This is a genomic window from Acidobacteriota bacterium (assembly GCA_040754075.1).
Classification (GTDB): domain Bacteria; phylum Acidobacteriota; class Blastocatellia; order UBA7656; family UBA7656; genus JBFMDH01.
Genome location: JBFMDH010000040.1, coordinates 1 through 57,671 on the forward strand (window position 1 = coordinate 1; position 57,671 = coordinate 57,671).

45 protein-coding genes (1 of these 45 running past the window's edge) are annotated in these 57,671 nt (G+C 50.0%); 32 read left to right on the forward strand and 13 right to left on the reverse strand.

The annotated features are described in order from the left end of the window. Positions 1–271 precede the first annotated feature (271 nt). Positions 272–406 (reverse strand): hypothetical protein, encoded by a 135-nt coding sequence (locus AB1757_27835; GenBank protein MEW6130873.1) that lies wholly within the window; start codon positions 404–406, stop codon positions 272–274. A gap of 40 nt (positions 407–446) precedes the next feature. On the opposite strand from AB1757_27835, the gene AB1757_27840 reads away from it, so the two are divergent. From AB1757_27840 to AB1757_27855, 4 genes are all read left to right on the forward strand, one after another. Then, positions 447–2,195, forward strand: coding sequence for a CRTAC1 family protein (locus tag AB1757_27840; protein MEW6130874.1), 1,749 nt, complete (start codon positions 447–449; stop codon positions 2,193–2,195). After that, entirely contained in the window at positions 2,185–2,430 is a 246-nt protein-coding gene (locus AB1757_27845) for a hypothetical protein (protein MEW6130875.1), read from the forward strand. The genes AB1757_27840 and AB1757_27845 overlap by 11 nt, the downstream gene beginning before the upstream one ends. A 62-nt stretch (positions 2,431–2,492) precedes the next feature. Beyond that, positions 2,493–4,343, forward strand: coding sequence for a CRTAC1 family protein (locus AB1757_27850; GenBank protein MEW6130876.1), 1,851 nt, complete (start codon positions 2,493–2,495; stop codon positions 4,341–4,343). A 296-nt stretch (positions 4,344–4,639) separates the two neighbouring features. Continuing rightward, positions 4,640–6,370, forward strand: a complete 1,731-nt coding sequence (locus AB1757_27855; protein ID MEW6130877.1) for a histidine kinase N-terminal 7TM domain-containing protein — start codon at positions 4,640–4,642, stop codon at positions 6,368–6,370. A gap of 115 nt (positions 6,371–6,485) precedes the next feature. Here AB1757_27855 and pnp read toward each other — a convergent pair whose 3' ends face one another. After that, complete coding sequence (pnp, locus tag AB1757_27860) at positions 6,486–8,726, reverse strand: polyribonucleotide nucleotidyltransferase (GenBank protein ID MEW6130878.1); 2,241 nt, start codon at positions 8,724–8,726, stop codon at positions 6,486–6,488. Positions 8,727–8,945: 219 nt separating this feature from the next. Between pnp and AB1757_27865 the strand changes: the two genes are divergently transcribed. After that, positions 8,946–9,170, forward strand: coding sequence for a hypothetical protein (locus AB1757_27865; GenBank protein ID MEW6130879.1), 225 nt, complete (start codon positions 8,946–8,948; stop codon positions 9,168–9,170). On the opposite strand, the gene rpsO is transcribed toward AB1757_27865, so the two are convergent. The 3 genes from rpsO to AB1757_27880 all read right to left on the reverse strand — a co-directional run bounded on the left by rpsO (position 9,104) and on the right by AB1757_27880 (position 12,124). After that, positions 9,104–9,373, reverse strand: coding sequence for a 30S ribosomal protein S15 (gene rpsO, locus AB1757_27870; protein MEW6130880.1), 270 nt, complete (start codon positions 9,371–9,373; stop codon positions 9,104–9,106). The two genes, AB1757_27865 and rpsO, sit on opposite strands and share 67 nt — an antisense overlap. A 98-nt stretch (positions 9,374–9,471) precedes the next feature. Beyond that, the gene (locus tag AB1757_27875; protein MEW6130881.1) at positions 9,472–11,106 is read right to left on the reverse strand and encodes an SPOR domain-containing protein; all 1,635 of its coding nucleotides are present in this window, start codon (positions 11,104–11,106) and stop codon (positions 9,472–9,474) included. 244 nt (positions 11,107–11,350) lie between these two features. Further along, positions 11,351–12,124, reverse strand: coding sequence for a ZIP family metal transporter (locus tag AB1757_27880; GenBank protein ID MEW6130882.1), 774 nt, complete (start codon positions 12,122–12,124; stop codon positions 11,351–11,353). 367 nt (positions 12,125–12,491) lie between these two features. Here AB1757_27880 and rsmH point away from each other — a divergent pair, with 367 nt between their 5' ends. From rsmH to AB1757_27975, 19 genes are all read left to right on the forward strand, one after another. Then, positions 12,492–13,472 (forward strand): 16S rRNA (cytosine(1402)-N(4))-methyltransferase RsmH, encoded by a 981-nt coding sequence (gene rsmH / locus AB1757_27885; protein ID MEW6130883.1) that lies wholly within the window; start codon positions 12,492–12,494, stop codon positions 13,470–13,472. Positions 13,473–13,737: 265 nt separating this feature from the next. Beyond that, positions 13,738–13,953, forward strand: a complete 216-nt coding sequence (locus tag AB1757_27890; GenBank protein MEW6130884.1) for a hypothetical protein — start codon at positions 13,738–13,740, stop codon at positions 13,951–13,953. Positions 13,954–14,042: 89 nt separating this feature from the next. Then, a complete protein-coding gene (locus AB1757_27895; protein ID MEW6130885.1) occupies positions 14,043–16,235 on the forward strand; it encodes a penicillin-binding protein in 2,193 nt (730 codons plus the stop codon). Between the two features lie 103 nt (positions 16,236–16,338). Continuing rightward, on the forward strand, positions 16,339–17,829 hold the full coding sequence (locus tag AB1757_27900; GenBank protein ID MEW6130886.1) for a UDP-N-acetylmuramoyl-L-alanyl-D-glutamate--2,6-diaminopimelate ligase: 1,491 nt from the start codon (positions 16,339–16,341) through the stop codon (positions 17,827–17,829). Positions 17,830–17,864: 35 nt separating this feature from the next. Next, positions 17,865–19,361, forward strand: coding sequence for a UDP-N-acetylmuramoyl-tripeptide--D-alanyl-D-alanine ligase (gene murF, locus AB1757_27905; GenBank protein ID MEW6130887.1), 1,497 nt, complete (start codon positions 17,865–17,867; stop codon positions 19,359–19,361). A gap of 112 nt (positions 19,362–19,473) precedes the next feature. After that, positions 19,474–20,577: a phospho-N-acetylmuramoyl-pentapeptide-transferase gene (mraY, locus tag AB1757_27910; protein ID MEW6130888.1), complete on the forward strand. Its 1,104-nt coding sequence runs from the start codon at positions 19,474–19,476 to the stop codon at positions 20,575–20,577. A 52-nt stretch (positions 20,578–20,629) separates the two neighbouring features. After that, on the forward strand, positions 20,630–22,030 hold the full coding sequence (murD, locus tag AB1757_27915; protein MEW6130889.1) for a UDP-N-acetylmuramoyl-L-alanine--D-glutamate ligase: 1,401 nt from the start codon (positions 20,630–20,632) through the stop codon (positions 22,028–22,030). A gap of 77 nt (positions 22,031–22,107) precedes the next feature. After that, positions 22,108–23,274, forward strand: coding sequence for a putative lipid II flippase FtsW (gene ftsW / locus AB1757_27920; protein MEW6130890.1), 1,167 nt, complete (start codon positions 22,108–22,110; stop codon positions 23,272–23,274). 369 nt (positions 23,275–23,643) lie between these two features. Further along, positions 23,644–23,811: a four helix bundle protein gene (locus AB1757_27925; protein MEW6130891.1), complete on the forward strand. Its 168-nt coding sequence runs from the start codon at positions 23,644–23,646 to the stop codon at positions 23,809–23,811. A 46-nt stretch (positions 23,812–23,857) separates the two neighbouring features. Further along, complete coding sequence (gene murG / locus AB1757_27930) at positions 23,858–24,931, forward strand: undecaprenyldiphospho-muramoylpentapeptide beta-N-acetylglucosaminyltransferase (protein ID MEW6130892.1); 1,074 nt, start codon at positions 23,858–23,860, stop codon at positions 24,929–24,931. Positions 24,932–24,953: 22 nt separating this feature from the next. Continuing rightward, positions 24,954–25,328, forward strand: a complete 375-nt coding sequence (locus tag AB1757_27935) for a four helix bundle protein (GenBank protein ID MEW6130893.1) — start codon at positions 24,954–24,956, stop codon at positions 25,326–25,328. 30 nt (positions 25,329–25,358) lie between these two features. After that, positions 25,359–26,741: a UDP-N-acetylmuramate--L-alanine ligase gene (gene murC / locus AB1757_27940; GenBank protein ID MEW6130894.1), complete on the forward strand. Its 1,383-nt coding sequence runs from the start codon at positions 25,359–25,361 to the stop codon at positions 26,739–26,741. A 98-nt stretch (positions 26,742–26,839) separates the two neighbouring features. Beyond that, positions 26,840–28,042, forward strand: a complete 1,203-nt coding sequence (locus AB1757_27945) for an FtsQ-type POTRA domain-containing protein (protein MEW6130895.1) — start codon at positions 26,840–26,842, stop codon at positions 28,040–28,042. Positions 28,043–28,055: 13 nt separating this feature from the next. After that, on the forward strand, positions 28,056–29,300 hold the full coding sequence (gene ftsA / locus AB1757_27950) for a cell division protein FtsA (GenBank protein MEW6130896.1): 1,245 nt from the start codon (positions 28,056–28,058) through the stop codon (positions 29,298–29,300). Positions 29,301–29,666: 366 nt separating this feature from the next. Further along, positions 29,667–30,794: a cell division protein FtsZ gene (gene ftsZ, locus AB1757_27955; protein MEW6130897.1), complete on the forward strand. Its 1,128-nt coding sequence runs from the start codon at positions 29,667–29,669 to the stop codon at positions 30,792–30,794. A 262-nt stretch (positions 30,795–31,056) separates the two neighbouring features. Beyond that, on the forward strand, positions 31,057–32,739 hold the full coding sequence (locus AB1757_27960) for a glycosyltransferase family 39 protein (protein MEW6130898.1): 1,683 nt from the start codon (positions 31,057–31,059) through the stop codon (positions 32,737–32,739). An 87-nt stretch (positions 32,740–32,826) separates the two neighbouring features. Continuing rightward, positions 32,827–33,690 (forward strand): ChbG/HpnK family deacetylase, encoded by an 864-nt coding sequence (locus tag AB1757_27965; protein MEW6130899.1) that lies wholly within the window; start codon positions 32,827–32,829, stop codon positions 33,688–33,690. A gap of 65 nt (positions 33,691–33,755) precedes the next feature. Next, positions 33,756–34,754 (forward strand): glycosyltransferase family 2 protein, encoded by a 999-nt coding sequence (locus tag AB1757_27970; protein ID MEW6130900.1) that lies wholly within the window; start codon positions 33,756–33,758, stop codon positions 34,752–34,754. 45 nt (positions 34,755–34,799) lie between these two features. Beyond that, the gene (locus AB1757_27975) at positions 34,800–35,528 is read left to right on the forward strand and encodes a class I SAM-dependent methyltransferase (GenBank protein MEW6130901.1); all 729 of its coding nucleotides are present in this window, start codon (positions 34,800–34,802) and stop codon (positions 35,526–35,528) included. A gap of 20 nt (positions 35,529–35,548) precedes the next feature. Here AB1757_27975 and AB1757_27980 read toward each other — a convergent pair whose 3' ends face one another. From AB1757_27980 to AB1757_28000, 5 genes are all read right to left on the reverse strand, one after another. Then, positions 35,549–36,469 (reverse strand): carbon-nitrogen hydrolase family protein, encoded by a 921-nt coding sequence (locus AB1757_27980; protein ID MEW6130902.1) that lies wholly within the window; start codon positions 36,467–36,469, stop codon positions 35,549–35,551. Between the two features lie 216 nt (positions 36,470–36,685). Then, positions 36,686–39,061 (reverse strand): UvrD-helicase domain-containing protein, encoded by a 2,376-nt coding sequence (locus AB1757_27985; protein ID MEW6130903.1) that lies wholly within the window; start codon positions 39,059–39,061, stop codon positions 36,686–36,688. A gap of 77 nt (positions 39,062–39,138) precedes the next feature. Next, a complete protein-coding gene (locus tag AB1757_27990; GenBank protein MEW6130904.1) occupies positions 39,139–39,696 on the reverse strand; it encodes an isochorismatase family protein in 558 nt (185 codons plus the stop codon). A 14-nt stretch (positions 39,697–39,710) separates the two neighbouring features. Then, positions 39,711–40,049, reverse strand: coding sequence for a hypothetical protein (locus tag AB1757_27995; protein MEW6130905.1), 339 nt, complete (start codon positions 40,047–40,049; stop codon positions 39,711–39,713). A gap of 89 nt (positions 40,050–40,138) precedes the next feature. Further along, complete coding sequence (locus AB1757_28000; GenBank protein ID MEW6130906.1) at positions 40,139–41,143, reverse strand: tetratricopeptide repeat protein; 1,005 nt, start codon at positions 41,141–41,143, stop codon at positions 40,139–40,141. 121 nt (positions 41,144–41,264) lie between these two features. Here AB1757_28000 and polA point away from each other — a divergent pair, with 121 nt between their 5' ends. Next, positions 41,265–44,030, forward strand: coding sequence for a DNA polymerase I (gene polA / locus AB1757_28005; GenBank protein MEW6130907.1), 2,766 nt, complete (start codon positions 41,265–41,267; stop codon positions 44,028–44,030). A gap of 57 nt (positions 44,031–44,087) precedes the next feature. Here the strand turns inward: polA and AB1757_28010 are convergent, their stop codons facing one another. Next, positions 44,088–44,645, reverse strand: a complete 558-nt coding sequence (locus tag AB1757_28010) for a hypothetical protein (GenBank protein ID MEW6130908.1) — start codon at positions 44,643–44,645, stop codon at positions 44,088–44,090. Positions 44,646–44,882: 237 nt separating this feature from the next. Between AB1757_28010 and AB1757_28015 the strand changes: the two genes are divergently transcribed. The 3 genes from AB1757_28015 to AB1757_28025 all read left to right on the forward strand — a co-directional run bounded on the left by AB1757_28015 (position 44,883) and on the right by AB1757_28025 (position 50,188). Next, the gene (locus tag AB1757_28015) at positions 44,883–47,153 is read left to right on the forward strand and encodes a DPP IV N-terminal domain-containing protein (GenBank protein MEW6130909.1); all 2,271 of its coding nucleotides are present in this window, start codon (positions 44,883–44,885) and stop codon (positions 47,151–47,153) included. A 290-nt stretch (positions 47,154–47,443) separates the two neighbouring features. Continuing rightward, entirely contained in the window at positions 47,444–49,300 is a 1,857-nt protein-coding gene (locus tag AB1757_28020) for a CocE/NonD family hydrolase (GenBank protein ID MEW6130910.1), read from the forward strand. Positions 49,301–49,339: 39 nt separating this feature from the next. After that, positions 49,340–50,188, forward strand: coding sequence for an SMI1/KNR4 family protein (locus AB1757_28025; protein ID MEW6130911.1), 849 nt, complete (start codon positions 49,340–49,342; stop codon positions 50,186–50,188). 16 nt (positions 50,189–50,204) lie between these two features. Here the strand turns inward: AB1757_28025 and AB1757_28030 are convergent, their stop codons facing one another. Beyond that, entirely contained in the window at positions 50,205–50,852 is a 648-nt protein-coding gene (locus AB1757_28030) for a gluconate 2-dehydrogenase subunit 3 family protein (protein ID MEW6130912.1), read from the reverse strand. After that, positions 50,852–52,645 carry a GMC family oxidoreductase gene (locus AB1757_28035; GenBank protein ID MEW6130913.1) on the reverse strand — a complete coding sequence of 598 codons (1,794 nt, stop codon included), beginning with the start codon at positions 52,643–52,645 and terminating at the stop codon, positions 50,852–50,854. The genes AB1757_28030 and AB1757_28035 overlap by 1 nt, the downstream gene beginning before the upstream one ends. Before the next feature lie 166 nt (positions 52,646–52,811). Here AB1757_28035 and AB1757_28040 point away from each other — a divergent pair, with 166 nt between their 5' ends. From AB1757_28040 to AB1757_28055, 4 genes are all read left to right on the forward strand, one after another. Beyond that, positions 52,812–53,690: a sugar phosphate isomerase/epimerase gene (locus AB1757_28040; GenBank protein ID MEW6130914.1), complete on the forward strand. Its 879-nt coding sequence runs from the start codon at positions 52,812–52,814 to the stop codon at positions 53,688–53,690. A gap of 363 nt (positions 53,691–54,053) precedes the next feature. Continuing rightward, positions 54,054–55,109 (forward strand): DmsE family decaheme c-type cytochrome, encoded by a 1,056-nt coding sequence (locus AB1757_28045; protein ID MEW6130915.1) that lies wholly within the window; start codon positions 54,054–54,056, stop codon positions 55,107–55,109. 30 nt (positions 55,110–55,139) lie between these two features. Beyond that, entirely contained in the window at positions 55,140–57,269 is a 2,130-nt protein-coding gene (locus AB1757_28050; protein MEW6130916.1) for a hypothetical protein, read from the forward strand. 252 nt (positions 57,270–57,521) lie between these two features. After that, positions 57,522–57,671 carry the beginning of a hypothetical protein gene (locus AB1757_28055; GenBank protein ID MEW6130917.1) on the forward strand. The gene runs 780 nt beyond the window's last position, so the window shows 150 of its 930 coding nt (coding positions 1–150); its start codon is at positions 57,522–57,524; its stop codon lies beyond the right edge, outside the window.

A 57,671-nucleotide genomic window follows, 5' to 3' on the forward strand; every position in this document is an offset into this window, starting at 1 on the left:
GTGGTCAATTGGTGTATCATAGATGGCATCAGGGATGTCCTCCGTAATTGAATTTGGCAAAATGATTTTATCAACTACGGTTCAAAACATCCCTTTCAACTTTTTCAACTCAATACTCAGGTTAAGTCAAAAGGCAAAAGTAAAAAGTGAAACCGGAGAAGCCAATCACCTGAAGGTTATCCGCCCAAGCCGAAGATAAACTTTTACCTCTGATTGGTGAGCAATTGATTAACCCAAAGTTGCCAGTTGCCCAATGCCCCGCAGTCGCAATTCAATGAGCTAAGACAAAACCGCTTGCCAAACCCACTTGATATTCGCGACAAAGCATTTCAAAATACTCGCTCAATAAATCACGCACATTTAAATCAAGCATGAAACTTTGTAGCTCGCTTTTATCGGTCATCATTTCGTTTGCCGTTTGCCTTTTGTCTTTTGTCTTTTGCCTTTTGCCTTCTGAGGTTGTTGCCCAGCAAAATCCCAAACCACAAACCGGAAAATCTTACAGCACGGCTGAACCACCCAAGCGCCAGAGCGCGCCGGTTCCCGAAGCGCCATCGCCCGTCACCTTCACCGATATGACTAGGCAATGCGGACTCGCGTTCAAACATGCGGCATCACAGACCGCGCAGAAATATTTACTCGAAACCATGGGCGGCGGCGTTGCTCTGTTTGATTATGACAATGACGGGCGAATGGATTTATTTTTCGCCAACGGCGCATTGCTCACCGACCAGATGGCAAAAGATGCGCGCCCCGATAAACGCGATGCGAAATTCTGGAATCGCCTCTATCATCAAAAAAGCGACGGCACATTTGAAGACGTAACCGAACGCGCAGGCGTCAAAGGCGAAGGCTATTCGATGGGTGTAAGCGTAGGCGATTATGACAACGATGGTTTCGCAGATATGTATGTCACCGGTTACGGAGCCAACATTTTATATCGCAACAATGGCAACGGCACTTTTACGGATGTCACGAAATCGGCTCTGGTAGCCGCTTCCGGCTGGTCTACTTCGGCAGGCTGGCTCGATTATGACAAAGACGGACGACTTGATTTATTCGTCTGTCGTTACGTGGTCTGGGATTTCGATTTAGGTACGCTCTATTGTGGCGACATGCGACCGGGCTTTCGCGCTTATTGTCATCCCGACAATTTCAAAAGCCTGCCGAATATTCTCTATCATCAAAAAGCCGATGGGACGTTTGAGGACGTAAGCGCGAAATCAAAGATCGGTGAACCGGGCGGCAAAGGGTTGGGCGTGGTGTTTGCCGATTTCGATAACGATGGTTGGACGGATATTCTGGTCGCTAACGATAGCGTCCGCCAGTCGCTTTATAAAAATAATGGTGACGGGACCTTTGAAGACATCGCGCTTCCGGCAGGCGTGGCTTACGACGAAAACGGCAAAACCTTCGCGGGGATGGGCGTCGATGCGGCGGATTATAATGAAGATGGCAGCGTCGATATTTTTATGACGGCGCTCTCGAATGAAACCTATCCGCTCTATGAAAACAATGGCGACCACACGTTCACTTACGAGACCAACACGTCGGGCGTCGGACAAATCACCTTGCTCAATTCCGGTTGGGGGGCACGGTTCGTGGATTTGGATAACGATGGCTGGCGCGACATTTTTGTGGCGCAAAGCCATGTGCTTGATACCATCGAAAAGACTTCGAGTTATTTGAAATACAAACAGCCGCCCTTGTTTTTGCGAAACACCGGCAAAAATTTCGTCAGCGTGTCGGGTTCCGCAGGCGCGAGTTTCGCTGTAGCGATTGCGGCGCGCGGCGCAGCTTTCGGAGACCTGGATAACGACGGCGATGTTGATGTGGTGATGGGCACGCTCGACAGCGCGCCGCTGGTGTTGCGCAACAACGGCACGAAAAATCACTGGCTTGGATTGGCTTTAATCGGCACGAAATCGAATCGGCAAGGACTCGGTTCGCGTGTGACGGTTACGGAAGCGAGCGGGCGCAAACGCATTTTTGATATAACGACGAGCGGCAGTTATTTATCGTCTAATGATGCGCGCCTGATTATCGGTTTGGGCGCGGCAACCGGCGTGAAAAATATCGAAATCAAATGGCCAAGCGGGCAACCCCAGTTGATAGAAAATCCCGCAATTGACCGCTATCACCAAATAAAAGAGACTGACCGTAAATTGTCCGGGAGGGTTGATCGTGAACATTGATAACCGCATAACCAGAACTGAATTTTGTTTCACGGTTTCGCTCATCTTTATGTTTCTTGTGGGATTGCTCATCGTTTTAGATAGCGAACCTGAAAAGTCATCTTCGATGCTCAAACGGATGATGCTGATTACGGCATTCGTCATCCACACGGTTTACTTCATCGCAGGCTGGCGTGAACGACGTAAAGAAAATCGCATCGCCAATAGAAAGGTTGAAGAAATTCTGACAAAATAAGTGGGCGTTAATGACCTCTTTTCGCGGCTATAGCTGCAAATTCATTTTTGAGATTTATCATTATGTTTAACAAACAAGCTTTGATTATTCGATTCATTACTGTGCTTCTTGCATCAGCGATGATTTCCGCTTCGGCATTCACGCAACAAAAGACTGCGCCGAAACAGGAACCGCCCAAACAAGGTATGGGCGGCGTTTCAACCGGTGTGGCGAAAACTTATGCCTCGAAACGCACCGTCGGAATTACCGATGCCAAAGCGCCCGTGGTCTTTGAAGATGTGACGGCACAAACGCCGCTTGCGGCGTTCAAACATCGCAGTGGCAATCCGCAAAAAGATTACATCGTCGAAGCCCCACCAGGCGGCGCGGCGATTTTCGATTTCGATAATGACGGCTTGCCTGACATCTACGTCTTGAACGGTTCGACCTTTGAAGCCGAAAAAGGCAAAGAGAAAGCTCCGCGCGCCGCGCTCTATCGCAATCTCGGCAACTGGAAATTTGAAGACGTCACCGACAAAGCCGGCGTCGCTAATGAACGTTGGGGCTTTGGGGTGGCGGTCGGCGATTATGACAATGATGGCTTTCAGGATTTATTCATCGGCAACTGGGGCGTGTCGCGACTCTATCACAACAACGGCAACGGCACTTTTACAGATGTCGCGGAAAAACTCGGCGTGGCGCGCAAAGGCTGGAGCGCCGGCGCTACCTGGGGCGATTATGACAAGGATGGGCGGCTGGATTTATTCGTGCCCGGCTACCTCGATTTCGATATGAATAGCTTGCCGCCAAATCCCAGTGAAGCGGCGAAGCCCGGTGGCGTGGCGCAGAATTTCTGCCAATTTCGCGGCATTCCTGTGTTATGCGGTCCGCGCGGACTCAAAGGCGAAGGCGATACGCTCTATCATCAAAAAGCCGACGGCACCTTTGAAGATGTGAGCGTCAAAGCGGGGGTGCAGGACAAAGATAAATACTATGGCTTCTCATCAGCCTTCTTGCATATCAATGAAGATGATTTGCTTGATTTGATTGTCGTCAACGACTCAACCCCGAAACTGCTTTACCTCAATAAAGGCGATGGCACATTTGAAGAGGTCGGTTATCCGTCAGGCATTGCGCTCAATGAAAACGGGCGCGAACAGGCAGGAATGGGTTTGGGCGTCGGCGATTATGATAATGATGGCTTGGTTGATTTTTACATCACCAATTTTTCCGATGATTCAAACACTCTCTATCACAATGATGGCGATGGCAATTTCATCGATGTGACCTTCCAAGCCGGTCACGGCGAATTGACCTTTCCGTTTTTAGGCTGGGGCACCAACTTTCTGGATTATGACAATGACGGTTGGAAAGATGTATTCATCGCCAATGGTCACGTCTATCCGAATGTCGATAAACAGCAATGGGGAACGAGTTGGGCACAGCAACCGCTGCTGTTTCGCAATCTCAGCAACGGCAAATTCGCGCGCGTCGGCGCGGCTCCGAATTCCGCTTTGGCACAGGCTTATCAGGGTCGCGGACTAGGCATCGGTGATTTGGATGACGATGGCAGAATTGATGCGGTGATTAACTGCGTCGATTCACACCCGGCGGTATTGAAAAATGTGTTGAAGAATGCCGGTCACTGGGTGACTTTCAAATTGGTTGGCGATACGACGCAAAAAACCCCGCGCGATGCGACCGGCTCGATTGCTTATGTGACGACCGGCAATATGCGCCAGCGTCAGGATGTGTTGAGCGGCGCGAGTTTCGCTTCGACCAATGACCAGCGATTGCATTTCGGATTGGGACAGGCGACCAAAATCGACAAATTGGAAATCAAATGGGCGAATGGCAAATCCGAAATCGTCAAGATTGACGGATGCGATAAGGTATTCACCATTGTTCAAGGCAAAGGCATCGTCAGTAAATAAACCGCTCACCAGCAAGCGTTGAAAAATAGCCTTGGGATTGAATAGATTGAACGAAGGGTATCCGCTCAATCCCAAGGCTATCTTTTTGGCAGGGGGTTAGCTTTCCCGGCAAAGGTTGCCGCGCTCTAACGCTCTCCATTGACTTAAAAACAGCGTTAAAACTGCTGAAAATTTCAGGGTTTTGTTTTATACTGACACCGCATTTCCCCTTACAACTTTCTTCATTTACGTTTGCGTAATAAAACAGGAAATCAATATCGGTATATTGAACCAGTGGGTTTAAATGGGTAGGTTGAATGAACTGGCAGTATAATCATTTTTCTCTTCTATACTTTTTATCCGCAGCCGTTGCGGTCTGGTTGTTCCTCTATGGGTGGAAGCGACGCCGAACTCGTGGCGCGGTTCCTTTTATCGCCTTTGCCATCGGCGTCTTTATCTGGTCATTTGCCAATGGCATTGAAGTCATCAGCCTGACGCTTGCTGAAAAAATTTTCTGGGCAAACGTTCAGTATTTCGGCGCAACGACGATTCCCGTCGCCTGGATAGTTTTCGCTTTGCAATACACCGGGCGGGCAAGCTACATCAATACCAAACATCTTCTGCTGCTTTGCCTGCTTCCGGCAATTACCATCGTGCTGGCTTGGACCAACCCGCACCATGAACTCATCAGAAAAAACATCTCTCTGACAACTGAAGGATTGTTTCCGCGCGTGCTTAAAGACTACGGGGTATGGTTCAAAATCTACGTGATTTATTCCTACACCTTACTGGGAGCGGGCGTTTTTCTGATTTTCAACCTGTTCGTCAAAGCGAATCAGGTTTATCGCAAACAGGCTTTAGTTCTGTTACTTGGAGCTTTGACGCCCTGGTGCGCCAATATTGTTTATATCCTGCAAATTGCGCCGCTCCATCATCTCGATTTAACTCCTCCGGCGTTTACGGTCGCCGGCATTGCGATGGCGCTTGGTATTTTCCGCTTTCATCTTCTGGATATTATTCCGATTGCTTATGAAACGGTGATTGAAGAATTACAGGATGGCATTATTGTACTCGATACCGGCGGGCGCATCATTGACCTCAACCCTGCGGCGCAAAAAATTCTCGACCAACCGGCTTCCGAAGTTATCGGTTTGCCATTTACCGATTTCATTGCCTATGACCTCGATTCCGATTCGTCGCACAATGAAATCTGTCGCAAAGAAACTTTTTATGATGTCAAACATTCGCTCATTCATGATAAACGCGGCAAATTGAGCGGCAAGTTGGTAGTGCTGCGCGACATCACCGAACCCAAACGCCTGGAGGCGCAACTGGCGCAGGTCGAAAAACTCGCAGCCGTCGGGCGCTTTCTGTCGGGCACAGCACACGAACTCAATAATCCGCTCTCTTCTATCCTTGGCTTTGCGCAATTGTTGCTTGCCAAAAACGATTTGGATAAACAAACCCGCAAAAGAATCGAAATCATTAATCAGGAAGCGACGCGCAGCCGAACCATCGTACAAAATCTGTTTGCCTTTGTTGGGGAATCCCGGATGATTTTCTCGAATGTGAATATCAATGAATTGCTCAATGTCGCGCTGGAATTACGAAAAGACGCTTTGCAACCGCAAGGCATTGAAGTTCGTTTTGAACCCGGAACGCTTCCCGAAATCAAAGCCGATGCGCAACAACTGGAGCGCGCATTTTTGAATGTTCTCATCAATGCGGAACAGGCACTACAAACCGTGAGCGGAAAAAAACTCCTGACCATTACAACCGAACTTAAACTCAATGGCGGACAACCGCGTATAGAAGTCTCTATCGAAGATACCGGCGCAGGGATTCCGGGAGAAAATTTAAACAAAGTATTTGAACCATTTTTCACCACGCGACCGGTCGGCAAAGGAATGGGGTTGGGATTATCCATCAGTTACGGCATCATTGCCAAACACGGCGGCAATATCAGTGTTGAAAGTAAAGAAAATCTCGGCAGCAAATTTATCTTTTCGCTGCCGGTTACTGCAGCCCTGGTCGTGGCTAATGTTTAGCCCAATATGTTTTATGATTGACCGAAATCACTGAACAACAATTTGTTGACATCAAAGACAAACGGCGTGTCTTTTAATCAAGACACGCCGTTTATTTTTGATCCGTCAATTCGCATTAACGACGACGACGGTCGCGATTACCGCCTCCGCCTCCGCCGCTTGAGCGATGCGGACGACCACGGTCTTTGTCGCGACGTGGCGGACGATTTTCATCGCGATTGCCGACATCATCGCCCGGCTCTTCCGGTACTTCTTCCGGCGCTTGCCCGCCGCCTTCTTCTTCCAAAACGGCGCGGCGTGACAGCCGAATCTTGCCGGTCGGTTCGACATTGATGACTTTGACAAGCAATTGCTGACCTTCGCTGAGTACATCGCGCACATCACGCACGCGATAATCGGCAATTTCGGAAACGTGCAGCAAACCATCCGTGCCCGGCAAAATTTCCACAAACGCGCCGAAATCGGCAATGCGCTGCACCGTGCCCAGATAAGTTTTGCCGACTTCGGGAACCGCCGTGAGTCCTTGAATGATGCCAAGGGCTTCTTCGGCTTTTTCCAAATTCGCCGAAGCGATTTTCACCGTGCCATCGTCTGCGACATCAATCTTGCAACCGGTCTTATCAACGATGCTGCGAATCACTTTGCCGCCGGTGCCAATGACGTCGCGAATCTTATCAACAGGAATTTGAATGGTCAGAATGCGCGGCGCATACTGGCTGATTTCGGCTCGCGGTTCGGCAATTACTGCTTCCATTTTGTCGAGGATGTAAAGTCTTCCGGCACGCGCCTGCTCCAACGCATAAGCGAGAATCTGCGCGTTGAGTCCCGTGACCTTTATATCCATCTGCAAAGCGGTGATGCCGGTTCGTGTGCCGCAAACTTTGAAATCCATATCGCCGTAGTGGTCTTCTGCCCCGGCGATGTCCGTGAGAATCGCGTATTTATTGCCTTCCATCACCAGCCCCATCGCTACACCGGCAACCGGCGATTTGAGCGGCACGCCGGCATCAAGTAACGACAGGGTGCCACCGCAAACCGATGCCATCGAACTCGAACCATTCGATTCGGTGATGTCGGAAACGATGCGCACGACGTAAGGGAAATCCTTTTCTTCGGGCATCATCGGTTCCAGAGCGCGACGCGCCAGCGCCCCGTGCCCGACTTCGCGACGACCGGGTGAACCGAAACGTCCGGTTTCCCCGACGGAATAAGGCGGGAAATTATAAGCCAGCAAAAAGCGGCGTTTGATTTCGCCCTTTTCCAAATCATCGAGGTATTGAATGTCTTCACCGGTGCCAAGCGTAGTGGTGACGATTGCCTGAGTTTCGCCGCGCGTAAACAGCGCCGAACCGTGAGCGCGTGGAATCCAACCGACTTCAATGGAAATCGGGCGAATTTCCGAAAAGCGACGACCGTCAGGACGATGTTTGTGATTGAGAATGTCATCGCGAAAGACGCGCTCTTTCAACTCAGTGAAAATCGCGCCCGCCATTTTGCGTTTGTCAGGCTCTTCTTCGGGATAGCCGGAAACCACGCGCTCTTTTAAGGCATCGACCAGCGCATAGCTTTCTCGTTTTTCATGTTTTCCGGTGTCGAGCGCATCACGTAACTCTTCGGTGATGCTTTCGGCAATGGACTGAGCCATGTCCTGGTCAATTTCGGGCTTCACGACTTCACGTTTGGTGATGCCGAGTTTGGCATACATCTCTCTTTGCAAACGGCAAAGCTTTTTAATTTCGTTATGTCCGAAAAGTAAGGCTTCGACCATTACCTCTTCGGTAACTTCCCGGGCACCGGCTTCGACCATCACGATGGCTTCTTCGGAACCGGCAACCACTAAATTGAGTGCCGATTCGCGCCCCTGCTCGTAACTGGGATTGACCACAAACCGGTCACCTAAAAGACCGACGCGAACCCCTGCCACCGGCGTTTCAAATGGAATATCGGAAAGATAAAGCGCTGCCGATGCGCCGGTGATTGATAACACGTCGGCGTCATACATTTCATCAGCCGAAATTACCGAAGCGACGACTTGCGTATCGCTGCGATAGCCTTCGGTAAACAAGGGGCGAAGCGGGCGATCAATCAAGCGAGAAACCAAGGTTTCTCGCTCCGATGGTCGGCCTTCGCGTTTGAAGTAGTTGCCGGGAATGCGTCCTGCGGCATAACCATATTCTCTGTACTCAACTGTAAGCGGGAAAAAATCGACATCTTTTGGGGTGGAACCGACGGCGGCAACCAAAATCATGGTGTCGCCATAGCGCACGATAACCGCGCCATCCGCTTGTTTGGCAATCTTTCCGGTCTCTATCGAAAACTCTACGCCTCCGAGTTGTATTGACTCTTTCAAAAACATATTTATTTTCCTTCCCTATCCGCTGCGCGTTATTCAAACGAATCCTTGGGATTCAGGAATGATTCCTCACTTAACGCGCTCATAGTATTCATGGGTTATTTTCAATGATGTAGCAATCAGTGGATAAATTCAGATAAATCGGTTCGCTATAAAAACGAAAAGTCACGATGAGCCGGCTGTTCGTCTAAAAGCTCTCGTGACCTTCTATGCAAAACCAAAATGCTCGAATCGTTGCGATTGTTTAACGCCATCGCCGAGATGCGACGACAGACCGGCGTTTTGGAAAAACGCCTTTGGAATTTCGGGCAAACCAAAGACAAGAGGTTGCGCCGCACCCGACGTGTGGGAGTTGCGCTGACCTCTTGGTGGTTGCTGTCCTATTTTCTTATTCCTAAACGACTGATGAGTTGTCTATATCGCTCAACATCGTTGCGTCGCAAATAATCGAGTAAGCGACGTCTTTGGCTGACCAGTTTCAATAAACCGCGTCGTGAATGGTTGTCTTTGACGTGGGTTTTGAAGTGTTCTGTCAATTCATTGATGCGTTGAGTCAACAAGGCTACTTGCACTTCGGGCGAGCCTGTGTCTGAATCATGCGTTTTGTAATTTCCGATAATCTCTATTTTAGCTTCTTTAGCTAACGCCACTATTACTACCTCTCCTAATTCACAAAATTTTGTTCTCTTGAACCCAGAGAACTTACCACACCGATTAAAAAGCTGTAAAGTCAAATAGCGGCAGGTTTTTAGTCCTCCTGCTGGCGCTCGCCGTTCTGTTCGGCGGCAAACTGTTTCCAGTCTTCATCCGATTTCAAGACCCGATTGGACCCCAGGGTCAGCACCAGTGCGCCATTCGGGCGTTGTTTCTTTAATTGAACTTCCCGTTCAAGCGCCATCTGATGCGCGCCGGGCATCTCTACATCCGACAAATACTCAAAGCCAAGTTCGACTTTGGCATAAGCCTCTGCCAGTTCATGAAAGGTAATATTGCCATCCGGCACAAATTTATTGGTGTGTAAATTGAACCATCGCGCCACCGCGTTAATCGCCACTAAACTGTCAAAGCCATCGGGCGGGCGTTCAATATCGAGTTTTTTGTGATTGCGCCGATGCGGGTTAATGCGCCGGTCAAAATTATTATCCAGATTGATGCTGCCGCTAAGTTTGACCCACCCCCCAAAGGTCATTACCTGCTTGCCGATAAAAAGCTGGTAGCGATGGGCGCTTTGCGTCAGTTGCACCATCAACAATAACCCTTCGTTCTCAAGAATATAATTGAGTACGCGCAGCGGCGCATCGGCATCCTTTGCCGCTTCAACGCCCGCTGATTTGGCTAATTTTGCAGTATTCAAAAGAACCTGATGGTTATCATCAAGCGAAATCAAATCTGCGTCCTCACCTAAAATCCACCCTAACCGCGCCAACCCGTCCTGGGTGTCTCCACCTAACCATAAACCACCTTGCCGAGAGGTTGTGGATGGCGCGGCTTGCGTCATCAACAGGTTCAAAGCCACCCGCACGGCATCGGCGCGTGGAACGATTGTCGGGTCAAGGGTGGGTGACAAATGGAGTAAAGTTTTTTTACCCGCTCGATTGGGCAAATCAAGCGCAAATCGTCCGCTCAGCAGTTGATTGGCTAAAGAGATATTGGTACGCGAGGCAGATGAGTAATCACCCGAGGGCATCTTTGAACTGACAGACTGAATTTGCGCCTTGCGACCGGACAGAGATTTACTGAGGGTTGTTGGCTTGTCCTGACGTTGATTTGATGGTTGATTAGGGGTGGGAGCAGTCTCGGGGTCTGACACAGATTTAGGCGAGTGACCAGCAGTTGGCGGCCTCGCCGCAACTTCATTGGGCGGCGGGCGCAGAGGCTGCTGCGGCAATTCAGAAGGCTTTCGGGCGATGACCTGCGGCAGATTGCGTTTACCGGTTGTCGCTTCACCCAAATCCAGATCAGGAGTGGTTTCTGCGAGGTTGATTTGGCGGGGTGCGCGATTGCTGGCATCTTTGCGAATCACCGTACGCGGACGGCTTAAAGATTTAATTTCGCTCGATTTTTTGATGAGAAATTCTTTAATCAAGCGTCGCCCGACCAATTGTTCGCCGTACTGGCGCGCTTCACTTTGGGTTTTAAATGTTCCGATGAAAACCCGCACCCAGTTACCGCGTCCCGGTAATTCAACTTTGCCCCAGATAGGCTGCTCTCCAGCTTCTGCGAGTTTAGTAACAAAATTTTCAGCTTCCGCTTCTGCGGTTTCGGGAAAGGCAGCAACTTGCAGGGTATAACCGATGCCGGTGTCTGTGGAATTGGCATAGACGAACGAAGCGCATAAGGACAGGATGATAATAGCGGAAAGAAAAGACTGCTTAAACTGCATAACTGCCTCGCATCGAAGTTCAGGGTTACTGATTCGGGGAATGCCCGATTAGAACTTGAATAACATCTTTAAAGCTTGCGACCAACTTTTTAGTTTGAGAAAGCTTTCAAAATGTCTGCAAGCAATTGGTTAAAACTAGGGGGTACTACCTAAATGGACGTTTTCTATCTTAGGGTCAAGGAAATGGCGAGTCAATATTTTTCTCTCAACTCCCCAAAACAGGTAATAAAATTGCGGCTTTTGCTTAATGGTTCAAATGAAACGCCTCAAGCAGCAACTCAACCAGATAGAGCATTGCCACACCGGCAAAGACAATCAGCGAGGTGGTCGCGCCTTCTTCTTTATTGACTTCAGGAATCAAATCCGAGGCTGCTACATAAAGCGTTACGCCCGCCGACAAGGGCAAAAAATAGGACGACAGCGGATGCGAATAAACCGCCACCTGATGAAATAACAACACCAGCGCCACGCCTGCGAAAGTTGCGATGCCAATGGAAAGCGCCGCCATCAAAGCGCTGCGCGACGAACGTTTCGACGCCAGCATCATCGAAGCCACCGTAAACCCTTCGGGCAATTTGTGCAGTAAAATGGCGATGAAAATCAGCACGCCGAGCTGGGTATTCACGAGCGCCGCGGCAGCAATCGAAACGCCATCAAAAAAGGCGTGAATCATCAGCGCCGCAACCCCTGCGAGCGCCGCGTGGTGCTCAAGCATGGCATCGTGATGCACCTCTTCGCCGAAATGAAAATGCGGCGCGATGGTGTGTTCAAACAGTTGAATCAGCAGGTAGCCAACCATTAAAAAGATCATCGGTTGCGCCGCCTGCCCTTCCCAAATCGCAATCGTTTCGGGAACGATTTTTAAAAAGACCGCTGCCAGCATAAATCCCGCGCCAAGCGCGATTAAATAGCGCAGGGTGGTTTGCCCCAGGCGTCTTGAGGAAACAAAAAATCCGCCGAGCAGATTAGCCGCCGCCGCCGTCAGTCCGTAAATAATCACAATCAGGGCAGTGCCCATTCGCTGATTCCCCTCTATTGGTGAAAGTCGGGCACTATAACACACTCACGCCAGACAAAAGAAGAATTGAAACTCCAATAAAATTTTTTCAAACCCGATTTTTTAAGCCATCTCGCAGCAAAGTCACAATATATAGTAGTTTTGCTCAGCTAAATGCCTAGATATGGAATTTGCGCCTTGCGCTAAACTTCACTCAATAAAACGGATGCGTTATTGATTGGAATTTTCTTGTTGACACCCTTTTAGGGAAGGCGTACCATACCAAACCACGGCGTAGGTACTTTTGAAAACAATAATATGCAGGAATTTCTTAAAGCTACACTTTAAGTGTAAAAAGTTTTTGGTGTCGCCTCAATGAAGAGCAAAAATGAGCTACTCCCATGAGCCGGTTTTACTGAAAGAGATTGTCGAGTGGCTCAAGCCCGAAACCGCTGGCTGCTTCGTTGATTGCACGTTAGGACTTGGCGGTCACACACGCGCCATCCTTGAAGCATCAGCGCAAACCCAGGTCATCGGGTTGGATCAGGACGCCGAAGCACTCGAAATTGCCCGCCAGCGTTTAGCCGAATTCGGCGACCGGGTGCGTTTCGCGCATGCAAACTTTAAAGAGGTTGCAGAGGTTTTAAGAAATTTCGGCATTGAAGCGGTTCAAGGACTGCTCGCGGATTTGGGCGTCTCATCATTGCAGTTCGATAGCGGGGAGCGTGGGTTCAGTTTTGCCGCCGATGCCCCGCTTGATATGCGAATGGATAGACGTGAACCGCGAACCGCCGCCGATTTGCTTGCCGAATTATCCGAAGCGGAACTGGCGGATTTGATATTTGAATATGGCGAAGAGCGCGGCGCAAGAAAGATTGCCCGTCGCATTGTCAAGGAACGTGCGCGTGAGCCAATCGTTACCACCAGGCAACTGGCGGATTTAACGATTCGCGCCTTAAATATAAAAGGTCACTGGCGCATTCATCCGGCAACGCGCACCTTTCAGGCACTGCGCATTGCCGTCAATAATGAATTAACTGTTCTGGAGAACTTCATCCCTTCTTCCATTTCGCTTTTAGCCAGCGGCGGGCGGCTTGCGATTATTTCGTTCCATTCGCTGGAAGACCGCATCGTCAAACGGAGTTTTCAACGCGAATCCGGTCGGTGTTTGTGTGAAGATAAACTTCACAGGCTGGCGACGGAGAGGCAAGCGATTGAAAAATCGAAAGACGCGGTGTTGTGCAAAGTTTGTGGCGCAAGTTTGCGGGTGCGTATCCTGACCCGCAAGCCCATACGCCCCGATGATGTCGAAATCATGCGCAATCCGCGTTCTCGCAGTGCTTCACTTCGCGTATGCGAACGCCTCTAGGCTGAATTTTTTCTTTAAGCCCTAAAATCAAGTTGGTACGCAGGAAAACTTTTCAGGTTGAGGAATACCTGGACTACTCCGGTCATTTCATACGACTCTGAAAGTTCTCTACCTTACTTCACATTGAGGCAAAAGAAGTATGACCAGTCGTTTCATTCCGCATAAGCCAATAAACAATTCGAGTATAAAAAGACCAGTGAGCAACCGCGCGTTTGTCTGGTTTACGGTCTTTACAATTGTAGGAGTTTTAATTTGTTGCGGTTTTGTGATCAGCGCGCAACAACATTTTGAAGCCGTTTCGCTCGGTTTCAAAGGCGAAAAACTCCGTAAAAAAGAGGAAAAACTCGAAGAAAAACAGAGCGTTCTGGAACTTGAATACAAACGCATCACCTCGCCGATAGAAATGGAGAGGCGCGCGCTCAAGCTTGGATTGATACGACCGCAATCTCAGGCATCACAAATTCGCAGACCGATCAATTAATCGATTCGCTCTGCCTTTTAAAAATATTTGCAAACCTCGAAATCCCCTAATCATGTACTGAAACAGAAAAATCACGTAGAGGTCTGAAGATGTTATCCGCTACCAAAACTTCCGAGAGAAGAAGCAAAATCGTTCATAGTTTTCTGGCATTCTGGCTCATCGCTATCTGCGCCCGTTTAGTCTGGTTGCAGGTCAAAGATTACAACTTTCTCAGCGCCCGCGCTGATCGACAACAACGCATTTCGGTAGCCATCACCCCGACGCGCGGCAAAATTTTAGACCGTAATGATACGGAACTTGCCTGTACGTCCGAAGTCAAATCGCTGTATGTCAATCCGAGTCTGGTCGGCGACCTCAAACCGGTTGCTGCGCGGCTCGGTAAAATTTTAAACAAAGAGACCGATGATATTTTTAAACGTCTGAAATCCGCAGACAATGCGCTCGTGGTCATTAAACGCAATCTGAATGACACGGAAGTCAGCCAACTTGAGGCACTGAATCTCAACGGCTTGCAATTCATCCCCGAACGCAAGCGCTTTTATCTGAACGGGCAAACCGCTGCCCACATACTCGGTTTCGTTGATGTTGATGAAAACGGGTTAAGCGGCATCGAGCGGTTTTACGATAAACAGATTCGCGGACAGGATGGACGTCTGGTTATCAATCGCGATGCTTTAAAGCGGTCTTATTCACACAACATCGAAGAATCGATTCCCGGCGCGAATATCAAATTAACCATTGATGCAATGGTTCAGCATTATGCGGAGATTGCGCTTGCCGAGGGCATCCGCAAAAGTCGCGCCAAAGGTGGGACGCTGGTGATGATGCGACCGCAGACCGGCGAAATTCTGGCGATGGCAAGCTATCCGACATTTGACCCAAATAAACTTGCCAGCTCCGATGCCGAAGACCGGCGGAATCGCGCGGTTGAAACCTATTTCGAGCCGGGTTCGATTTTCAAAATCGTCCCTTATGCAGGCGCCCTCGAAGAAAAGCTGATCCGCCCGGATACTCGCATCTACTGCGGCAATGGACAAATCACCATCGCTGGTCGCGTCATTCACGATAATAATTATGGCGAGTTAAGCGCCGCGCAGGCTCTGGCAAAATCCTCGAATGTCGCTGCCATCAAAATCGGGCAACAATTGGGCAATGAACGACTGGCGCATTACATTGACGCTTTCGGTTTCGGCAAAAAAACCAATGTCGAACTGCCTGCCGAATCAAGAGGCGCCATTCGTGATGTGAAGAAATGGAATGCGACATCCATTGGCTCGATTCCAATGGGACATGAAATCGGCGTCACCGCTGTGCAGGCGGTCGCAGCATTTGCCTGCATTGCCAACGGCGGCGTTTGGGTGCAGCCGCATCTTGTGCAAAGCATCACTGACGCATCGGGCGCAATTATCAGCGAACCGCAAATCGAAACTCGCAGAGTCATCAGCCAACAGACGGCTGAAACCTTGAAATTCATGCTTGAAGGTGTGGTGCTGCGCGGCACCGCACGGGCTGCCCAACTGGAAGGTTACAGCGTCGCCGGAAAAACCGGCACCGCACAAAAAGTTGGCAAAAACGGGCGTTATTCCAATGAAAAATATGTCGCGTCGTTTGCAGGGTTTGCGCCGGTCGCCAATCCCGAAATCGTTTGCATCGTTTCGATTGATGAACCGCTTGGCGAGCATCACGGTGGCGAAGTCGCCGCGCCAATTTTCGCGCGCGCCATTTCTCACGCGCTCAATGTATTAGGCATCTCGCCTGAAAACGACCCGGCAGCAAAATTTGTCGCAGGCAATTACCAGACCTATGACATCAATCAGATGTCCGCAGGCAATGTGCCGGTAGTTGCAGAAAATACCACCGGTGAAGAAATTTCTGAGCCTGCGCCAACCAAATCGCCGGAGATGGCTTCCAATGCCGAGGTTGTGAAAACTGAAATCAACAAAACCAATAAAGACAAACCCGCCAGCCGTGATACCATCGTCGTCCCGGATATGCGCGGGCGAGGTCTTCGTGAAGCGATGGCGATGGCGTCAACTCGCGGCTTGAAAATTCAGGCGAGCGGCGAAGGACTCATCACTTCGCAAAGTCCGCCCGCCGGAAGTTATGTCAGTCGCGCAGCCATCTGTCGCGTTCAACTGACGAAAGCGGCGGATAAAAACAGTCGGACGCCATCGAATAAAAACAAATCGCCGACCGTAAAAGCGCAAACGAAACCGGCTGCGAGTCCGCCAAACAAACAACCGAATAAAAGCGCCTCTCGCGCCGTCGCCAAAACACGATGAACCATTTAAACAAAATTCAAGCGACTGATAGAGCAAACGCCGGGTTTGCTCTATTGGCGTTTTTATAGAAACTAAAAATTACCGAAAAGCCCAGAAAAACCACGTGAAATTAATCGAATTAGCCAAACAGATAAACGCCATCGCCGCAACCGGCAACCTTGAAGCCGAAGCCACAAACGTTACGCGCGATTCTCGCGCCTGCACCACAGGAACGGTTTTTGTAGCGATTCGCGGCGAAAAAATCGACGCCCATAATTTCATCCCACAAGTTGTCGAACAAGGCGCAGTCGCAGTCATTTCCGAACAACCCGCCGATGCCAATGCCATCGCTCCGGCATGGATTCAAGTTGCGAATGCCCGCGTGGCGCTCGCTGCTGCTGCCGCTGCGGTTTATGATTTCCCTTCACAAAAAATCAAAGTCGTAGGCATCACCGGAACCAATGGCAAAACCACCACTGCGCATCTGGTCGATTCCATCATTCGCGCTGCTGAAATCACCTCGGCGATGTTTGGCACCATCAAACATCGCATCGGCGATTACAGCGAAACCGCGAAACATACGACGCCCGAAGCCGCAGATATTCAACGAATGCTCGCGCAAGCCGTAGATGCCAACTGTCAATCGGCGGTCATGGAAATTTCTTCACATGCCATCGAGTTGCATCGCGCAGACCATTTGCAACTTGCCGCTGCGGTGTTTACCAATCTCACCCGCGACCATCTCGATTACCACAAAACCATGGAAAGTTATTTCGCCGCCAAAGAAAAATTATTCAATGGCGCGTTGGGACTTACGCCCAGAGCTTCGGTAATTAATATTGATGATGAGTATGGGCGCAAACTTTTGCACACCGCAAAAGGCAAAATCATCACTTATGGTTTCAGCGAAAATGCTGATGTGCGAACCGATGAATTCAATTTGAGCGCCAACGGATTGTCCTTCATCGTCACCACTCCCACAGGGCAAATCAATATTGAATCTACGCTTGTCGGGCGTCCGCACGTTTACAATATTCTGGCAAGCATCGCCACAGGAATGGCTCTGGGATTTGATTTGCGGGCGATTGCCGCAGGTATCGTGAATTGCCAAACCGTAGCCGGGCGATTTGAACAGGTGGGTTTAGAAGAAACCACCCAACTTGGGTTTGCAGTCATCGTCGATTACGCGCACACTGATGACGCATTGAAAAATGTTTTGCAAACGGCGCGTGAAGTGGTCGGCAATAGGGGTCGCGTCATCACGGTTTTCGGCTGCGGCGGCGACCGGGATAAAACCAAACGCCCGATTATGGGCGAAGTCGCCGCCCGCTTGAGCGATGTGGTGATAGTGACTTCCGATAATCCGCGCAGCGAAGACCCGCTGGCGATTATCGCGGACATTGAAGTCGGTTTAGAGAAAGCGGGCAAGCCTTACGAAAAACTCGCTGACCGCCGCAAAGCGATTTTCGCAGCCGTAAATGAAGCGCGCGATGGCGATTTGGTCGTCATTGCCGGTAAAGGTCACGAAGATTATCAAATCCTCAAAGACCAGACGATTCATTTCAGCGACCTGGAAGTTGCGCGCCAAGCCCTGCAACAACGGTTGAAAAACTAAACCTTGTCAGTACCGCCTGCAATAGCGGGCGGGTGATGATTACAACACCTCTGGCATTTAAAGATTACCGAATGAAACTCAGCGAAATAATAAAAAGTATAAACGCGAACCTAAATGATGAAACGGTCGCTGAAAAATTTACCGCACAAGAACCGCTCGGTTATTCGATTGATTCGCGCACCATTCGCGCAGGCGATTTATTCTTTGCCATCAAAGGCGAAAATCACGACGGTCATAATTTCGTCGCCGAGGTTTTACAAAAAGGCGCAATCGCTGCGGTAATCAACAGGGATTCGGGATTCAGGATTCAGGATTCAGGATTGTTGATATTCGTTGACGATACGCTCGCGGCATTGCAGACGCTGGCAAATCACCTGGTCACCAACTGGCGCGGGCAGTTGGTCGCGGTTACCGGAAGCGCCGGCAAAACCACCACCAAAGATTTAATCGCAGCGGTGCTTTCTGAGGTCGGTCAGGTCATTAAAACCCAGGGCAATTTCAATAACGCGATTGGTCTGCCGCTTTCGATACTCAAGATGGAAAGCGATGGACAGCACGCCGATGATTTCGATTTCGGCGTGTTCGAGATGGGCATGAATCACGCGGGCGAACTCGCGGAACTCACACACATTGCGCCACCCGATGCTGTAGTCATCACCAATGTCGCCGCCGTGCATCTGGAATTTTTCGATTCCATCGACGCCATTGCAAATGCCAAAGCCGAACTGGTGCAAGGCACGAAAGCGGGCGGCGCAGCACTATTGAATATGGACGACTCGCGCGTTGCGCGGATGCGCGCGTTGCGCGATGACCTTCGGGTTCGCACTTATGGCATTGAACAAAAAGCCGATGTGATGGCGAAAGATATTAAATCGGATGGTCTCAGTGGCACAGAATTTTTACTCGTCACACCAGGCGGCGAAATCAACACGCGGCTGGCGCTTGTCGGCAAGCACAATCTCTACAATGCGCTTGCCGCAGCAACGGTCGGCGATTTTTATCAAGTCCCACTGGAAAAAATCGCTGCGGCATTTGCGGCAATCACCGCGCCGAAGATGCGCGGCGAAGTGTTACGTTTTGCCGAAGGCTACACGGTGATTGACGATTCCTATAATTCCAATCCGCGCGCGTTGATTGAAATGGTGACGACACTTTGTGCAACGCAAGGCTACTCACGAAAAATTGTCGTTGCCGGTGAAATGCTCGAACTCGGCGAACGCGGAGCAGAACTACATTTTGAAGTCGGGCAAAAAATTGCGGCGCTTGGAGTGGATTTACTTTTGGGAGTTCGCGGACTCGCTGAACAGTTAATCGAAGGCGCGCGGGCTGCGGGAATGGCAGCAACAGCGGCGCGTTTTTTTGCAACACCCGCCGAAGCCGGAGAATTTTTAGCAACCCAGGCGCGAGCCTCAGACCTCATCCTCGTCAAAGGTTCGCGCGGCGTAAAAACCGAAGTAGTAGTTGAAAGAATGAAAAAAAGAAGTCAGGAGTCAGAAGCCGGAAGTCAGAATAAGACGAAGTATGAAGTATGAACGATGAAGGATGAACTGCAAGAATGATTGAATTGTTCATCGTTCATCGTTCCGCCTTCCTCGTTTCTTTATTCTGAATCCTGAATCCTGAATCCTGAATCCTGAGGAGACAATGTTCTACTACCTGAAATATTTCAATGACGTGCACAGCAGTCTGTCGTGGTTGCGGGTGTTCGATCAAGTGACCTTTCGCACCGCAATGGCGGCGATAACCGCGATTTTGATTAGCCTGCTGTTCGGACGGCGAATGATCAATATGCTCAAGCGGTTGAATTTCGGACAATACATTCGCGAAGAAGGACCACAAACCCACCACTCGAAAAAAGGCACGCCAACGATGGGCGGGGTGCTGATTATGGTGGCGATTACGGTTTCCACGCTGTTGTGGTCGAATCTCTCGGTCGCTTATGTCTGGATTGTGGTTTTAACGACGCTGGCATATGCCGCCATCGGATTTGCCGATGATTACTCGAAAATTAAAAAGAAACAGAACCTCGGACTCACCGGAAAACAGAAACTGGCTTTGCAATTCGCCATCGCCTTTGTGTTTGCGCTGGCGTTGAAATATTTGACAACCTACAGCACCGAACTCAGTTTTCCGTTTATCAAAAAAGCTATTTTGTTATGGTGGCCGATTTATCTGTTGATCTTTGCGCCGCTGGTCATCGTCGGTTTTTCAAATGCGGTCAATTTAACTGATGGACTCGACGGCTTGGCGATTTCCGTGACCATGATTACCGCTGCCACACTCACCGGTTTTACTTACGTCACGGGGCACAAAGTTTTCGCTGAATATCTTGATTTGGTTCATCAACCACAGGTGCATGAGTTGACCATTTTTTGCGCGGCGCTTACCGGCGCGAGTCTCGGCTTTTTATGGTTCAACGCGCCGCCCGCCGAAGTGTTTATGGGCGATGTGGGCGCGCTAGGGATAGGCGGCGCCATCGGCGCAATTGCCGTTTTAATCAAACAGGAATTTCTGCTGGTCATCATCGGTGGGGTGTTTGTCATGGAAGCGTTATCGGTGATGTTGCAGGTCGCCTCATTCAAGCTGCTCAAAAAACGTATCTTCAAGATGACGCCGATTCACCATCATTTCGAGTTGATGTATCCGCCGGAACTCTCGAAACGCATGGAACCGAAAATTGTTTTTCGCTTTTTGATTGTAGCGATTCTTCTGGCATTGCTCAGTCTTTCGACTTTGAAACTCCGGTAGTGTTTTGTGCATTGCAAGCACAAAGTACAAAGCACGAAGTACAAAACATTGAATGAACATTACTGGCAAAAAAATTCTCGTTGTTGGTATTGCGCGAAGCGGCGTAGCGGCAGCGCGACTACTTGCCGCGCGCGGCGCAGTTGTGACCGCCAATGATTACAAAGCTGAAAGTGATTTGGTCAAACCCGATTCGCCTTTGGCTATGGAAATCACTGCGCTTGAACGCCTCGGCGTGCGAGTGGTTTTCGGCGGACACCCGGAAGACCTGTTTGTGAATGCGGATTTGATTGTCCTAAGTCCCGGCGTGCCCGCAGACCTTGTGCCGCTGCAACGGGCAAACCAGGCGGGCGTTGAAATCATCAGCGAACCGGAACTTGCCGGGCGTTTCCTGCGCGGGCGAATGATTGGCGTAACCGGCTCGAATGGCAAGACGACAACCACAACATTGATTGGCGAATTGATGAAAGCGGCGGGCGCACAGGTGATTGTCGGCGGCAACATCGGCGCGGCGCTCACCGGGTTGGTGGAACAATCCACCGATGATACCTGGACGGTTGCAGAGCTTTCGAGTTTTCAGCTCGAAACCATTGACAGTTTGCGTGTCCAGGTCGCGGTAATGACCAATATTACTCCTGACCATTTAGACCGACATGGAACATTTGAAAATTATGTGCAAGCGAAACATCGGATTTTCAAAAATCAACTGGCTGCGGATTTCGCGGTGTTGAATTTGGATAATGCGCCGGTGGTTGAAATGGTGAATAGGCTTGGCATCCCGTCGCAAAAAGTTTTTTTCAGCACGAAAGCGGATTCATCAACCGCGCAAATTTTTCTGCGCGACGGGCGAATTTATTCAACGCTTCTCACCGATGACCGAAGCGCAACCGAAGTCATGCGCGCCGGTGAAATTCAAGTGCCGGGAATGCACAACATTGAAAATATCATGGCGGCATTTGCGGCGGTCTTTTGCGCGATGCAAACCAAACCTGAACAACTTGAAGCGCTGCGCCAAGTGATTCGCAATTTCAGAGGCGTCGAACATCGCATTGAATTCGTAGCCGAAATCGGCGGCGTGAAATTTTATAACGACTCGAAAGCCACCAATGTCGATTCGACGGTGAAATCGCTTGAGGCGTTTGAGCGCAACGTCATTGTCATACTCGGCGGCAAAGATAAAGGCAGTGATTACACGGTGCTTGCGCCGCTCATTCGCGAACGGGTCAAACAGATTATTTTAATCGGCGCGGCAAGTGAAAAAATCGCCGCGCAACTTGCCGACACGCGCCCGATGACTTGCGCGGTTTCAATGACCGACGCGGTGCAAAAATCTATGCAAGCGGCAAACGCGGGCGACATTGTGTTGCTCGCGCCAGCGTGCGCCAGTTTCGATATGTTCGATAACTACGAACATCGCGGACAGGTGTTCAAAGCAGCAGTCCATGCTTTAAAGTAACAATCACCTAAGCCCCATCAATTATCAGTCGGCAGGAATCGGCTGAAAAACTAAAAGCAGAAAACGAAAAATTCATTATGGCGACTTATACTGGAACCGTTCGCAGAGAAAGCAAACAGCTATCTTTATGGAAGAATCAACCTTCAACGAAAACCCGTGAAGTACCGATTGATAAAATTTTACTGGCAATCGTTCTGGGGCTTACCGTCTTCGGTTTATTGATGGTCTACAGCGCATCGGCAATGCTTGCCGATAAATTGCACAACGACCAGTTTCACTTTTTTGTCAGACAAGGGATGTGGGCAGTTGTGGGTTTGTTCGGCATGGCGATGACCATGAAAATCGATTACCGGCTTTATAAAAAACGCGCCTTCATTCTCTTTGCGCTCTACATGACGATTGTCCTGCTATGCGCCGTCTTCTTCTTTCCCAAAGTCAACAATGCGCATCGCTGGATTTTATTCAAAGGCTTTTCCCTGCAACCCTCGGAAGTCGCGAAACTGGCTCTGGTAGCCTTTTTGGCGTACTACCTGGAAAAATATGCGAACCGGGTTGAGGATTACAAAAAAGTTTTCATCCCGACAGCGGTTACCACTTTGCTGATTGTCGGCTTGATTGGCGCGCAACCTGACCTGGGAACCGCGCTCATGATTTTCATCACCTTTGCTGTGGTTTTGTATCAAGCGTGTGTGCCGATTCGTCATCTGGCGACGCTTGCTATTCCGGTGGTTCCCGCACTTGTCGGTATGCTGGTATTTGTTCCCTGGCGTTTACAAAGGCTGCTGGATTTTCTAAATCCCTGGAAAAATGAACAGACCTCAAGTTATCAGGTCGTACAATCGTTAATCGCGGTCGGCAGCGGGGGCATCAACGGACTGGGTTATTCGCAGGGCAAACAGAAACTATTTTTTTTGCCGTCGCCGCACGCCGATTTTATATTCGGGGTCATTGGCGAAGAACTCGGTTTGATTGGCTCCATCGCCTTGGTCGCAGCCTTTGGCGCATTTGCGTGGCGCGGTTTTAAAGCGGCGCGTCATGCGCCTGACCGCTTCGGAAATCTGTTAGGCACGGGACTCACGGTTTTGATTACCGCACAGGCATTCTTTAATATCAGCGTGGCGCTTTCACTGGTGCCGACCAAAGGGATTCCGTTGCCGTTTATCAGCGCGGGCGGTTCATCGCTGGCGATTACCCTGGCAGCCTGTGGAATTTTGTTGAATATATCGAAACACGAAGGAGCTTGAGAATTGCGGATTGCGGATTGCGAATTGCGGATTGAATGAATCTCCGCACAGCAAGCTGCGTGGTATTCGTCTAGCGGAAACTCTTTCGCAGCACGCTGCGGGGAACTAACCCCTGAGAGATTAGAAAACCCTTTCATCACTTTTCTGATTGCCAGCTAATATCATTTGGCTTTGGAGAAAAGATGAATTCAGAGGAGATGAAAACAAGAACTAAGCTTTACGGGTTACGAATCATCAAACTGGTTGAAAACTTATCCAAAAGCCGGACATCTGAGGTGGTTGGCAGGCAATTACTGAGATGCGGCACTCCGTCGGAGCAAATTACCGCGCATCTTGTAGAGCCAAGTCCAAAGCCGATTTCATAGCAAAATGGGAATCGTTGAAGAAGAGACGGATGAGTCGGTGTATTGGATGGAACTGTTAATTGACGCAAACCTGGTTAAAGAACAGCGAATTACCAACCTCATGGATGAAGGAAAACAGATGCTTGCTATCATTGTTTCATCAATCAGCACAGCCAGAGGTGGCAAACGATGAGAAAAAAATTCCGCAATCCGCAATCCGCAATCCGCAATGGTGAAGTATGAGAATCATCATTGCGGCAGGTGGAACCGGCGGGCACATTTATCCGGGCATAGCGATTGCCCATGAATTGAAACGGCGCGATGGCGATGCTGAGATTTTATTCGTTGGAACGCCGCGCGGACTGGAATCGAAAATCGTTCCCCGCGAAGGCTTCAAACTTGAGATGATTCAAGTCGGCGCGTTGAAAAATGTATCAACGGGCGAGCGCCTCAAGACCATGTTTCAATTGCCGCTCAGTTTCGTAACGGCATTAAAGATTTTGCGCCGCTTCAAACCCGATGTGGTCATCGGCGTTGGTGGCTATTCGGCAGGTCCGACACTACTGATGGCGGCGTTGTCGCGCATCCCGACGATGATTGTTGAACCAAACGCCATGCCCGGTTTTACCAATCGCGTGCTGGCGCGCTTCGTTGACGCGGCGGCGCTGTCATTTGACGAAGCGAAAGCTTATTGTCGCGGCAAAGGTGAGGTCACGGGCAATCCTGTGCGCAGCGATTTCGCGCAAATTCCCAAGAAAACGCGCGGTGAACGGCTTCACCTTCTGATTTTTGGCGGCAGTCAAGGGGCGCGCGCCATCAATACGGCGATGGTTGCAGCGTTGCCTTTGCTTGCGGCAAAAAAAGCGCAACTGGCAATTACTCATCAAACCGGCGAAAAGGATTTTGAGATGGTCAAACAGGGCTACATTGAAGCGGGCTTTAGCGATGCCGATGTCCGACCGTTCATTCACGATATGGCGAAACAATTCGCCAATGCCGATGTGTTGATTTGTCGTTCGGGCGCGACCACAGCAGCGGAAGTGGCAGCGGCAGGCAAAGCGGCAATCTTCATTCCCTTCCCGTTTGCCGCCGATGACCATCAACGCAAAAACGCCGAGGCATTTGAACGAGCGGGCGCGGGTCGAATGATTTTGCAAAAAAACCTGTCACCGGAAAAACTCGCTGAAGAATTACTGCGTTTGATTGAAACTCCGGCAGAGATTGATAAGATGGAAGCCGCGAGTCGCGCACTCGGACGCGCGGACGCGGCTCAGCGCACGGTTGATTTAGCTTTATCGGTTATTGGTCATTAGTCATTTGTAAAAAAGGAGTACGATGATGAGTACCAGCTTTGAAAATTTACAAGTGTATAAATTATCTGAAAGATTGGCTGACGACATTTGGGAAATAGTCACGCAGTGGGATTTATTTGCCAAAGACACGGTAGGCAAACAAATCGTTAAGGCTGCCGACAGCATCGGTGCCAATATTGCCGAAGGAACCGGCAGAGGCAGTTATCAAGATAATCGTCGTTTCGTCAGAGTGGCGCGCGGCTCTTTATACGAAACCAGGCATTGGCTAAGGCGCGCTTATAAACGGCACCTTCTCAACGATGCGCAAATCAACAGCCTCAAGCCAATCATCAGTGAGGTATCGCCAAAACTCAATGCGTATTTACGATCAATTGGCGCGCCTTCTGAAAACCAATGACCAATGACTAATGACAAAGGACCAACAGGAATGTTTTTTAGAAGCGTCAGACACATTCATTTCGTAGGCATCGGCGGCATCGGGATGAGCGGCATCGCAGAGGTGTTGCTCGCCCTTGCGGCAAATTTTCGCATTACCGGCAGTGACGCCAAACGCTCGGCGATTACCGAGCGATTGGAAAAGATGGGCGCAACTATCTGGGAAGGTCATAGCGCCGACCACATCACAGGCGCGGACGTAGTGGTAACCTCATCAGCGATTCGTCAGGATAATCCTGAAGTCGTCGCTGCACGTCAACGACAGATTCCCGTCATTCAACGCGCAGAGATGTTGAAAGAGTTAATGCGCCTCTATCGTTACGGCATCGCCATTGCCGGAACGCATGGCAAAACCACAACCACGTCGATGATTGCTCACGTGTTGCATAACACCGAACTCGACCCGACGGTGGTGGTCGGCGGTCGCGTCGCCTCGCTTGGCTCGAATGCGCGCATTGGCAAAGGCGAATATATCGTCGTCGAAGCCGATGAATCGGATGGCTCGTTGCTGCTGCTCACACCAACGATTACCGTGCTAACGAATATTGATGCCGACCATCTGGATTTTTTCACCGGCGGCATTGAACAGATAAAAAAATGCTTCACGGATTTTACCAATCGCGTGCCGTTTTACGGGACGAATGTTTTATGTCTCGATGATGCGAATGTGCAGGCGATTTTGCCGGAAATTTCCCGGCGCATCGTCACTTATGGACTCGCGGCACAGGCAGATGTTTCGGCGTGGAATATTCAAACCCATAAAAGTTTCGGTTCCGAATTCACGGTTCGGGCTTTCGGCAAAGACTTAGGCACCATGCGCCTGAAAGTGCCCGGCAGACACAATGTCTACAATTCGCTTGCGGCAATCGCTGTCGGTTTGGATTTGAATCTTGAGTTCGAGCAAATTGTCGAAGCACTCGGTGAATTTGGCGGCGCTGAACGGCGCTTTCAATTTAAAGGCGAAGCCCATGAAATTCTGGTGGTTGATGATTACGGTCATCATCCGACGGAAATCAAAGCGACACTGGAAGCGGCGCGCACCGGCGGTCGCCGTGTCGTAGTGTTATTTCAACCGCATCGTTATACCCGCACCCGCGATTTGCTCGAAGACTTTGCGCGGTCATTTTATGGCGCAGATGTTTTGCTGGTCACGGATATTTATGCCGCCAGCGAAGACCCGATTGAAGGAATTACGGCTCAGACGCTTGCAGAAAAAATTGAGCGTTTTGGGCATAGACACGTCGAGTACATTGGACAACTGGCAGGTGCAGCGCATAAACTAAAGGAAATCGCACAGCCCGGCGATTTAATTCTTACACTTGGCGCTGGCAACGTATATCAAGCAGGAGATGAGTTGCTAAGAATTTTGAATTAGGATTGAGGATTGAGGATTGAGGATTCAGAAGTACAGCCCCGTACTCTAATCTGAATCCTGAACCCCGAATCCTGAATCCTCAAGACAGAGGTTTCATCTTGGCATTATCTCAATCCCGGACGCGCGCACAAGTTATTGCGCCGCGTACTACGCAAAAAAAATCAAAACCGACTGCAAAAGGTTTCCAGATTGATGTTGACTATCTCTTTGACCTCATCAAAACCTATGCGAAACCGATTGCCGTAATTTTTGCCTTTATCCTTTTATTTATCGCTTACAAACTTTTCACCGCTTCCCGACTATTTGAGGTCAAACAAATCGAAGTCGCCGAAGCCAGCCCCGCCGTGCGTTCCGATATTGAAATAATGGTGCGGCGTTTGATTGGCAAATCGCGTTTGATGGATGTTGACCTCAACACCATCCGGCAAAAAATTCTCACCCTGCAACGAGTGCGCGAAGCCTGGGTAGCGCGCGTCTTGCCGGATAAAATTCAGATTAACGTAAATGAACGCCAACCCGCGGTATTGGCGCGACGCGATTCCGGTAACCTGGTCTGGTTTGATATTGAGGGTCTGGAACTCGGCGAATTTTTTGACGCCAAAGCTGCCGCGTCAACCAAAGAGGCAGATATTCATAAAGCGCCGCCCACGGTCATTGGACTCAATGAAGGCGGCAATTTATCGCCTATCGCGCTTGCCGAAAATCGCGAACGGATTGCCGTCTATAAAGAAATTGAAAAAGCCCTGAGCGCCAAAAATTCATTGTGGGAATTGATTAATGAAGTGGATTTGCAAAACCCCAATTATGTAAAGGTCAATTTGGTCACCTCGACCATCTTGCCCGCTTCGCCGGTTAATTTTCCCGTTAAAGTCATACTAGGCAATGATGATTTCCGTAACCGCTTTGAAACCGCTTTGCAAATTTTGCAAGCCATCAAAGATCAGGATACTCAGGTTCTCAGCCGTTCCCGCGTACAGGACGCGGAACGGCTCATTGAAAACGCCGATAAAATCAGTTCGATTGATGCGTCCAAGCCCGGACGTACGGTGTTCAGTTTTTCCTCGCCAATCATCGCGAAAGAGAAAGATGCAGGAACATCCAAACAAGTAGCGAATGTTCAGGACAATCCTGAACCGGCAGTTCAGAAGAAAGCCGAAGCTAAAACGCCAAAAAAACCCGAATCCGCGAAACCAGTTAAAGCTCAAACAGCGAAAGCTTCTGCGAAACCTTTGAAGACCGCCGTAACGGCTGCAAATCGCCCGACTCAAGCCACCAAGCAAGCCCCCGGCAAAAAGAAATAACCGGAGGATTACAATGACAAAAGGGCAAAGACATATTTCAGCGTTAGACATCGGCACAACCGAAGTGCGTCTGGTCATCGGTGAAGTAAACGATAATGATGAACTGGAAGTCACAGGGATTGGGCGCGCGCCTTCGCGTGGGGTTCGCAAAGGCGTCGTCGTCAATATTGAGGCGACGGCTGATGCCATCAAACATGCAGTCGAAGAAGCCGAAGCCATGTCCGGCGTAATGGTCGAACGTACTTATGCCAACATCGGCGGCGCGCAGTTACGCGGTGTCAATTCTCGCGGACTCATTGCCATCAGTCGCCGCAATCGCGAAATCGAAGAAGACGATGTTTATCGGGTCATCGAACAGGCAAAAGCCATCAGCGTACCGACCGACCGGGAAATCATTGATGTCTTACCCCAAGAGTTTATCGTTGACGGGCAAGACGGCATCGGCAATCCCGTCGGTTTTCTCGGTATGCGTCTGGAGGCGGCAGTTCATGTGGTCACCTCACCGATTACCGCCAGACAAAATGTCATCACCGCCATCAATCGCGCCGGTATGGAAGTGGTTGACACCACCATCAACCATGTCGCCTGCACGGAAGCCACCTTAACCAATGATGAAAAAGAGTACGGCGCGGCGGTTTTGGACATTGGCGCGGATATTACCAATTTGACCATCATCTATCGCGATGCTGTGCGCCACACTGCGGTCTTTGAAATGGGCGGCAATCATTTAACTAATGATATTGCCGTGGGACTCCGCACGCCTGTGCCGGAGGCAGAAAAAATCAAACGCAGTGAAGGATGCGCCTTTGCGCTGCTGATGCCGGAGCACGAACGCGGGCGCATGGTTGAGGTTCCGTCGGTGGGTGGCAGACCGCCGCGTATGTTGAGCCGGCAAATTCTATGTGAGATTTTGCAGCCACGCGCTGAAGAGATTTTCGGACTGGCGGCAGATGAAATCAAACGCGCGGGGTTCGAGCAACAGGTGTTATCGAGCGTAGTGATAACCGGCGGCGGCGCGTTAATGGATGGCACGGTCGAAATGGCTGAACAGATTTTAGACCTTCCGGCGCGTCACGGCATTCCGCATATTATCGGTGGCTTGACGAGCGACCTGGACAGTCCGGCGTATGCGACGGCGATTGGCACGCTGGTTTATGGGTTTCACAAACAGGTCAACCAAAAAGGGCTGCATTCGCTTAAAGAAAGTATTCCGCGACGCGGCAATTTCTGGAGTAACCTGTTTGGACGATTCAAGTAAAAAATTTTTATTGAATCGCCGAAATTTGTCAGAAAAAAAGTTGTGACGGTAAAACGTCTGTGATACTATGCCGAGTGCTTTAAGCGGTTGTGGCTACAAGATATTGTATTAGAATAAGAGTGCCCTTCTCACAAGCGTTGCGCGTGAGCCCCCGATTCCCTAACGGACGCTTCAAGTTCAGTACCTATTATTTGAGGCGCGATGAAACGCGCTTTCGTCCCAAATTAAATATCATGAAGGTGTAATAAAAATTCATGCAGGAAACAATCAAGCGGGTAGTTCATACCATAGAAATTTTGAAATTCTCTTTCCCCTTAAGAGAATCCCTTCAACCAATCGTTGATTTATTAATTGCAGGAGGCACCCATGACAGGAGCAGACGATAAGAAAGAGACCAAAACGATCCTGTTTGATGAAATGGACCAGCCTGCCAACGGAGCCAAGATAAAAGTTATAGGCGTAGGCGGTGGCGGGGGTAATGCAGTTAACCGAATGATCGAAGCCGGCATCGAAGGAGTGGAATTCCTGGTTGCCAATACGGATCTTCAAGCACTGAAAAGTTCCAAGGCTTCCATCAAAATTCAAATCGGTGAAAAACTCACCAGAGGATTGGGCGCCGGTGGCGACCCCGAAGTCGGGCGCAAATCTGCCCTCGAAGATACCGAAAAAATCATCGAGGTGCTCGAAGGCTCAGACATGGTTTTCATCACCGCAGGTCTTGGCGGCGGCACCGGAACCGGAGCCGCACCGATTTTAGCGAGTCTCGCCAGCGAACTGGGCGCTTTGACCGTCGCCGTGGTGACCAAACCTTTCCGCTTTGAAGGGCGTCGGCGTCAGCGTCAAGCCGAACAGGGACTTAATGAATTACGCGATTGCGTGGATACGGTCATTACTATTCCCAATGACCGGTTGCTTGGCGCGGTCTCGAAAAATACTCCCTTTCTCGAAGCCTTCAAACTCGCAGACGACGTCTTGCGTCAAGGTGTACAGGGCATCTCGGACATCATTACCGTGCCGGGGTTGATTAACGTCGATTTTGCCGACGTTAAAACCACCATGTCCGGCATGGGCATCGCGCTGATGGGCACAGGAGTTTCAGGCGGCGATAACCGCGCCACCGAAGCCATGCGCAATGCGATTTCGAGTCCCTTGCTTGAAGAGGCGTCCATCGAAGGCGCGAAGAGTGTGCTGGTTAATATTTCGGGCGGTCCCGATATGACCTTGTTTGAAATTTACGAGGCGATGGACATCATTCACGAAGCTGCACACGAAGATGCCAATATTATTGTCGGCGCGGTGGTGAATGAGCGGATGACGGATGAAATCAAAATCACAGTTATCGCTACGGGTTTTGACAAAGCCGCGACCTCAACGGTTCCCGTATCGCCGCATACCGGGCCGCTTGGCAGTGGACCGGGTTCGAGTTATTCCGGCAGCAAAGCCCATCAGGATGATCCGAACATCCCTGCGTTCATTCGCAAAAAAGCCGATTAGTTGATGAACTTTGATAAATAAATTGCTCGCTTTGGGGTAAGCCAACAGACGAACCGCGTTGTTTAAACGGGCAGAAAATTGTCGTTCGATTTATTTATCAAAATTCATCAGTTTTTCCATCCTCCGAAAATCTCAGCCGTTGCTAGAGTAAGCAGCGGCTTTTGTTTTATTATAAGAGGGCAGATGTCGCACAGGAGAAGAAGGCCGAAACGCGTGTAAGGGCTGAATCATCCCACGAAGGTAGAGGCATAGATAAATCAGGATGCAAACCGTAGAACGTCTGGAAGTAAGTTGTGCCGAGTTGCAACACCCCACCGAGGAAATCCGCACAGGGCTTTTTCAAAAGCTTGAAAGTAAGAAAATTTTACTGGCAATCTTCATTACCCTTCTCGCCTTTGGCTTGCGGGTTTATAAACTGGACGCCGCCGGACTCAGCGAAGATGAAACCAATAAAGTTTTCGCCATGCGCGCTTATGAACGCGGCGATTTCACAGTCAATACCGAGCATCCGATGCTCATGAAATTGCTCTGTCTGGCTTCGACCCGAACCGCTTCCCTGTGGAATCAAACGGCGGGCAAGCAACTGGGACTGACGATTTCCGAAGAAAGCGCATTGCGCTTTCCCAATGTCCTGTTCGGGGCGCTCACCGTGATTCCGATTCTCCTGCTGGCTACTGCGCTTTTAGGGTTTGAAACCGGCATCATCGCTTCCCTGTTCTGGGCTTTCGGGGTCAATGCCATCTGGTTTAATCGCATCACCAAAGAAGACACCCTCTTCGTCTTTTTTATGCTCCTCGGATTCTATTTTTACCATCAAGCCAAAGAACGACTCTCATCAGATATTGCCGGACAGGAAAAGTTCTATGCGCTTGCGGGAGCGGCTTTCGGCATGATGGTCGGCTCGAAATATTTTCCGCATTACATCGGACTCAATGCCTTGTTTTATACGCTAGTCGGTTACAACCGTTGTAATAACCGCCCACTCACCGGGCGCATGTGGGGGAAATATTTCGCCAGCCTGGTGCTCACCTTTGCGGCTTTCAACTGGGCGATTTTCTCGCCGCAAACCTGGCGTTATATCCGCGCTTATACGAGTGAAGATTTGCTCACTCATCATGGCTATGCCTTAATGGACAAACTGTTCAGCAATGATATGGCAGACATGCCGTTGGGCAATCCCTGGTATTTTTATCTTCTTTATCTTGCGGTCAAAGTGCCGCTGCCGATTCTCGTGGCTTTTGTCATTGGACTCATCGAAATTTTCCGGCATCGCGGTGATGCCCGTGTCGCGCGCGGTTATCTGTTTTTGCGCATGATGTTGATTTTCTGGTTTATTCCGATGTCGGTTATCGGCTCAAAATTCCTGCGCTATTCCTTAACCTTGATGCCGATTATTTATATGGTCGCCGCTGTCGGCGTGATGACCATCTGGCGATTATTGCATCGCTATTTCAAACCCTTGCAGCCACCGGCAACCTATTTTGCGGCTGGCGCATTAGCATTGATATTCATCCTTACGCCGGCATTTTTAACCATCAATTATGCCCTGCCCTATCCGGGGCTTTACACCAACCGGCTCGGCAAAAACCATATCGGCTACTTCTTTCCACATGATGAATTCTATGACCTCGGGGCGCGCGAAAGCATTCGCTACCTGGCGGAACACGCGCCTCCTAACGCCACTATCGCCAGCGAAATTCCCGGCGTGGTGGCTTATTACCTTGAGCGATTCAACCGTCGTGACCTGCGCTCAAAAATCATGTCGCAACCGCAATTTGATTTAACCACTGGCAAAATTGATTACGTCATTTTGCAAAAAGGTCGCATCTACTTTGAAAATCAAACCAACTTTCATTTCGTTGAAACCCACTTTCCGTTGGCACAGGCAAGCCGTTACCAAGGCGTAGCCGCTACAGAGGTCTATCAAATCTCACCTTCCGATTGAGGTTGAACAGAGGAACGGCTGGACGTATGTTTATTTCAACCTCCGGCGACTGATAGTTACCTGATTGACTGTCTCTATCAACCCATCATGAAACGCTTAATCGTCAATGCAGATGATTTCGGATTTACCCGCGGCACCAACGCAGGCATCGTGCGCGCATTTAAGAATGGCATCCTCACCAGCACAACCTTGATGGCAAATGGCGCGGCATTCCAGGAGGCAGTCGATTTGGCGCAAGCGCACCCAATGCTTGGTGTCGGTTGTCATCTTACAGCGGTTGGCGGTAAAGCGGTTTCATCGGAGTCGGCTTCTTTAGCCGATACCGAAGGGAACTTGCCGCGAACGCTTACCGACCTGGTTATTAAACTCGCCCGCAGGCAAGTCAACCCACTCGACATTGAACGTGAATTTGCAGCGCAAGTCGAACGCCTGGTTTCAACAGGTATTCGCCCCACCCATCTCGACACCCACAAACACACAGCCATGCACCCAACAGTCAGTGAAGCGATGGCGCGGGTCGCCACTGAATTTGGCATTCGCATCGTGCGTTTCCCTTTTGAAAATCCTCGGGTCTCTGTGAAAACGGCATTGACCCGAAACCGACGTAAACTGGTTTTCAAGCAGGGCGCGCTGTCCTTGATGACGCGCCCTGCGGCGCGGCAATTCAAAAACGTGTTGCGAAGATTTAATTTACAAACCCCAGACTATTTTTGCGGCGTAACCTTAACAGGACTGCTCGATAGTGAAGCACTTTGCCAGATTATCAATTCACTGAATGAAGGCGTCACCGAACTCATGTGTCATCCGGCAATTTATGATGCGGAACTGGAAGTCGCCCACACCCGACTCAAACGTGAGCGTCAGCAGGAGTTTGAAGCCTTGACCGATGCAACAGTCAAACATTGTCTTGAAGCGAATCGGATTGAATTGCTTCATTATGGGCAAATTTAGTGGCAGGTTTTGTAAACCAGAAACCTTTATTGTGCGCTTAGGCGTAGTAGAAGTGAGAAAATCATATGTTTCAAAAAGACAATCATTTCATCCAATATTCTATCGTCATCCCTTTTCATAACGAACAAGAGAGTGTGCCGGAATTGTATAAACGACTTGATGAAGTCATGAGCGGTTACCGGGAACCGACGGAATTCATCTTCATCGATGACCATAGCGCCGACAAAACCTTGAACCTGCTTAAAGAAATTGCCGCACAGGATGAGCGGGTCGTGGTCATCAGTTTGAAACGCAATTATGGACAGACCGGCGCGCTTGCCGCCGGGTTTGATTACGCGGCGGGCGAAATCATTATTGCAATGGACGGCGACCTGCAACATGACCCGTATGAAATCCCCAGGATGCTTGAGGTGTTCGAGGAAAGCGGTTGCGATATTGTCAGCGGTTGGCGCAAACGTCGCGTCGATAATTTTCTGCTGAGGCGGATGCCCTCGCGCGCGGCAAATTGGTTGATAGCGAAACTGTCGGGCGTCGATATTCATGATTTCGGCACCACGTTTAAGGTCTATCGCAAAGACACCATCAAACAGATAAAACTCTATGGTGAGTTGCACCGCTTTATTCCGGCGCTGGCTTCGTGGAATGGCGCGACGATTACCGAAGTGCCGATCAAAAATATCGAACGCCCGGATGGCAAATCGCATTACGGGATTTCGCGCACCATTCGCGTGTTGTTCGATCTGTTGACGGTTCGCTTTTTGCTGAAATACATTACCTGCCCGATGCATTTTTTCGGACCTCTTGGGCTAGTGAGTATCGTTAGCGGAAGCCTTGTCCTGCTGGTGATGGTGGCGAAAAAAATTCTCTGGGGCACAGACCTTTTTGAAGTCCACGGGCCACTGATGTTGCTTGGTTGCGTGTTGTTGCTTGTCGGTTTGCAACTCATCTGTGCAGGACTGATTGGCGAACTGGTGGCGCGCACCTATTTTGAATCGCAGGGCAAACCGATTTATTCGATTGCCCGCATCATCACCGGCAAAGACGCCCTGCAACGCAAATCTTAACCGTAAAACGAAAAAACCAAGCAAGCATAGGATAGACATAAAACGATGGTTCAAGCATATAAAGAAGACCTCGCCTACATTCATCACACGGGTTTCGCAGGTTTCATCAACGAAGCAACGCCGGGGCTTTTTAAAATTCTGGGTGATAAAAATATCACCGGCGGATTGATCATTGATTTAGGTTGCGGCAGCGGCATCTTTGCGAAAGCCTTAACCGATGCGGGCTATGAGGCGCTCGGCATTGATATTTCAGCGGCAATGATAGCGTTGGCAAAACGCACCGCGCCGCGCGCAACTTTCAAAAAAGCGTCGTTACTCAAAACCAAATTGCCGCCTTGTGCTGCTGTAACCTGCGTCAGCGAAGGCTTGAATTATCTGTTCGATGAACACGGAAAAGCTGAACGCCTGAATCTCTTCAAACGCATTTATGAAGCCTTAGCGCCGGGCGGGGTGTTCGTTTTTGATGTGCTCGGACCCGGCAGTTTAACCGGCGCGAATCCGCAGCGCACTTACACGGAAGGCAAAGGCTGGATGGTGTGTGTAGAAAAAGAGGAAGACAGCGAAGCCAATCAATTGACCCGTCGCATCACGACGTTTCGCAAAGTCGGGAACCACTGGCGACGCAGCGATGAAACTCATCGCATTCACTTATTCGCCCCTGGCGACCTCGCCGACGAACTCCGTCAAGCGGGCTTTCAAGTCAAAATCATTCGCGCCTATGGAGAGCTGAAATTCAGAAAAGGATTGAATGGGTTTATCGCCAGGAAGAAGTAACAGACCTGGGCAGACCATCATCACGATTTGATCTTCACTTCAAAAATATCCGGGCGCGAATAATGTCCGGTCACATCAAGTGTGAGGTTTTCTTCGGTGATGCGCGAGAGGTCGAGTTCGGCTGTAAGAATCGCCTCCTCATCAAAAATCGGACCCGCAAGGATTGAACCATCAGGGGCGATAATCACGCTGCCGCCGTTCAGTACCATTGCACTCGGATTCTGTTTGAGCGCGTCAATGGGTTCAAGTTCCTCGGGCAATTCGCTCGCCCGCATCACCGCGCCTGTGGCAATCACAAAACATCTGCCCTCGAAAGCGTATTGACGGCTGGCAATCAGGTTCATCTCTTTCACCTGGGGCCAGGCGGCGATGTGTATGTCTTCGCTCGATTCGTGCATGACCTGACGCGCCAGCGGCATCCAGTGTTCCCAACAAATCAATCCGCCAAGGCGTCCCGAAGCCGTGTCCACCGCGCGCAAACTTTTACCGTCGCCTTTGCCCCACACCAATCGCTCTGTATAGGTCGGCATGATTTTGCGATGGGCGTTTAATAATTCGCCATCCGCGCCAAAGGTCAGCATGGTGTTAAAGAGCGTGCCGCGCGCCGCGCCTACCGCTACACGTTCATTGACTGTGATGTTAATGACGACCTGGTGTTCACGCGCCGCACTGGCGATTGCCTCAGTGACCGGACTTGGAATCGTCACACTATTTTCGGCAAGCCGCGCAAAAACTTTTTTGACCGGCGCAAAGTCCCAGAGCGCAACATCACGGCAGCAATCGAGCCATGCCGGGTAGCCGGGCAACCAGGTTTCAGGAAAAGCAATCAGTTTTGCGCCTTGTGCGGCGGCTTCTTCGATGAGGCGCAAAGCTTTTTCAAGTGAAGCCTGTAAATCAAGATAAACATTAGCGGCTTGAATGGCGGCGACTTTAACTTTCATAAAAATACCAGTTCATTGTGCTTTTTAATCGCGGATCAGGCAGACGATTTCGCGGTCAGAGACCGCTCACTCAACCAAGGATTTTTGTTTACTTTTCATTCGCGGTCAGAGACCGCTCACGCAACAACCGTAGCGGTCAGAGTTTTTAATTTTAAAGCGACCTGCCAGCTTGAGGTTTCCGCGCACTCGACAACCATCAATGATGGGTGATTATTTTCAGGCTTTTTCCAGCCCGGCAAATTTAGCGACGAATTTTTTCTGCCCGTAACCGGGAAAACTCACAGTCAATTTCGCTTCATCGCCGCTGCCTTCGACGCGCAAAATCATGCCATAGCCATATTTCGCATGTTTGACACGCATACCGTTTTGCCAACCGGAACTTTTTTTAACCGGAGCCTTGCCGGTTCCCGGCTCCCGGTTCCCGGTTCCCTCTTTTCGTCCGGCTTCGTCAATGCGGCGTTTGAAAAATTGGTTGACGCTATCGACCGAGTTATAAGTTTTGCCGGAAAAGTTTGAACTCTTTTTCACAGGCGGCGGAGTTTCACCGCGCAAGGCAGCCGCCGCTTGACGATTGTGCTGCACCTCATCACGAGAAGCGAATTTCATCCACGACGGCACTAATGACACATCCTGTAATAATTCCAGCGGCAACTCATTTAAAAACCGTGACGGTTCGGCGGCAATCTCTTCGCCCCAGGTGCGCCGCTTCATGGCGTGGGTGATATACAGGTGTTGTTGCGCCCGCGTGATGGCGACATACATCAATCGTCGTTCTTCTTCCAAATCATCTTCGCTACTGACTGAACGCGAATGCGGAAAGAGATTTTCTTCAAGTCCGACAATGAACACCACGGGAAACTCCAAACCTTTTGCCGCGTGCATACTCATTAAGGTGACTTTCGCATCGGCTTTGTACTGGTCGGTATCGGCTACGAGCGCCGCGTGGTCTATGAAATCCGTAAGCGTCTCTTGTTGATTTTCCGCTTCAACCGCAGCCGTCACCAATTCTTCGATATTGAACAAACGCCCGGTGGCTTCTTCGGAATTCTCTTCTTGTAAAGCACGAACATAGCTGGTATCCAAAGTCGCGGCTTTGACGATTTCCGAAAGCGGCTCGTTATTGTTGACGCGGTCACGCAATCCGTTAATCACCGCGCGAAAGCCTTCAAGCGCGAGCATGGCTCGGGCGTTCACTTTTTTCTCTTGAATGGCAATCGGAATCGCTTCCCACCACGAAAGCTCCATATCTTTTTTTATCGCGTGAATCGCATCAAGCGTCGCTTTGCCGATGCCGCGCGCCGGTGAATTGATGATGCGCTCCAATGCCACATCATCATTGGGATTCATCGCCAGTTTCAAATAGGCGATGATGTCTTTGACTTCGGCGCGTTCATAAAATGAAAAACCGCCGACGATGTTATAAGCGATGCCGCGACGGCGGCAGGCTTCTTCAAAAAGGCGCGATTGCGCGTTGGTGCGATAGAGCACGGCGCAGCGCGTGTGCGGGTCGCGTCTGATGTGTTCTTGAATTTTTTCAGCGACAAACGAAGCTTCGCCGTCGCCATCATAAGATTGATAGTAACGAATGCGCTCGCCTTCACCGAGATGCGGCGAAGCATAAAGGGTTTTCGGCAAACGTTGTTTATTGCGTTCGATGATTTGATTGGCAGCCGACAGAATAGTTTGGGTTGAACGATAATTCTGTTCGAGTTTGATGAGTTTGGCTTTTGCAAAATCGTTTTGAAAGTTCAAAGCGATTTTATAGTCTGCCGACCTGAAGGCGTAAATCGATTGATCAATGTCTCCCACGACACACAGACTGCGCCCTTTCCAGAATTCATCCGAATCAATTTTCGTGTGGTCAAGCCGCGATGAGCCGATGGCAAGCAAACGGATAAGTTCATATTGAATGGCGTTGGTGTCTTGAAATTCATCGACGCAAATGTGGCGGAATTTCTGATGATAATAATCACGCGCTTCCGGCACGCGCTTCAACAGTTCGACGGTTTTAATTAACAAATCATCGAAATCCATCGCATTCGATTGTGCCAGTCGTTGTTCATAATGTTTATAAACTTGCGCAATTTGATCGGTTCTCTCCGACGCATACTCGGCTTGACTGGCAAACGAACCCGGCGATTGCCCGCGATTTTTTGCGCTGCTGATCACCGACATGGTCAACCGCGCGGGCAAAGCCTTATCGTCAATGCCAATCTCTTTCATGATGGTGCGGGCGACCCGCGCCTGATCATCCGCGTCATAAATCGTGAAGTTGCGAGTGTATCCCGCATTCATCTTTTCAACATCGCGCCTGAGCAGCCGCACACACAAGGAATGAAAAGTTGAAAGCAAGGGGGACGCGCTACGCCGCCCCGCGCCGAGCATTCTTTCGACGCGCTCTTTCATTTCCGACGCGGCTTTGTTGGTAAAGGTCACGGCGAGAATATTTTCAGGACGCGCGCCCTGTTCGATGAGATGCACGATGCGATAAGTAATGACGCGGGTTTTACCGGAACCGGCTCCGGCTAGAATGAGCATTGGTCCTTCGATGGCTTCGACGGCTTCGCGTTGTTGTTGATTCAAATTGTCCATGAGAATTCAGGATTCAGGATTGAGGATTCAGGGCGGGATGGCAGCTTAACTGAATCCTCAATCCTGAATCCGCAATCCTATTTGATTAAGCTTTGAATGGCTTTGAAATGTGGAGAATCGGCGGTGCGTAGCATTTCAAAAAGCGACATTTCCAAATTCGATAAAACCGCGCCCGCCTGCGTCAACCGATGGAGCGCGACCTCTTTGCTTTCGCGTTTGCGCGAGGTGATGCAATCGACCAACAGGTGAACTTCGATATCCTGCGTGAGCAAATCCAAGACGGTTTGGGTGACACAGATATGCGCTTCAATGCCGCAGACCAGCGCCTGTTTGATGTTGCGCGAAATCAATTGCTGGCGGAAATCATCAACCCCGCAACTGCTGAAACAAATCTTTTCGATGGTGGTGGCGTCCTGTGCGAGATGCGGTTGAATTTCCCCTGCGGTGTGTTTCAATCCTTTCGGATATTGCTCGGTGACGATGACCGGAACTTCCAGGAGGCGCGCGCCTTGAACGGCTTTGCTGATACGTAGGGCAACCTCGCCGAAATCCTGTATGACTGAACGAAACGCCTCCTGCATATCAATAACGATGAGCGCGGCGTGTTCGCGTGAAAGACGAGAGATATGGTTCATAAAATTTGTGCGGGTTATTGAGAATTCCCGTTTATTGGATTGCGTTTCATTAAAATATCAATGACCGCATGCAAACGTTTATCTGTGTGTTCCTGACTTTCAGTCAATTTTTTCTGCGCTTCAATCAGTTCGGTATATTTCTCAGCCAGTGTGCCGGCGATTGCCGTCAAGCCCATGACCGAATTCGTCAACTGATCAAGCTGTTTCTGCTGTTGCTCAAACTGTTTATGCTGTTGCCCCTGCAATTCAGCCTGTTGATGTTGTTTCGCCTCCAGTTCTTTCAATCCGGCGTAAAATTGTCCCTGCTGTTCCAGAACAAACTGAATGGCTTTTTCCAGTTCTTCGCTTGTCATAATGTAATCGTTATAAATCCCGTTGTCAGCAACTGTCAACTGACCAGACGGACAACCACGACGGGCACAACGATCAACAAGCCCATTGCTTATTTTTTATTCTCCTGAATGTATTGCTGCAATTTTTTCTTATCGGGGTAATCAGGTTTCTTTTCCAAAAATTTCTCGTACTCAATTGCGGCGCGGTCTTTCATTCCGGCTCCGTTATAAAGCGTCGCAAGCCTTAAATGCACATCGGCTTTGCCGACGGGGTCAAGCTTAATCGCTTCGTTCAGGTAGCCAACGGCTTTCGAGCCTTTCTTGATTTGCAGGTAGCATTCACCCAACAAATGATTGGCTTCGGCAGAAGGCGGTGGCGTGGCAACCGCGCGCGTCAGGATTTCAATCGCGCCATCATAATTTTTCTGCGCGATTCTGAGTTTCCCAAGGCTCATCAGCGCCAGCATATAATCGGGCTTTTCCTGCAAGGCGCGAAGATAAGAACTTTCGGCATCGCCATTTTTATCCTGTTTGGATTGCAACGTACCAATGCCTGCCCAGGCGATAAAATCTTTGGGGTCATCGGTGACGATCTCTTTGAGTAACGTCATGGCTTCGTCATTTCTTTTTTTATCAATCGCCTCCATCGCTTTATCGAATTTGCTTTGATTGGCAGGCAAACGATTGTAACTAACTGCTGCGACCGTCCCACTCGCCGACGGATTTTTTCTGCCAACATTGGGACGCCATTCCAAAGCGATGTCCTGGCGCACATCGGTCGGGCGAAGTTCCATCAAGCGCACGCGAATGCGCGCGACCTCATCGTTTTCAACCTGCACAACAATGTCATACTCGCCGTTTTGAACATTCAAAAAACGATAGCGCCCATTATTGGTGGTCGGTTGTCTGCCGATAACATTGCCGCTCGCTGTAACCAGTAAAATATGATAGGACGCAGGCTTGAGTCCGGTTACTTTACTTTCATCGACGCGCAAATCACCCAACAAGGTGTTGCCGCTTTGCGCGCCGGCGTTCAGTGAATAAAACACCAACACCAGAGTCAACAACTTCACCAACGCTTTTACCGAATGATTGAAAAAAAATGCGAATGTCATGATGCACCTCCCGTCTTTGGCTGGGCAGTCAGTCTAACAAAACAAAATTTCCCAAGCCAAGCAGATAATTTAGCGTTTCAATCCTTGCTGTAGTTGACACTCGAAAAGCGCCCCGCCTAGTATGACCGCTATGGGTTTAACCGAACGCAAACGCCTCTTTATTGTCGATGGAATGTCACAAGTCTATCGCGCTTATTATGCGATTCGCGGTTTATCGAATTCCGCGGGCCAACCGACCAACGCAGTTTACGGATTCACCATGATGCTCAGGCGACTAATCAACGCCGAACAACCTGATTTTCTCGGCGTCGCTTTCGATTCGCCGGAACCGACTTTTCGCCACGAACAATTTGAACGCTACAAAGCGCAGCGCGCCCCTATGCCCGACGACCTGGTTTTACAATTGCCATTCATCGAACGTGTCTGCCAAGTGTTGCGCGTTCCGCTCATTCGTTACGCAGGTTACGAAGCCGACGACATCATCGGCACCTGGGCAACCAAAGCCAAACAGGCGGGCATTGACGTCATCATCGTTTCCAACGATAAAGATTTATGCCAACTGGTGAATAGCCACGTCAAAATGATGCGCGCCGAACGCAGCGGCGATTTGCGCTGGCTGGATGAAAAAGGCGTTGAAGAAAAATTGAATGTTCGTCCCGATCAAGTGGTTGATTTGTTGGGACTGTGGGGCGACGCCTCCGACAATATTCCGGGCGCGCCGGGGATAGGTGAAAAAGGCGCAAAACAGATTATTCAGGAATTCGGCAGCATCGAAAACGCCTACGCCCACGCCGCAGAGATTCCCCGCAAAGTCTATCGCGAAAGTTTACTCAATAATATTGAATTGATTCGCCAATCGCGGGAACTCGCGCGCATCGTTTGTGATTTGCCGATTGAACTCGATTTGGAAGCCTTGAAATACGAAACCCCCGACCGCGAAGCAGCCTACGAATTATTTTCCGAGTTGGAATTCGGACAACTCTCGCGTGAGTTTGCCGACGCTGCCAATCCCGAAACTCTGGCTCTGGTTGCGGCGCGCAAAGCCGGTGCGGTGCGTTATACGAACATTGCGACCAAAAGCGAACTGACGAAATTTATCAAATCATTACACGGCGAAGACCGCTTTGCCCTAGCGGTTGCCACCCGCAAAGGCGCGGCATACGGCTTGGCGATTTCAACTGCCGCATCGAATGCCACGCTGATTGATTTTGATAAACTGGCGGAAAAAGTTGATGCCCTCAGTTTGCTCAAAGATATTTTAGAAAATGGCTTGATTCAAAAATCCATTCACGATTGGAAAGGCGCGCTCAGCGCTCTAACCGATTATCTGCATCGCCAGGCAGCCTCGGTTGAATCGACCGATGAAGCCAGTTCGCCACTGTTTGCGGCGATGCAAGCCAAGCCCGCCCACGATGGCACGATTCAGAAGTTTACGCCGCTCATTCGCATTGAAGGCGTCGAAGATGACACCTTGCTTGCAGCATACTTACTTGACCCTAATCGCCTCGAACATCCGTTACTGGAAATTGCCCGCGAACATCTGGGATTGCAGATGATTGATACGCTCGAAGGATTCGAGGCTGATGATTTACACGCTTTGCAAATCGCCGATTTCACAGGACAGGTGGCAGACGTATTGCGCGCCAAGTTGCGCGACCGGGAGCTTGAAAAAATTTATAGCGAAATCGAATTGCCGCTGGTTGAAGTATTGTTTGAAATGGAACAGGTCGGCGTACGGGTTGACATCAAGGCTTTGAAAAAAGCCGAACAGGAAATGCAGAAAGAACTGGAACGCCTGACCAAAGCGATTTATCAAGTCGCCGGTCAGGAATTCAATATCAATTCACCTGCGCAACTCGGCGAGGTGTTCGAGAAACTCAATTTTGAACTGACACGCAAAACCAAAACCGGAAAGATTTCCACCTCGAACGATGTGCTGGTTGAACTTGCGGAAAAATATGAACTGCCTAAGCTCATCATCGAATACCGCGAGATTGCCAAACTCAAAAACACTTATGTTGATGCCTTGCCGCGCCTCATCAACCCGCGCACCGGGCGCATTCACACGACGCTCAATCAGGCAATCGCCGCAACCGGCAGGCTGTCATCAACGAATCCCAATCTGCAAAACATCCCGGTGCGGACAGAGCTTGGTCGTCGCATCCGCGCAGCGTTTGTGCCGTCTGTGGGGTACGTGTTGATGTCCGCCGATTATTCGCAAATCGAACTGAGACTCTTTGCGCATCTGACAGGCGATAACAAGATGACCGAAGCGTTTCAGAAAAACGAAGACATTCACGCCAAAACCGCGCGCGAAGTTTTCGGCGCCAAGACCAAAGCAGAAGAACACGATTTGCGACGGCTTGCGAAAATCGTCAACTTCGCGATTCCCTATTCGGTCGGCGCATTTGGACTGGCGCAGCGCACCACGCTCAGCAGAGCCGAAGCCAAAAAAGCGATTGATAATTATTACGAAACCTACAAAGACGTGCGCCGCTACATGGAAGAGACGCCGGAAGTCGCCCGCCAGACCGGTTGTGTGAAAAGCATATTCGGCAGGTCGCGACCGATTCCCGACATCAACAATAAAAATCATGCCTTGCGGGCAAGAGCCGAACGCGAAGCCATCAACGCGCCTTTGCAGGCAAGCGCCGCCGATTTGATGAAGATGGCGATGCTCAAAGTCCACGACCGATTACAACGCGAAAAATTGAAAGCGCAAATCATCATGCAGGTGCATGACGAACTGTTGCTCGAAGTGCCCGAAGCGGAAATTGAGCGGGTTAAGGAATTGGTAAAAGCTGAAATGGAAAATGTCTATCCCTTGAGTGTGCCGCTCATCGTTGATGTTGGCACAGGGAAAAACTGGATGGAAGCAAAACCGTAAAAACAGCCATTTTACTCAATAAAAACGGCTGTTTTACGATTGCGATGGAATTTTCAATTAAGCGAATGAGCGTTCAAATAAAGCTTTAATCGCGGCTTTGCCATGCTCTTCAAGCACGCTGGTGCCGGTGCCGGTGAAATGAATGTGGGTGATGACCGGCAAATCATCATCTTTACGTTCGACCCAATCCGAATCATTCCAGGTAAACCAGGCGTTGCGTTTCTGGTCGAAAACGTGCAGAGGTTTATTGCAGAGTTTGGCAAATTCTGCGCCCCATCCGGTGCCACCCTTCACGGTTTTGTCTTCGAGAATTTCCCCGATGACATAAATCTCCTGACCGTTGTTGATTTGATACCAGATGCTTTGCAGGAGTTTGCGAAACGTCGGGCTGTCGTTATAGCGACGATTCATCAGGCGGGATACATACGCGAGGCTCACATCGCCTTTGAGTAACTCTTCGTGATTGAGAACGCGATGTCCGCGCCCGCGAACGATGTTGTGCCCTTCAAATGTGAAATTGACTTCTTCAATACCAAACTTCTCGGCGTTTGCGCCAAACTCGGCTTCCGCGCCTTTGGCGCCGCCGCTGAACAAAATAAAATCTTCTTTATTCATAGCTTCCTTTCTTTAATTATTACCTCGTTTTTAATAACTGCTCTGGCTGTCGGGTAGCGATTTTTCCCGACAGATAAACTTGAACAATAACAGATGCGATGAGTTTTTAGAAAACCCTTTCGTCAGACGCCGCCGGTTGATTTGTGCAATCGAGTCCATTTGTGCAAAATAGCGACGCAATCATTTCTTCAATAATTTGCCAGTGGATGACTCAACCTTTTTCCGGGGGAACGCTTCATGAAAACCAACAGATATTTGCAAAGCTCAGCCTTGCTTTGCAGCCTCTTGCTTTTGCCCGTCCACATTTTTGCACAAGGGACGCTTGCCGATTATGAACGCGCGACCATGCTTCGCGGCAAGGTTCAAGGGCTTGCTGTCAATATACCCGAACGCGCCAACTGGATAGAAAAGACGCATCGTTTCTGGTATCGCAAATCCGTAAAAGGCGGCAATGAATTCATACTGGTTGATGCCGACACCGCCGCGAAAACACCGGCGTTCGACCATGAAAAACTCGCAATGTCACTTTCCCAAGCCTCGGGCGGGAAATATACAGCAGTGACCTTGCCATTCAATACCTTCACTTTTGCAGACAACCAACAAGCCATCGAATTTGAAATCGGCGATGCGAAATGGAAAGCGACGCTTACGGATTATGTTTGTAAAAAGACCGGGCAGGTCACACGCCGCGAACGACCTTCAGGCATTCCGGGTCCCCGTTACCCGTTGCCTGATGCGCCAGCGATTTCACCCGATGGCAAATCGGAAATCGTCATTCAAAATTTCAATGTTTATCTGCGACCAAAAGGCAAACGCGAAGGCGTGCAACTCAGCTTCGACGGTTCGGAAGGAAATTTTTATACCTACTGGCAAGGCAGTTGGTCGCCCGATGCCAAAAAATTTGTCGCCTATCGCGTGCGTCCGGGTTATAACCGCAAGATTCAATATGTCGAATCGTCGCCGCTTGACCAACTGCAACCGAAATATTCAATTATCGATTATGCCAAACCCGGCGACGCGCTCGATATACCGCAACCTGTGCTTTTCGATATTGAAAACAAAAAACAGACAGTGGTTGAAAACGCGCTTTTTTCCAATCCGTATCAACTATCGCGTCCCGAATGGCGCAAAGCGAGTGGCGCTTTTACGTTTGAATACAATCAGCGCGGACATGAAATTTATCGGGTTATCGAAGTCGATGCGGCAAGCGGTAAACCGCGCGCCGTGGTCAGCGAAGAACCGCAAACTTTCTTCTGCTATTCCGGCAAACGCTATCGCTATGATTTAAGCGATGGCAAAGAGGTTATCTGGATGTCGGAACGCGACGGCTGGAATCATCTGTATCTCTACGACGGCGCAACCGGCGCGGTAAAAAATCAAATCACCCGAGGCAACTGGGTGGTGCGCGGGGTTGAAAAGGTTGATGAGGCAAATCGCCAAATCTATTTTCGCGCCAGCGGCATGTACGCCGGCAAAGACCCATATTTTGTCCATTATTATCGCATCAATTTCGATGGCACGGGGCTTACGAGCTTAACCACCGCAGACGCCAACCACACCGCCAGTTTTTCTTCGGACATGAAATTTTTCGTCGATACCTGGTCGCGTGTGGATTTGCCGCATACTTCCGAACTCCGTCGGGTTGCCGATAATCAGGTGATTGCCGAACTTGAAGGCGCAGATATTCAAGAGCTTTTAAAAACCGGATGGCGCGCGCCGGAAGTTTTCACCTCGATGGCGCGCGATGGCAAAACCGACATCTGGGGCGTCATCTATCGCCCGTCCAATTTCAACCCGGCGAAAAAATATCCGGTCATCGAAAATATCTATGCAGGTCCCCAGGATTCATTCGTGCCGAAATCATTCGCGGCATTTAATCCCATGCAGGCGATGGCGGAACTCGGATTTATCGTCGTGCAGGTCGATGGCATGGGAACCTCGAATCGCTCGAAAGCGTTTCACGATGTCTGTTGGAAAAATTTAGGTGACGCGGGGTTTCCCGACCGCATTTTGTGGCACAAAGCGGTAGCCACAAAATATCCTTATTACGACATCAACCGCGTCGGCATTTATGGAACTTCGGCAGGCGGGCAAAACGCGATGGGGGCGCTGCTCTTTCATCCCGAATTTTATAAAGTCTGTGTCGCGTCTTGCGGTTGTCACGATAATCGCATGGATAAAATCTGGTGGAACGAACAATGGATGAGTTGGCCGCTTGGGCCACAATACGCCGCCGCGTCGAACGTCGATAACGCTTATAAATTGCAAGGCAAACTGTTGCTTTATGTCGGTGAGATGGATATGAATGTTGACCCGGCTTCGACCATGCAGGTAGTCAACGCATTGATTAAGGCGAACAAGACTTTCGATTTGCTGGTGCTACCGGGCGCAGGTCATACCAACGGCGGCGTCTATGGCGATAGAAAACGTTTTGACTTTTTCGTTCATCATCTGCTCGGCGTCGAACCGCCGGATTGGAATCGCGTCGAAACCAAATCAGCCGGGTAATCGGTAGCCCGACTCTCAGGTTTCTTTTACCTGATGAACTTGTTCGATAAAATCCATCGGCGTATGATTGCGCCGTTTGCAAAATTTTTTTTGCCTCGTGCTTTTCATCAGTGGATTTAAAATTCAACACAATTCTTCATACAAAATTTGACGCGCTGTGTGGGCGTCATCATTTAAGGAGCATAAAGATGCGAATGAAAATTTTCTGGACATTTATACTCATTGGAACCGGGTTGCTTTTTGCCCTGCAAAATGCCCCCGGACAGGGACGCGGGCAGGCAAATCCCGAAATGGTTGCTCGACTGAACAACATCGAACGGGAACTACAATCCATCGCCATCGTTGAACGCAAACTGATGATTCCGATGCGCGACGGCACACGCATCGCCACCGATGTCTATCGCCCGAAAGATACCTCGAAAAAATATCCGACCATCTTTGTGCGAACCCCTTACAACTTCAATTTCTGGAACGTGCGACTCGGCGCGCCGCGCGATATGAGCAATGAACTCGAAGCCGTCAAACACGGCTATGCCTTTGTCGAAATGAACGAGCGCGGTCATTTTTTCTCGGAAGGCAATTATGACATTCTCGGCGCGCCACTCAGCGACGGTGACGACGAATTTACCTGGATTTCCAAGCAACCGTGGTCAAACGGCAAAGTCGGAACCATCGGTTGTTCATCGACTGCCGAATGGCAGATGGCGGTCGCGTCGCTTGGCAACCCGGCGTTTGCCGCAATGATTCCGCAAGGCTTCGGCGCAGGCGTCGGGCGCGTCGCGCCTTATTATGAACAGGGCAACTGGTATCGCGGCGGCGCGGTGCAGATGTTATTTATCGCCTGGCTTTATGGTGAACAAAATCAGGTGCGCCCGATGTTCCCGCGCAATACATCACAGGAAGATTTGATTCGCGCCTCGAAATCATTTGACCTCGCGCAACAATTGCCGCCGGTCGATTGGTCAAAAGCGCTCAGACATTTGCCGGTTATGGACATTATGAAAGCGGTTGACGGGCCGAAAGGCATTTTCGCAGACGCCATGCCCGTCGATACCGGCGGCGCGATGATTAAACGCGCCCCCAATGACCCGGCGTGGTACAAAGGCGGTCTCTGGCACGACAACATGAAAATCAATGTGCCGGGTTTCTGGTTCATGTCATGGTATGACGTGTCTGTGGGACCAAATCTCGCGGCTTATAATCACGCGCGCAAAACGGCGCGACCCGAAATCGCCAATCAACAATATGCGGTGATTGCGCCGACTCTGCATTGCGCCTATAAACGCGCCTCGGAAAACACCGTTGTCGGTGAACGCAGCATGGGCGATGCGCGATTGAATTACGATGAACTCACTTATGCGTGGTTCGATTATTTCCTCAAAGGCGAAAAGAACGGCATTCTCGAAAAGATGCCCAAAGTTCGCTACTTCACTATGGGGCTGAACAAGTGGCAATCGTCGGATACCTGGCCCCCGCAAGGCGCAACCCCGATGAGCCTTTATTTTTCAAGCAACGGCAAAGCCAATACCTTAAATGGCGATGGGCTGTTGACCGAAACCCCACCGGCAAGCGATAGCCCGGATAAATTTGAATACGACCCGATGAATCCGGTGCCGTCGTTTGGTGGCAATGTCTGTTGTACGGGCAATGCGGTGCAGGGCGGCTCGTTTGATCAGCGCAAGATGGAAGAGCGCCCGGACATTCTGGTTTACAGCAGCGAACCTTTGAAAGAAGGCATTGAAGTGAGCGGCTCCATCGAAGTGACGCTCTATGTTTCGTCGGATGTGAAAGACACCGATTTCACGGTGAAGTTGATTGACGTTTACCCTGATGGTCGCGCTTATAATCTGGATGAAACGATTCAGCGCGTTCGCTATCGTAATGGTTACGATAAGCCTGTGGCGTGGATGGAAGCGGGCAAAGTTTACAAAGTGACGCTGCAACCGATGACCACCAGTAATTTCTTTGAAGCCGGTCATCGCATTCGCATTGAAGTTTCAAGCAGCAACTTCCCGCGTTTTGACCGCAATATGAACACCGGCGGAAAAAATTATGACGAGAGCCAAGGCATCATCGCGCATAACGCCGTCCATCATTCGCGGCAGTATCCATCGGAAGTCAAACTCACGGTAGTGAAGAGATATTGAGTGTTTAATTCGCTGAAACTCAAGTCTGTCCAAATGACAATGAACGAAGTAATAACCAGGATGCCAGGGCTTGGTGTTTTATTAAACAAGCCCTGCACTGCGTCACAAATCACTCAACTTGAGTCAGCATTGAATTGTGTTTTGCCGGAAGGCGTGAGGTTGCTTTATCAACATCATGACGGAATGAAAGACCAATCATCATTTCCCGTCAGGATGATGAGCGCTAAAGAAGTAATCGAAACCCATTCATCATTAGTTGCAGTCGGTCGGTTGACTGATGAGGTTCGGGTTTTCTGGATTGATGAATTTGCTGGCAATTATATGGGCATTTATGTAACCGGGCTGTTAAAGGATAAAATCTGTTATCTGGATCACGAAGAAATAGACTTCTCACCCGTCTACCGAACCGTAGAATCTTTTTATGCAGCGGGGATTGATGCAATGGCATCCGGTGAAGACTGGTATCAGATGGCTAAAGATTATCCTATTCTTGAGGCTGAGTCGGAAGAAGAGCAGGATTCCGTCATCGCTAAACAACTACTCGCAAAACTGGAAGAACCAACAAATGATGAAAACCAAACGAACCTGGCATTATGCGTGATGAATATTCTTCCAATGTCGCAAACCCATCGGCTCTTCAAATTCGCAGAAAGCAATAATATGTGGATTCAAGAGAGGGCTTGCGAACTTCTCGGTAAAAAAAGAATTACTGAAGCCATCCCTTTGCTTTCATTAGTTGCGAGAAATGGCACACATAATGGTCGAATCGCATCAATGGTGGCATTACGCAATTTCAACACAGTTGAAGCTGACAAGGAGATAGCAACACTGATTAATGTTCTAGGGCTGGAATGGTCGATCTATTTGCGAAGACACAATCCAGCCTAATTCAAGCCCTGGCGCTTCAGGTCGCGTCAACGCCGACGAATTCTTTCAAGTAGGTGTTGCCTTTATATTCCATTTCCGTATGAATGCCGATTTTTGAAGTGTAATAGGCATTCACGGTGCGCGCTTTTAACTCGACGAAAAATTTCTCTTCGGGCTTCTTTGGCTCGCGTTCATTTTGCGAAATGCGCGTCAGCAAGGCGATGCGCTCATCAGGCGTCGCTTGTAAAAATGCCCGACCGTGCATCTCCTGCGAAATCGTCTCTATCAATTTGAGTCCATCGCGCCACATCTGTTTCGGTTCCGCTTCAAAGGATTCCGCAAGTCTTCGGTCAATATATTCAGCAACTTTGGCGGCGCGCGCCCCCGGCGAATGGTCATCTGTAGGAATAATCAATTCCGTCAGTTCATCAACCAGCGCAAACTCTGCGCGGGTGAAAAACCGCGGGGCGGGCGCTTTCGCAGCGGCTTTGCGTTGCGTTGCCTGAGTGGTCGCCGGCAAAAGCGGCGCGGCAACAATGGCGCTGGCGGTAAGCTTGAGCACCTCGCGGCGGCTCATACCGGCGGCTTCGTTGCTGGTCGTTTGAGCACGCAAATCCTGCGCTTCATCAGTTGCCGGTTGATTATTGTCTTTCATCATTTTCTGCTTTTCGCTTTGGTCAGCCATTATAAATTTCCTTTCTTGAACTGATCGGCGAGGTAATCGCACGAGCGCCATGCCAAAGCCATAATCGTCCAGGTCGGATTTTGACAAGAGGCGCTCACATGGCTGCTGCCATCAACCACGAAAAGATTTTTCACATCATGCGATTGTTGAAATTGATTGAGCACAGCGGTTTTCTTATCCATTCCCATGCGCGCGGTGCCGAGTTCATGGATTGACCAGCCTTCGGTCAAGATTTCCCGCTCAACGCCCACGACTTCGATACCTGCGGCTTCAAACATTTCACGCGCCGTATCAGCCATGTCTTTCGCCATCTTCTTTTCGTTGTCGCCGAATTTATAATGAAAGCGCAGCACCGGGATGCCCCACGCATCTTTCATTTCGGGGTCGATGTCCACATAATTTTCATAACGCGGCAACACCTCTCCGAATGCGCCCATGCTGATGAACGCCCCGGCATAATCGCGCACCTGCTTTTTATAATTTGCGCCAAATCCGGTCGTCCCCATCGCATTGCCGGGAAACATGGTCGTGCCGCTGCCGCCTTCAAATCCGTAACCGCGAATGAAATCGGCATGACGGTCTGTGAGGTTGCGAAAGCGCGCCACGTAAAAGCCGCCGGGGCGACCATCATCGAGGGTGTGCGGTTTCCCGACCAAATCTTTGACCAACCCGGCAACGCCCGGACCCATGATGTGTTCACAGAAATTGTGTCCGACGTGGGCGCTGGAATTACCGATGCCGTTTGGGTGAAGGGCAGATTTCGACAGTAACATGAGCCGCGTCGATTCAAGCGTCGATGCCGCCAGCACAACCACTTTGGCTTTTGCTTCATAAGTTTTTTTGGTTTCCGCATCAACGAACGCCACGCCTGTCGCTTTGCCGGTGTTTTTATCTACTGTCACTTCATAAGCGATGGCATTGGTGCGCAAGGTTAAATTGCCGGTATCCATTGCCGGATAAATGAGTCCGGTTGGCGAATCAAACGCCGCGTGAATATCACATCCGCCGGCGCGACGATTACACGCGCCGCGTCCGTAACAACGATTGCGATACTTGTTGTGTTTGAGTCCGTCCGTAGTCACGCCTGCGCGATAAGGGGTCAGCACGCGATTCATTTTTTTCAAGCCCTGGCGCAATTTCACTTCGGCGAAATTAAGTTTTGTCGGACGTTGAAAAATGCTGTCGGGCAAATGCGGCAGGTTCTCTTTTTGACCGGAGATGCCGAGATACAAATCGACTTTATCGTAATAGGGCGCGAGGTCTGCGTAAGAGATCGGCCAGTCTTCGCCGTAACCATCATGGGTTTTGGCTTTGAAATCCAAATCCGATAAACGCAAGGCGAGTCGTCCCCAGATGGTCGTCTTGCCACCTAAAACCCGCGCTCTGACCCAGGCATAATTCGTTCCCGTGTAAGGGTGGTCGCGCTCATCAACGACGATGTTTTTGCTGTAATCCGACCCTCCCCAACTTTGCACATACGAGTAAACATGTTTATGGGGCAAGCCCTTCGCATAAGGCGGTTGACGAATGGTGTATTCGTTGGGAATCAGCGCGTGCGCATCAGGCGGCATCTCGCCGCGACGCCGATGTTCATAAGGCCATTCGGTTGATTTCAATTCTTTATCAAGGTCGAGTTTTTTACCGGCTTCAAGCAACAAGACCTTCATCCCTTTCGAGGTTAGCACGTGCGCAGCCATGCCGCCTGCCGCGCCCGAACCGACAACGATGGCGTCATACACCTGTTTTAAATTCACATCGCTCTTGCGCTGTCGCTTGATTTGAATAAGGCTCATAGTTTCCTCATTGATGAATAAAGAATTTCAATTGTAGGTTGATTGAACGGTGCCAGCATATTAACCGCGTTCGGCAAAGTCAATAGCGTGGCTTCAACGCCTGGTAATAACCGTTAATTCAGATATGATAATCAGGCTCGCTGAAAAAATTTGCCGAGGATGGTTTATGGCACAGATGCGCAGAACGATTTTTTTAACACTTTTCATTGTTTCGTTCACCCTGCCTTATCGGGCTATGGCGCAAGGCACGCTGCACTTTAACCATAAATCAACAAACGGTTCGTTTGCCGTGCAACTCTGGAGCTTTCGCGATGATTTCAGCAAAGATGTTGCGGGCACATTGAGGCGTGTGCGTGAACTCGGCTTCAGGGAGGTTGAACTGGCGGGCACTTATGGAATGACCGCCGGACAGTTTCGCAAAGAACTCGATAAAGCCGGACTCAAAGCCATCAGTATGCACATTGAATATGCAACGGCGCGCGACAAAATCGATGAAGTCATTAAAGACGCCCGCATACTCGGCGTTCGCGATGTCGGGGTGCCGTGGATTCGCTCGCCGTTTACAAAATCGGATTGTCTGGCGGCAATTGCGGTTTTCAATCGTGCGGGCAGGAAACTTGCCGCGGCTGGTTTGCGGTTTTTCTATCACCTGCATGGGTATGAATTCGTGAACGATGAAAATGGCAAAGGCACGCTGTTCGATTTATTGATGGCGAAAACCGACCGGCGCTATGTTTATCTGCAACTCGATACCTATCACGTCGCCTATCCGGGGCAGGACCCTGTTGAGTTGCTCAAAAAATATCCCCGCCGGTTTATCTCGATTCATTTGAAAGACCTTCGCAAAGACACCGTCGGCGATGATTCGGGGGATTATCAAGAGGCTGCCGAAGTGCCCATCGGTCAGGGAAAAATTAACTGGCTGGAGTTATTGAAAACTGCAAGAAGGCAAGGCATTCGCCGGTATATTCTCGAACATGAGACGAGCACTGTATGGTTAGAAATCAAAGAAAGCCTGAATTATCTTAAAACGGTGTATTTTTAATATGCGATAATTTTTACCAACCTCGGCAACCCTCGCGGAAGCGGAAGTCCACCCCTTCAGTGCGCAAAGTTCCTCAAGTCTCGTTTAAATTCCCCAATTTTCACGCCAACAGGCGATTGCTTATCCTTTATTAAAGGAACCCGGAACGGAGAATCTCCTATCTTTTCAATAGGTAAGCCTCAAAACCCGGTTAGCGGCGGGGTTGCCAAACTAAAAATTTTGTGAACGCAAATTGCTGTACATTTTGTTTTTAAATTCGATTCCAGGCTGCCGGGGCAGCTACCTCATGGTTCTTTGACCTGCTTACCGCTTCTCGAAAAGAAGTCTCTAACTAGGCGATTAGAATTTCAAAGGAGAAAAAGCATGAACTCCTTAAGATGGCTCAAGGCGTTAGTGGTAGGAAGTTTCCTTGTAGGCGCACTCCTCCTGGCGACCTCAAGTACGCTCTCTAAAGTGACTGAATCGGACAATCAACCAGCCTCTCAATCTACGGCAACCCATGCCAACCCCGGAGATTTTATTGGCAGTGAAGCCTGCAAAGCCTGTCACGAAGATTATTTTAATAGCTTTGCCAAGACGGCTCATGCCAAACTCGCACACGCCGGATGGAAAGCCGAAAAGCAAGGTTGCGAAGCTTGCCACGGACCCGGTAAAGCGCATGTCGAAGCAGGCGGGGATAAAACCAAAATCCGCACTTTTGAGGGTGAAACGCCCAAGCAAATATCCGAAGCCTGTTTACAATGCCATGCGGGACGAGAGGAGCATAATAATTTCCGCAGAGGCGAGCACTGGCGCAATGATGTCGGTTGTACCAATTGCCATTCGCCGCATCTATCCGACGCTCCTGCCACTCAGGAGGCCGGGCCGGAAACCAAGCAAAGAAACGTGCCTTCATCTTTACAGGCGCTTGGACCTTTTCCGGCGCATTCGACCGATTTGCCGCCGCGCAAAATGTTACTGAAATCCGAAGCCCAGTTGTGTCTGTCCTGTCATAACGAAACCAAATCGCAATTCACCCAGCCTTTCCATCACAAAGTCCTTGAAGGCGCGATGCGGTGTTCGGATTGTCACAATCCGCATGGGGGATTCGAGCGCAAACAGGCGCGGCTTGCCGTTGGCGCAGATGCCGCCTGTATCAAATGCCATGCAGATAAACAAGGTCCCTTCGTCTTTGAACACGCGCCTCTCAAAATTGAAGGCTGTGCCATCTGTCATAGTCCGCATGGGGCGAGCAACCCGCGCCTGTTGAAACGCACAGAGGTGCGGCAGCTTTGCCTTGAATGCCATAGCAACGCTCACGAAATCGGCGCGCCCAATACGCCGAGTTTTCATAATCAGGCGACCGTGCGATTTCAAAATTGCACAACCTGTCACGTAAAGGTTCACGGCTCAAATAATCATCCGTTCTTTTTCCGTTAAAGCCGTCGTCATTGAGGAGGAACCGTTGCAATGAAGAATAAAGCTGTATTTACCCTTTTATTTTGGCTGGGTCTGACGGTTGCCATCATCGTGATGGGAAGCCAAGCGTGGGCGCAACAAGCGCCGCCCGCCGAAGAAAAAGCTTCACCGGCAACAAACGAGAGCGAAAAAAAACCGCCTTCAACGACTTCGGAAAAAGCGCAGCAATCGCCAACCCCTGCGGGCGGCGCTTACACGGTTATCTCCAGCATAGAGCTTGGGGTGCGCGGCATTATCATTGATGGCAATGCCGATAAATATCGCAGCGATCTGAACTACACGCCGGGCTTTCGGGTTTTCGATGCCAGTTTGCTGCTCCAGTCCAAAGATAACAATGGCGCGGTCTTCGATACCTTGATGGTGAGTTCGTTTGGCTGGGGCGGTGACCCGAATCGTCATTTGCGGGTCAATGCCGAAAAGACCAAAATTTATCGTTTCGACGCCAACTATCGCCGCTTCGATTATTTCAACAATCTTTTAAATCTGGCGCTCAATCAGCACACGGCAAATACGGAATACCGGCAGGGCGATTTTGAACTGACGTTGCTGCCGCAGAATGAGAAATTCAGAATCAGTCTGGGTTACTCGCTTGACCGCAATAGCGGCGCGTCGGTTACCACCTATGATTATCAACGCGACGAATTCCCGGTCTTTGCGCCCGTAAAATTTGAATCGAATGAATACCGTGTGGGCATTGATGGCAAGCTGTCGATTTTCGACATCTCGTTTCTTCAAGGGTGGCGATTTTTCAAAGAAGACACTACCTATTTCGTCACGTCGCCTTCACCCGGTAACAATCCGACGAATACCTCGGTAATCAATACCTTTCACAGAGACCTGCCGACGCGCACCCGCACGCCGTTTACCCGGCTCAGCCTGCATACTCTGGTAGCCAGAAAACTCGATTTCACCGGACGTTTTATCTACACCAGCGCGAAAACCAACTATGCGCTATTTGAAACCGTCACCGGCAGAGATTTTTCCGGCAACAATATTATTCTCGACAGCCTCACGGTCAGCGGAACCGCCAAGCGACCCAATACCCTGGGCGACATCGGCGTCACCTTTTTAGCTTCTGACCGCTTGAGAATATCCAATACCTTTCGCCTCAACCGCTTTCATATTGATGGCGGTCAAACGCTCGACGAAGCGCTGTTTCGCACGCGACCGGGACCATTTGGCGATACCCTATTGCCGCCGGTACTGTTGGCAGATAATTTATCGTTTCGCACCACCAAGTATCGCCAGGCGAGCAACACCATCGAAGCCGATTATGATTTCACCTCGCGATTTTCGGCGCATCTCGGCTATCGCTATACCGACCGGCGCATCGAACTTTTCAATTTCGACCCGACCACCGCGCAACCCGCGCCCGGAGAATTTGAAGAGGAGACTTTTGATAACCGGACGAATTCTTACATCTTGGGATTCAAAGCGCGACCGGCGCGCATCTGGTCGCTCTATTTCGATTTGGAAAAAGGTGAAGCCGATAACGTCTTCACCCGTGTAGACAATTATGATTTCACCAATCTGCGGTTGCGTAGCATTCTGAGACCATCAAAAAATCTCTCGGTCAATCTCTCTTTAATGACCAGAGACAACACCAACCCTTCACTCGTTGAAGACTCACTGACCCGTAGTTTCGGCGCAGATATTAATACGCGCACTTACGCCTCGTCTGTGGATTGGATTCCCAACAGAAAATTTTCGCTGAGTTCGGGCTATACCTATAGTCGTGTAACCAGCGAAGCGGCGATTATTTTCTTTGCCAACAACCTGCGAACCGAAGGGTTCAGCCGCTACTTTTTAAGAGACCATTTCGTCTTTGTGAATACTCATATTGAGTTGCATCCGCGCGCCCAATTATCTGCCGGTTACCGCATCCATAAAGACACCGGGCAAGGCGACCGCGTTTCGACACCCAATATCATCATCAGTTCATACCCGTTGCGTTTCCAATCGCCCGAAGTGCGAGTGGCTGTCAAACTACATAATTCGGTGGATTGGATTGCGGGTTATCAGTATTTCAATTATGAAGAAAAGTTGTTAAGCACCCAAAATTATCGTACACATTTGCCATACACCTCTTTGCGAATCTATTTCGGGCGACCGGATCGCTAGAGATGCATCGGTACGGAAATTCACTTTCCGGGAGCAGGCGCACAAACAGCCAATAGCGGGTGACGGAATCAGGCAAATTTCAGTTACCGCAGACGCCTCGGTCACCCAGAGCAATAATGATTTAAAGCGCACTCCTCAACCGAGCACGCAATCAACTTATCCCCTGCGGGGGTAAGCATGATTGACCAGACAGGCAAACCAAACCGCTGGCCACCTCCTGCAGGGCGTATCTTTAATATGGAGGTGGCTATTATGGCCAAAAAATTCATTCAAATCAGCTTCCTGGCATTTTTTCTTGTAAGCCTTCTCGCCCTCACCAGTTCATCATCAGCCCAGTCCAACCCCACACCTGCCCCCCTGGGACGACCCGATTATAACTATGCCGAATCCGATGGCTGCACC

Excerpts from the sequence above, each read along its gene's own strand:
- ftsW (MEW6130890.1), top strand. The coding sequence starts at position 22,108 with ATGGCGACTTATACTGGAACCGTTCGCAGAGAAAGCAAACAGCTATCT.
- AB1757_28015 (MEW6130909.1), top strand. The coding sequence starts at position 44,883 with ATGAAAACCAACAGATATTTGCAAAGCTCAGCCTTGCTTTGCAGCCTC.
- AB1757_27960 (MEW6130898.1), top strand. The coding sequence starts at position 31,057 with ATGCAAACCGTAGAACGTCTGGAAGTAAGTTGTGCCGAGTTGCAACAC.
- AB1757_28045 (MEW6130915.1), top strand. The coding sequence starts at position 54,054 with ATGAACTCCTTAAGATGGCTCAAGGCGTTAGTGGTAGGAAGTTTCCTT.
- ftsA (MEW6130896.1), top strand. The coding sequence starts at position 28,056 with ATGACAAAAGGGCAAAGACATATTTCAGCGTTAGACATCGGCACAACC.
- AB1757_27880 (MEW6130882.1), bottom strand. The coding sequence starts at position 12,124 with ATGGGCACTGCCCTGATTGTGATTATTTACGGACTGACGGCGGCGGCG.
- AB1757_28025 (MEW6130911.1), top strand. The coding sequence starts at position 49,340 with ATGAACGAAGTAATAACCAGGATGCCAGGGCTTGGTGTTTTATTAAAC.
- rsmH (MEW6130883.1), top strand. The coding sequence starts at position 12,492 with ATGAGCTACTCCCATGAGCCGGTTTTACTGAAAGAGATTGTCGAGTGG.
- AB1757_28000 (MEW6130906.1), bottom strand. The coding sequence starts at position 41,143 with ATGACATTCGCATTTTTTTTCAATCATTCGGTAAAAGCGTTGGTGAAG.
- AB1757_27980 (MEW6130902.1), bottom strand. The coding sequence starts at position 36,469 with ATGAAAGTTAAAGTCGCCGCCATTCAAGCCGCTAATGTTTATCTTGAT.
- AB1757_27975 (MEW6130901.1), top strand. The coding sequence starts at position 34,800 with ATGGTTCAAGCATATAAAGAAGACCTCGCCTACATTCATCACACGGGT.
- AB1757_28040 (MEW6130914.1), top strand. The coding sequence starts at position 52,812 with ATGGCACAGATGCGCAGAACGATTTTTTTAACACTTTTCATTGTTTCG.
- AB1757_27850 (MEW6130876.1), top strand. The coding sequence starts at position 2,493 with ATGTTTAACAAACAAGCTTTGATTATTCGATTCATTACTGTGCTTCTT.
- AB1757_27990 (MEW6130904.1), bottom strand. The coding sequence starts at position 39,696 with ATGAACCATATCTCTCGTCTTTCACGCGAACACGCCGCGCTCATCGTT.
- AB1757_27970 (MEW6130900.1), top strand. The coding sequence starts at position 33,756 with ATGTTTCAAAAAGACAATCATTTCATCCAATATTCTATCGTCATCCCT.
- AB1757_27875 (MEW6130881.1), bottom strand. The coding sequence starts at position 11,106 with ATGCAGTTTAAGCAGTCTTTTCTTTCCGCTATTATCATCCTGTCCTTA.
- murD (MEW6130889.1), top strand. The coding sequence starts at position 20,630 with ATGAACATTACTGGCAAAAAAATTCTCGTTGTTGGTATTGCGCGAAGC.
- polA (MEW6130907.1), top strand. The coding sequence starts at position 41,265 with ATGACCGCTATGGGTTTAACCGAACGCAAACGCCTCTTTATTGTCGAT.
- murC (MEW6130894.1), top strand. The coding sequence starts at position 25,359 with ATGTTTTTTAGAAGCGTCAGACACATTCATTTCGTAGGCATCGGCGGC.
- ftsZ (MEW6130897.1), top strand. The coding sequence starts at position 29,667 with ATGACAGGAGCAGACGATAAGAAAGAGACCAAAACGATCCTGTTTGAT.
- AB1757_28030 (MEW6130912.1), bottom strand. The coding sequence starts at position 50,852 with ATGGCTGACCAAAGCGAAAAGCAGAAAATGATGAAAGACAATAATCAA.
- AB1757_27925 (MEW6130891.1), top strand. The coding sequence starts at position 23,644 with ATGGGAATCGTTGAAGAAGAGACGGATGAGTCGGTGTATTGGATGGAA.
- AB1757_27865 (MEW6130879.1), top strand. The coding sequence starts at position 8,946 with ATGCTCGAATCGTTGCGATTGTTTAACGCCATCGCCGAGATGCGACGA.
- AB1757_27965 (MEW6130899.1), top strand. The coding sequence starts at position 32,827 with ATGAAACGCTTAATCGTCAATGCAGATGATTTCGGATTTACCCGCGGC.
- AB1757_28050 (MEW6130916.1), top strand. The coding sequence starts at position 55,140 with ATGAAGAATAAAGCTGTATTTACCCTTTTATTTTGGCTGGGTCTGACG.
- pnp (MEW6130878.1), bottom strand. The coding sequence starts at position 8,726 with ATGTTTTTGAAAGAGTCAATACAACTCGGAGGCGTAGAGTTTTCGATA.
- AB1757_27835 (MEW6130873.1), bottom strand. The coding sequence starts at position 406 with ATGATGACCGATAAAAGCGAGCTACAAAGTTTCATGCTTGATTTAAAT.
- AB1757_27855 (MEW6130877.1), top strand. The coding sequence starts at position 4,640 with ATGAACTGGCAGTATAATCATTTTTCTCTTCTATACTTTTTATCCGCA.
- murF (MEW6130887.1), top strand. The coding sequence starts at position 17,865 with ATGATTACAACACCTCTGGCATTTAAAGATTACCGAATGAAACTCAGC.
- AB1757_28035 (MEW6130913.1), bottom strand. The coding sequence starts at position 52,645 with ATGAGCCTTATTCAAATCAAGCGACAGCGCAAGAGCGATGTGAATTTA.
- AB1757_27935 (MEW6130893.1), top strand. The coding sequence starts at position 24,954 with ATGATGAGTACCAGCTTTGAAAATTTACAAGTGTATAAATTATCTGAA.
- AB1757_28010 (MEW6130908.1), bottom strand. The coding sequence starts at position 44,645 with ATGAATAAAGAAGATTTTATTTTGTTCAGCGGCGGCGCCAAAGGCGCG.
- AB1757_28020 (MEW6130910.1), top strand. The coding sequence starts at position 47,444 with ATGGTTGCTCGACTGAACAACATCGAACGGGAACTACAATCCATCGCC.
- mraY (MEW6130888.1), top strand. The coding sequence starts at position 19,474 with ATGTTCTACTACCTGAAATATTTCAATGACGTGCACAGCAGTCTGTCG.
- AB1757_27895 (MEW6130885.1), top strand. The coding sequence starts at position 14,043 with ATGTTATCCGCTACCAAAACTTCCGAGAGAAGAAGCAAAATCGTTCAT.
- murG (MEW6130892.1), top strand. The coding sequence starts at position 23,858 with ATGAGAATCATCATTGCGGCAGGTGGAACCGGCGGGCACATTTATCCG.
- AB1757_27995 (MEW6130905.1), bottom strand. The coding sequence starts at position 40,049 with ATGACAAGCGAAGAACTGGAAAAAGCCATTCAGTTTGTTCTGGAACAG.
- AB1757_27985 (MEW6130903.1), bottom strand. The coding sequence starts at position 39,061 with ATGGACAATTTGAATCAACAACAACGCGAAGCCGTCGAAGCCATCGAA.